The 57671-nt window shown below is 59.6% G+C and carries 49 protein-coding genes (2 of these 49 running past the window's edge); 19 read left to right on the top strand and 30 right to left on the bottom strand.

Annotated features, from left to right (window positions below):
- Window positions 1-538: the 3' portion of a hypothetical protein gene (locus DNI29_RS08265; protein WP_110977612.1), read on the top strand. Its footprint begins 128 nt before the window's first position; 538 of the gene's 666 nt are visible here — the last part of the coding sequence; the start codon falls outside the window, past its left edge; it ends in the stop codon at window positions 536-538.
- A gap of 93 nt (window positions 539-631) precedes the next feature.
- Here the strand turns inward: DNI29_RS08265 and DNI29_RS08260 are convergent, their stop codons facing one another.
- Both DNI29_RS08260 and DNI29_RS08255 read right to left on the bottom strand, forming a co-directional pair.
- Window positions 632-1612 (bottom strand): acyl-ACP desaturase, encoded by a 981-nt coding sequence (locus DNI29_RS08260; RefSeq protein WP_110977611.1) that lies wholly within the window; start codon window positions 1610-1612, stop codon window positions 632-634.
- A gap of 109 nt (window positions 1613-1721) precedes the next feature.
- The gene (locus DNI29_RS08255; protein ID WP_110977610.1) at window positions 1722-3458 is read right to left on the bottom strand and encodes a hypothetical protein; all 1737 of its coding nucleotides are present in this window, start codon (window positions 3456-3458) and stop codon (window positions 1722-1724) included.
- 267 nt (window positions 3459-3725) lie between these two features.
- On the opposite strand from DNI29_RS08255, the gene DNI29_RS08250 reads away from it, so the two are divergent.
- On the top strand, window positions 3726-5405 hold the full coding sequence (locus DNI29_RS08250) for an ArnT family glycosyltransferase (protein WP_162303553.1): 1680 nt from the start codon (window positions 3726-3728) through the stop codon (window positions 5403-5405).
- Here DNI29_RS08250 and DNI29_RS08245 read toward each other — a convergent pair.
- The 3 genes from DNI29_RS08245 to DNI29_RS08235 all read right to left on the bottom strand — a co-directional run bounded on the left by DNI29_RS08245 (window position 5402) and on the right by DNI29_RS08235 (window position 8889).
- The gene (locus DNI29_RS08245; protein ID WP_110977608.1) at window positions 5402-6316 is read right to left on the bottom strand and encodes a glycosyltransferase family 2 protein; all 915 of its coding nucleotides are present in this window, start codon (window positions 6314-6316) and stop codon (window positions 5402-5404) included. The two genes, DNI29_RS08250 and DNI29_RS08245, sit on opposite strands and share 4 nt — an antisense overlap.
- A 205-nt stretch (window positions 6317-6521) precedes the next feature.
- Window positions 6522-7814 carry an MATE family efflux transporter gene (locus tag DNI29_RS08240; RefSeq protein ID WP_110977607.1) on the bottom strand — a complete coding sequence of 431 codons (1293 nt, stop codon included), beginning with the start codon at window positions 7812-7814 and terminating at the stop codon, window positions 6522-6524.
- 70 nt (window positions 7815-7884) lie between these two features.
- The gene (locus tag DNI29_RS08235) at window positions 7885-8889 is read right to left on the bottom strand and encodes a hypothetical protein (RefSeq protein ID WP_110977606.1); all 1005 of its coding nucleotides are present in this window, start codon (window positions 8887-8889) and stop codon (window positions 7885-7887) included.
- A gap of 175 nt (window positions 8890-9064) precedes the next feature.
- Between DNI29_RS08235 and corA the strand changes: the two genes are divergently transcribed.
- Window positions 9065-10270 (top strand): magnesium/cobalt transporter CorA, encoded by a 1206-nt coding sequence (corA, locus tag DNI29_RS08230; RefSeq protein ID WP_110977605.1) that lies wholly within the window; start codon window positions 9065-9067, stop codon window positions 10268-10270.
- A gap of 188 nt (window positions 10271-10458) precedes the next feature.
- On the opposite strand, the gene DNI29_RS08225 is transcribed toward corA, so the two are convergent.
- Window positions 10459-13191 (bottom strand): hypothetical protein, encoded by a 2733-nt coding sequence (locus DNI29_RS08225; protein ID WP_123823122.1) that lies wholly within the window; start codon window positions 13189-13191, stop codon window positions 10459-10461.
- A 136-nt stretch (window positions 13192-13327) separates the two neighbouring features.
- Here DNI29_RS08225 and DNI29_RS08220 point away from each other — a divergent pair, with 136 nt between their 5' ends.
- Window positions 13328-14791: an APC family permease gene (locus DNI29_RS08220; RefSeq protein WP_110977603.1), complete on the top strand. Its 1464-nt coding sequence runs from the start codon at window positions 13328-13330 to the stop codon at window positions 14789-14791.
- Window positions 14792-14907: 116 nt separating this feature from the next.
- Here the strand turns inward: DNI29_RS08220 and DNI29_RS08215 are convergent, their stop codons facing one another.
- Together DNI29_RS08215 and DNI29_RS08210 are read right to left on the bottom strand one after the other, a co-directional pair.
- Window positions 14908-15600 (bottom strand): carboxypeptidase-like regulatory domain-containing protein, encoded by a 693-nt coding sequence (locus DNI29_RS08215; protein WP_110977602.1) that lies wholly within the window; start codon window positions 15598-15600, stop codon window positions 14908-14910.
- Between the two features lie 282 nt (window positions 15601-15882).
- Window positions 15883-16287 (bottom strand): hypothetical protein, encoded by a 405-nt coding sequence (locus DNI29_RS08210; protein WP_110977601.1) that lies wholly within the window; start codon window positions 16285-16287, stop codon window positions 15883-15885.
- Between the two features lie 188 nt (window positions 16288-16475).
- On the opposite strand from DNI29_RS08210, the gene DNI29_RS08205 reads away from it, so the two are divergent.
- Window positions 16476-16706 (top strand): hypothetical protein, encoded by a 231-nt coding sequence (locus tag DNI29_RS08205; protein ID WP_110977600.1) that lies wholly within the window; start codon window positions 16476-16478, stop codon window positions 16704-16706.
- 28 nt (window positions 16707-16734) lie between these two features.
- On the opposite strand, the gene DNI29_RS08200 is transcribed toward DNI29_RS08205, so the two are convergent.
- The 10 genes from DNI29_RS08200 to DNI29_RS08150 form a co-directional block, all read right to left on the bottom strand.
- Entirely contained in the window at window positions 16735-17742 is a 1008-nt protein-coding gene (locus DNI29_RS08200; protein WP_110977599.1) for an alpha/beta fold hydrolase, read from the bottom strand.
- 167 nt (window positions 17743-17909) lie between these two features.
- The gene (locus DNI29_RS08195) at window positions 17910-18419 is read right to left on the bottom strand and encodes a hypothetical protein (protein ID WP_110977598.1); all 510 of its coding nucleotides are present in this window, start codon (window positions 18417-18419) and stop codon (window positions 17910-17912) included.
- Window positions 18420-18608: 189 nt separating this feature from the next.
- The gene (locus DNI29_RS08190; protein WP_110977597.1) at window positions 18609-19553 is read right to left on the bottom strand and encodes a hypothetical protein; all 945 of its coding nucleotides are present in this window, start codon (window positions 19551-19553) and stop codon (window positions 18609-18611) included.
- Between the two features lie 26 nt (window positions 19554-19579).
- Window positions 19580-20236, bottom strand: a complete 657-nt coding sequence (locus DNI29_RS08185) for a TIGR04282 family arsenosugar biosynthesis glycosyltransferase (RefSeq protein ID WP_110977596.1) — start codon at window positions 20234-20236, stop codon at window positions 19580-19582.
- Between the two features lie 53 nt (window positions 20237-20289).
- Window positions 20290-21339, bottom strand: coding sequence for an arsenosugar biosynthesis radical SAM (seleno)protein ArsS (arsS, locus tag DNI29_RS08180; protein ID WP_110977595.1), 1050 nt, complete (start codon window positions 21337-21339; stop codon window positions 20290-20292).
- A gap of 87 nt (window positions 21340-21426) precedes the next feature.
- Window positions 21427-21753, bottom strand: coding sequence for a GxxExxY protein (locus DNI29_RS08175; protein ID WP_317048747.1), 327 nt, complete (start codon window positions 21751-21753; stop codon window positions 21427-21429).
- A gap of 162 nt (window positions 21754-21915) precedes the next feature.
- Complete coding sequence (locus tag DNI29_RS08170; protein WP_110977593.1) at window positions 21916-22248, bottom strand: arsenosugar biosynthesis-associated peroxidase-like protein; 333 nt, start codon at window positions 22246-22248, stop codon at window positions 21916-21918.
- A 481-nt stretch (window positions 22249-22729) separates the two neighbouring features.
- Entirely contained in the window at window positions 22730-23281 is a 552-nt protein-coding gene (locus DNI29_RS08160) for a heme NO-binding domain-containing protein (RefSeq protein WP_162303552.1), read from the bottom strand.
- Window positions 23282-23408: 127 nt separating this feature from the next.
- A complete protein-coding gene (locus DNI29_RS08155; RefSeq protein ID WP_110977590.1) occupies window positions 23409-24326 on the bottom strand; it encodes an anti-sigma factor in 918 nt (305 codons plus the stop codon).
- Window positions 24327-24328: 2 nt separating this feature from the next.
- On the bottom strand, window positions 24329-24886 hold the full coding sequence (locus tag DNI29_RS08150) for an RNA polymerase sigma factor (protein ID WP_238388043.1): 558 nt from the start codon (window positions 24884-24886) through the stop codon (window positions 24329-24331).
- Window positions 24887-25125: 239 nt separating this feature from the next.
- On the opposite strand from DNI29_RS08150, the gene DNI29_RS08145 reads away from it, so the two are divergent.
- From DNI29_RS08145 to DNI29_RS08135, 3 genes are all read left to right on the top strand, one after another.
- Complete coding sequence (locus DNI29_RS08145) at window positions 25126-26526, top strand: NAD-dependent succinate-semialdehyde dehydrogenase (RefSeq protein ID WP_110977588.1); 1401 nt, start codon at window positions 25126-25128, stop codon at window positions 26524-26526.
- A gap of 180 nt (window positions 26527-26706) precedes the next feature.
- Entirely contained in the window at window positions 26707-27675 is a 969-nt protein-coding gene (locus tag DNI29_RS08140; protein WP_110977587.1) for a helix-turn-helix transcriptional regulator, read from the top strand.
- A gap of 82 nt (window positions 27676-27757) precedes the next feature.
- Window positions 27758-28150, top strand: a complete 393-nt coding sequence (locus DNI29_RS08135) for a RidA family protein (RefSeq protein WP_110977586.1) — start codon at window positions 27758-27760, stop codon at window positions 28148-28150.
- An 87-nt stretch (window positions 28151-28237) separates the two neighbouring features.
- Here DNI29_RS08135 and DNI29_RS08130 read toward each other — a convergent pair whose 3' ends face one another.
- On the bottom strand, window positions 28238-28627 hold the full coding sequence (locus DNI29_RS08130) for a ribosomal maturation YjgA family protein (protein WP_110977585.1): 390 nt from the start codon (window positions 28625-28627) through the stop codon (window positions 28238-28240).
- Window positions 28628-28763: 136 nt separating this feature from the next.
- Between DNI29_RS08130 and DNI29_RS08125 the strand changes: the two genes are divergently transcribed.
- A complete protein-coding gene (locus DNI29_RS08125) occupies window positions 28764-29549 on the top strand; it encodes an oxygenase MpaB family protein (protein ID WP_110977584.1) in 786 nt (261 codons plus the stop codon).
- Between the two features lie 430 nt (window positions 29550-29979).
- Complete coding sequence (locus DNI29_RS08120; protein ID WP_110977583.1) at window positions 29980-34509, top strand: Ig-like domain-containing protein; 4530 nt, start codon at window positions 29980-29982, stop codon at window positions 34507-34509.
- A gap of 225 nt (window positions 34510-34734) precedes the next feature.
- On the opposite strand, the gene DNI29_RS08115 is transcribed toward DNI29_RS08120, so the two are convergent.
- Window positions 34735-35784 carry an LLM class flavin-dependent oxidoreductase gene (locus DNI29_RS08115; protein ID WP_110977582.1) on the bottom strand — a complete coding sequence of 350 codons (1050 nt, stop codon included), beginning with the start codon at window positions 35782-35784 and terminating at the stop codon, window positions 34735-34737.
- A 207-nt stretch (window positions 35785-35991) separates the two neighbouring features.
- Between DNI29_RS08115 and DNI29_RS08110 the strand changes: the two genes are divergently transcribed.
- The 3 genes from DNI29_RS08110 to DNI29_RS08100 are packed head-to-tail and all read left to right on the top strand — an operon-like array spanning window position 35992 to window position 38205.
- Window positions 35992-36780: an SDR family NAD(P)-dependent oxidoreductase gene (locus DNI29_RS08110; RefSeq protein WP_110977783.1), complete on the top strand. Its 789-nt coding sequence runs from the start codon at window positions 35992-35994 to the stop codon at window positions 36778-36780.
- Between the two features lie 46 nt (window positions 36781-36826).
- Window positions 36827-37465 carry a sulfite oxidase-like oxidoreductase gene (locus tag DNI29_RS08105; protein ID WP_110977581.1) on the top strand — a complete coding sequence of 213 codons (639 nt, stop codon included), beginning with the start codon at window positions 36827-36829 and terminating at the stop codon, window positions 37463-37465.
- Window positions 37462-38205 carry a ferredoxin reductase gene (locus tag DNI29_RS08100; protein WP_110977580.1) on the top strand — a complete coding sequence of 248 codons (744 nt, stop codon included), beginning with the start codon at window positions 37462-37464 and terminating at the stop codon, window positions 38203-38205. The genes DNI29_RS08105 and DNI29_RS08100 overlap by 4 nt, the downstream gene beginning before the upstream one ends.
- Window positions 38206-38253: 48 nt before the next feature.
- Here the strand turns inward: DNI29_RS08100 and DNI29_RS08095 are convergent, their stop codons facing one another.
- The 3 genes from DNI29_RS08095 to DNI29_RS08085 form a co-directional block, all read right to left on the bottom strand.
- Window positions 38254-39024, bottom strand: a complete 771-nt coding sequence (locus tag DNI29_RS08095) for a YdcF family protein (protein WP_110977579.1) — start codon at window positions 39022-39024, stop codon at window positions 38254-38256.
- A gap of 172 nt (window positions 39025-39196) precedes the next feature.
- A complete protein-coding gene (locus DNI29_RS08090; RefSeq protein ID WP_162303551.1) occupies window positions 39197-39541 on the bottom strand; it encodes a thioredoxin family protein in 345 nt (114 codons plus the stop codon).
- Between the two features lie 136 nt (window positions 39542-39677).
- Window positions 39678-41459, bottom strand: coding sequence for a DUF885 domain-containing protein (locus tag DNI29_RS08085; protein ID WP_110977577.1), 1782 nt, complete (start codon window positions 41457-41459; stop codon window positions 39678-39680).
- 140 nt (window positions 41460-41599) lie between these two features.
- Here DNI29_RS08085 and DNI29_RS08080 point away from each other — a divergent pair, with 140 nt between their 5' ends.
- Both DNI29_RS08080 and DNI29_RS08075 read left to right on the top strand, forming a co-directional pair.
- Window positions 41600-42793, top strand: coding sequence for a lactonase family protein (locus DNI29_RS08080; RefSeq protein WP_110977576.1), 1194 nt, complete (start codon window positions 41600-41602; stop codon window positions 42791-42793).
- A 115-nt stretch (window positions 42794-42908) separates the two neighbouring features.
- Window positions 42909-43406, top strand: a complete 498-nt coding sequence (locus tag DNI29_RS08075) for a hypothetical protein (RefSeq protein ID WP_110977575.1) — start codon at window positions 42909-42911, stop codon at window positions 43404-43406.
- Between the two features lie 86 nt (window positions 43407-43492).
- Here DNI29_RS08075 and DNI29_RS08070 read toward each other — a convergent pair whose 3' ends face one another.
- The 3 genes from DNI29_RS08070 to DNI29_RS08060 all read right to left on the bottom strand — a co-directional run bounded on the left by DNI29_RS08070 (window position 43493) and on the right by DNI29_RS08060 (window position 47142).
- Window positions 43493-44047 carry an SMI1/KNR4 family protein gene (locus tag DNI29_RS08070; protein ID WP_123823119.1) on the bottom strand — a complete coding sequence of 185 codons (555 nt, stop codon included), beginning with the start codon at window positions 44045-44047 and terminating at the stop codon, window positions 43493-43495.
- A gap of 128 nt (window positions 44048-44175) precedes the next feature.
- Window positions 44176-45729, bottom strand: a complete 1554-nt coding sequence (locus DNI29_RS08065; RefSeq protein ID WP_110977573.1) for a carboxylesterase/lipase family protein — start codon at window positions 45727-45729, stop codon at window positions 44176-44178.
- A gap of 213 nt (window positions 45730-45942) precedes the next feature.
- Complete coding sequence (locus DNI29_RS08060; protein WP_110977572.1) at window positions 45943-47142, bottom strand: acetate/propionate family kinase; 1200 nt, start codon at window positions 47140-47142, stop codon at window positions 45943-45945.
- Window positions 47143-47742: 600 nt separating this feature from the next.
- Between DNI29_RS08060 and DNI29_RS08055 the strand changes: the two genes are divergently transcribed.
- Entirely contained in the window at window positions 47743-48426 is a 684-nt protein-coding gene (locus tag DNI29_RS08055; protein ID WP_110977571.1) for a LamG domain-containing protein, read from the top strand.
- 168 nt (window positions 48427-48594) lie between these two features.
- Here DNI29_RS08055 and DNI29_RS08050 read toward each other — a convergent pair whose 3' ends face one another.
- On the bottom strand, window positions 48595-49518 hold the full coding sequence (locus DNI29_RS08050) for a DUF808 domain-containing protein (protein ID WP_110977570.1): 924 nt from the start codon (window positions 49516-49518) through the stop codon (window positions 48595-48597).
- A 134-nt stretch (window positions 49519-49652) separates the two neighbouring features.
- Window positions 49653-51743 carry a phosphate acetyltransferase gene (pta, locus tag DNI29_RS08045; protein WP_110977569.1) on the bottom strand — a complete coding sequence of 697 codons (2091 nt, stop codon included), beginning with the start codon at window positions 51741-51743 and terminating at the stop codon, window positions 49653-49655.
- A gap of 351 nt (window positions 51744-52094) precedes the next feature.
- Between pta and DNI29_RS24905 the strand changes: the two genes are divergently transcribed.
- From DNI29_RS24905 to DNI29_RS08030, 3 genes are all read left to right on the top strand, one after another.
- Complete coding sequence (locus tag DNI29_RS24905; RefSeq protein WP_110977568.1) at window positions 52095-53573, top strand: DNA/RNA non-specific endonuclease; 1479 nt, start codon at window positions 52095-52097, stop codon at window positions 53571-53573.
- A gap of 234 nt (window positions 53574-53807) precedes the next feature.
- The gene (locus tag DNI29_RS08035; protein ID WP_110977782.1) at window positions 53808-54971 is read left to right on the top strand and encodes an MFS transporter; all 1164 of its coding nucleotides are present in this window, start codon (window positions 53808-53810) and stop codon (window positions 54969-54971) included.
- A 128-nt stretch (window positions 54972-55099) separates the two neighbouring features.
- Window positions 55100-56176 (top strand): AI-2E family transporter, encoded by a 1077-nt coding sequence (locus DNI29_RS08030; protein ID WP_110977567.1) that lies wholly within the window; start codon window positions 55100-55102, stop codon window positions 56174-56176.
- A gap of 98 nt (window positions 56177-56274) precedes the next feature.
- Here DNI29_RS08030 and DNI29_RS25245 read toward each other — a convergent pair whose 3' ends face one another.
- Entirely contained in the window at window positions 56275-57162 is an 888-nt protein-coding gene (locus DNI29_RS25245) for a nuclease A inhibitor family protein (protein ID WP_162303550.1), read from the bottom strand.
- A 177-nt stretch (window positions 57163-57339) separates the two neighbouring features.
- Window positions 57340-57671: the 3' portion of a transcription elongation factor GreA gene (gene greA, locus DNI29_RS08020; RefSeq protein ID WP_045688540.1), read on the bottom strand. Its footprint extends 142 nt past the window's final position; only the last 332 of its 474 coding nucleotides appear in the window; its start codon lies beyond the right edge, outside the window; its stop codon occupies window positions 57340-57342.

Genomic DNA, 57671 nt, shown 5'->3' with positions numbered 1-57671 from the left:
CGTAGATGAAAGCGACGTAAGCTTTAACCGCGAGGTTACTCAGGGAGACTATCGTTTTGCTGTGAAAACGTACGGCTCGCAGGAGCCGCGTGTTATCAGCATCCGCTCATACCGTGGCACGGCCCAAACCATTGACCCGCTGCGCGTAGAAGTGAACGGTGCCGTAACCAACATTGCTTCCGGCGACCTGAACGGCAACGGCAAGCCCGAGCTGTACGTGATGACTGACAACAAGCGCGCTAACGGCGGCCTCTACGCCTTTGAATTTGGCGAGCGGGGCTACACCCCTATTACCTCTCCTGGCACGCCCGGCGGTAATGCTGGCGTTGGCTACTCGGGTCAAGATTCTTATCAGATCAGCGGCAACAAGCTGGTGCGTACTTTCCCGGTAGCCAGCACTTCCGCTACTGCCAGCGCTACCACAGGCACCACCAGTGGCTCCGACCAGACGGCTGCTACCAGCACCCGTACTGTAGAGTACACCTTGGACACCACGGGTAAGCTCGTGATGGGCCAGACCATGGACAGCCGCCCCTAGCCTATGGCGCTGCTGTTACTCTCATAAGCAAAAAGCCCCCGCAACTTGGTTGCGGGGGCTTTTTGCTTATATGACTGTGGATTAAAATTATAACTACTCAATCCACTTAAACTTGTATTCCAACTTCGGCACGGGCATGCGGTCAGCTACGCGGCGCAGGCGGTTAGGCAGGGCCATAATGTACTCCCGGGCTTTTTCGGCGGCACCATTCAGGCCGGTAATCTGGTCGATTTTCCAGTCCTTGATCAGGGTTTCCAGAATATCGGTGTAATCCTGGCTGGTGTACACGCCCAGGCGCTGGGCGGCATCGGTGAAGTGGCCGAAGGTTTTGCCCATCTCTACCCCCATTTCGCGCATGTAGTGGGCGGGCATCACAATCTTTTTGCGCATCATGTCCTCGAAGGCCAGCATCATTTCCGAAGGATCTACCTCGAAAATCTTTCCAACGAAGGTCTTGTAAACGCGGGCGTGGCGGGTTTCGTCGCCGGCAATCATACCGCAGATTTTGGAAAGCTGGTCGTCGCCGGCTTTGCGGGCCAGCGTGCCCACACGGCGGTGCGAGAGGTTGGTGGCTGTTTCCTGGTAGCTGGTGTACACGAAGGCGCGGTAGGGGTCGTGGGCGGTGCCCAGGTCGAAGCCATCGGCAATCAGGTACTGGGTGCTTACTTCAAACTCGCGCATGTTTACGCGGCCGCAGAGGTAGAGGTAGCGGTTAAGCAAGTCGCCGTGGCGGTTTTCCTCCGCCGTCCAGCCCCGAATCCACTGGGCCCAGCCGTTGTTAGTGTCGCGGTTCAGGTCGTCGAGCTCATGAAACCAGGCCTCGTAGTTGGGCAGGGCTTCCTCGGTGATGGTGTCGCCGATGAGTACAGCCAGCAAATCGTAGCTGAGTTCCTTGGCCCGCTCGCGCAGCAGCTTTACTTCATCGAAGAAGTTATCGAGGCGCGGATCAGGCAGGAAATCGGAAGGCTGCCAGCTGCTTTCCACGCTTTTCAGGAACGAACCAATGTTCTCTTTTACGTAGGACTCAAGGTGCTGGAGCACTTCCGAGCGGGAAGTAACGGAGGCAGTAATCATGGCAATGGGTGGCAAAGGGAGTAATATGCAAAGTCAAAGGTATATTCTTCCTACCCCGCCCTTAGCTGAATAAGTCCCGGAAAGGCTATAAAATTTTGGCTTCCGGGCCCTATTGCGGGAATTTTATACGCATTTCGTACAACTGCGCTCTGGCTCCGCGCTTCGCCAGTAGCGGCACCGGCAGCAGTTGCATAACCGGCTGACCAGGGGCTTGCTCCAGGGTTAACTGTCGGTTGAGGATGGCGGCCCCCTCGGGCGTAAGCACCCACGCTACATCGGGCCGCGCGCCCAACCGCCGCAAGGCTTCGGTGAACTGGCGGGTACCCGTGAGCTGTTGCCGGAGCCTTGCTTGGGAAGGGTGCAGCGTTTGCCAGCCGGCCACAGACAGATAACGCAGGGGGCTTTTCAGGACGAAAGAATAGATTACAAGCGGGGGATGGCCCTCAGTGAAAGGAGACTCCGACTTGTACGTTTCCTCCTGCGCATCTGAAACGATGATTTTCGCAGCAACGGCCCTGATTGCCAGCATTTTCTGCTGTCGGTATTGCTCTTGGGTGAGCTGCGAGGAGGCCAAAGCCCGTTGTTGGTTGGGTGAAATAAAAGCCGGCCACCGCTCACTACGGTTACGCAGCTGCTCCTGCGCCAGCACACCGCGGCGGTGCCAGGTTTTGTAGCCGTAGGGCACAGCCATTACCACCAATGCCAGCAGCAACACACGCTCGGCACGTCCATCGGCCCTGGCCGGGTGCTGAAAAAGAAATAACAAGTTGCTCAGCACCCAGAAGTCGAGCAGGGGTAGGGCCAGCCGGGGCGGCAGCTTCAGCACGGTACCCAAACCCACAGCAAGGCCCGCGTAAGCAAGCTGCACCAGCCAGAAGCTCCGGCGCGGGCCGGGAAGCCTACCCACCAGCAGGCCAGTAACCCCCACTAACAGCAACAGCGGGAAATAGTCACGGGCCAGTTGAACCAGCAGGGCCGCCAGCTTGGCGGGGGCAGTATGCAGTAGAAAATATGTTGGGCGAAAAGGTGCGGCCCGCTGAAAAAAGGACTCGTTTATCAGTGTAGAGTCTGCATACATCCAGTGGCGGGCGGCAGCCAGGCCCAGACTATCGCGCGCGGTTAGCGGCTGTGTAGATGGGGCCGTGAGCTGGAAGTCGTTGAGGTTGGATTTGAGCACATCGAGGCGGCGGAATGTAGCGGCTTCCGGGCTCCAGGTCAGGTTGAGGCAGAGCGCCCCCACCACTGCCCACACCCCTACCCCTGCCAGCAGCGGCAACCCTCTTCTCCCAGCCAGCCACCACACGCCGGGCGCAGCGGCCAGAGCCCCCAACAAAGCCGTGCTCGGCCGAATCAGCCAAGCCAGCCCGAAAAGGCCTACCCCCACCAGCAGCGCCCAGCGGGCCGAAGCGCGCTGGGCGGCAAACAGCAGCGCCGCCCCGGCCAGCAGCACCGGCACCCGGGCATAGTTGAACCAGAAACCGTGTTCCAGCCACGCTACCCCCCAAAACAGCACCAGGAACAGCACCAGCGCCCCTACCCCCAGCTTCGGCCGCAACAGGCGCCACAGCACCGCAAACACCAGTAGCGTAGCCAGATACAGCAACCCGTACAACGTGAGGGCATACCACGGAACCAGCGGATATGCAGCGTACAACTGGCTCCACAAGGCAGCGTAGCCGTGGAAATACAGGTGCAGATCCGTTACGGGGGCAGCCGCCGTGGTGCCGCGCAGCAGCTCAATAATCGTCAGGTCGTCGTTGGTTTCGAAATAGCAACCCAGCCCTACCCCACTCAGGAGCAGCAACAGCAGGGGCAGCACCAACAGACCAAACCGACGAGGCATCATAGCCCGCAAGGTAGTGGTGAAATAGGCAGATGGTGAAATGATGCATCTGCTGTTCGGCTGGGTAGTAAGCCCTATTCGTGGCCGTAGTGAAAGTTGAAGCCGGGCAACGCATCAGTAGCACAGCTACCGTTCTGTAAGTAAGCCCAGTAGAGTTTGGCTTCATCAAGGGGGTAGGATTTGCTATCCATTTATCAGGCAGCCCAGACGCTGGCCGAACAACAGACGCACCATTTTACCATCTGCCTATTTCCCTACTACCTTGCCGGAGTGAATCGTTTGACCTCCCGCCTGCCCGACTGGACACTGCTGCTAGTGATAGTCCTGACCGTGGCGTATTTCCTGCTCACCCACGAAGGCCTCTACGCCCTCGATGATTATTTCTACTCCCGCTACGCCCACCAGCTACTGAGTGGCACGTTTCGGGTAGAGCCCGATCCGCTGGGCCTGCTGCACGACCCGCTGAAAGAGCGCCCCCTCATTTTCGGGCCGGTGGCAGCGTGCTACGCCCTATTTGGCATCAACATCATCAGCACCACCCTTTGGCCCCTGCTGGCTACGCTGGGCTGCGCCGTCCTTATCTGGCGGCTGTACCGGCAGCGTGAGCCGGTGGTGGCGGCCGGAGCCATGCTCTTGCTGGGGCTGCACTACTTCACCCTTAACCTCACCAACTACCTCTACCCCGATAACATCCTGATGTTTTGGTGCCTGGCCGGGGCTGCGACGTTGCTGCGGGGTAGGGAGCCGCACCGGTTGGCGGGCTGGTGGGGGGTATCATTTGCCACCCTGTCGTTTGCAGCCCTGCTCAGCAAGGAAACCATCGTGTACTATCTGCCCTTTTACCTGGGTGTGCTTGGGGTGGATGGTTGGAAGCGGCGACACGGGCGGTTCTGGGGTGCGGCCCTGGTTACCGGAGCGGTGCTGCTGGCCGCCTACCTTGGTTTTTACCAATACTACACCCACGATGCGCTCTACCGCATTCACCTGATAGAAAACACCAACAAATACCTGCAGGAAGGCAACTACCTGGTGGGCAACCGGGCCGCCCTGTTGGGCCGCGTAACCTGGCAGCCGCTGGCCTTTTTCGTGGGTACGGGCCTGGGGCTGATGCTGGCCCTGGCGGCGGTGGCTTTCGTGCGGACTTCCCCGCCCAATACGTCCGCAGCAGAACCGCAGCATAACTCCACCACCGACCAACGGTTCTGGCTGGCCTTGGCGCTAATTACGCTGGTGCTCTACTGGGTCGGTAGTACTTCCCTAAGCCAGTACAACCCGATTACCCTATTGCCCCGCATGACCACCCCACTCCTACCCCCGTTGGCGCTGGCAGCTGGGTTTGGCTTGCGCGACGTGGTGCAACGAGCCGGCTGGCGGGCGCTGGCAGTGGGCTTGGCCCTGCTCCTGATGGCAGCCTGGCTCCGCAATGCCGTGGCGGTGGTGTACGTACTGCCCGGCTTATTTTTCCTTTTGGTTGGGGTGGGCTCCCGCCTACCCTTCTGGCCTGCGATGGTGCGGCCGGCTAGTGCAGGACTGGCTGCTGTGGCCGTGCTGGTACTGGCTGGGGCACTGGCCGTGCGACCAGTTTATTTCATGCAGAAGCCTTCTGTTTCGGGGCATTTTGCGCAGGACCAAGTAATTCGGCAGCACCTGCAGGCGCCGGCTCGGGGCGTCGTGTTCGTGGATGATTACCTGATCGGTAACTACGATTTCTACTACGGATTCCGGGTGCCCGAGGGGCTGCAGTACCGCCGCTATTGGGCCCGCGACTCGGTGCAGCTGGGCCCAGGTCAGCGGGCCTGGCTGCTACTCAACCGTGCTACCCTCTCCAACGACGAGCTAACCCGTAAGCTGATTCGCTATTCCCCTGACTCGGTGCTGAGCTGGTATCCGCGGCGGCGGCTGGTGGCCGAGGAAGGTCCGGTGTCGCTGTTTGAGGTAGAAGGCCGCTAACAGGTCAGGCCGAGAAGCCAGTCGAGGGGGCGCACGGCCTTCAGCTCGCGCAGCAGCTGGTACAGGTCGCGGGCTTCGGGCCGGTTGCGGTGCCGCACGGCCTGGCGCAACTCCCAGCGCACCCGTACGGCCAGGGCTGCCCGCTCGGCCTCAGTGCGGCACAAAGCTAGCGCTTTGTGGCACACCCTAATGGTAGAGGTCAGGTAGGGGTCGTGGGGACGGTAGCCCTTGCGCGACATAGACTGTGGGTGCAGGCGCTTCTGAGTGGTTACTGCCGGCAGCAGATAAAACTCCCAGTTCCGGCTGGCCCGCACCCAAAAGTCAAAATCCTCATAGGCCAGTGTTTCATCGTAGCCGCCCAGCTCCTCCAGAGTGGCCCGGCGCATGGTCATGGTAGGGGTGCTGATAAAGTAGCGCGCCAGCACATCGGCGAAAACCAGTCCGGAAGCCGGTTGGGGGTGTAGCTGCCCCTGCGCATCGCGGCGAAAATGGTAGCGCACATGCCCGCCGGCCTCATCAATCAGTTCCGCATCAGAATATACCATACCACAGCGCGGCCCAACCTGCTCAAACTGCCTGACCTGCTGGGCAATTCGTTCCGGTAGCAGCACATCGTCGGTAGCAAAATCTAGCACAAACTCACCCTTTGACCGCCGGAAACCCTGGTTGAAGGCCCGACAATTGCCCACGTTTTCAGGAAGCAGGAGCAGTTGCCACTGCGGGTGCGCGGCTGCGTAGCGCTCCAGAATGGCGCGGCTGCCATCGGTGCTGGCATCATCCACCAGAATTACCTCAAGGTTAGGATACGTTTGGGCCCGAATGGAATCAAGCGCCGTTTCCAGAAAACGGGCGTGGTTGTAGCACAGGGCTATGATGGAAACCAGAGGTAGGCGGGACGCGGCTGAAGACATGGCCCCGGCAAGTTACAGCGGTTTCAGCCATACGCCGGCCCCGCCGCTGCTGGCAACTCAGTCTGTCTCATCGGGTGAACATGGTGCGGAGGCGCAGTCGAGGCATTTTGCTTACTGATGTCGCGCCCGCAATCCAGACGTAGGCACGTGATAGGCTTCAGGTTTGCTTTTGCGAACCAAGATGACGGCTTCTGCTTTTGTGTCCTTACCTTATTTCACGTCGGAAATACCACAAGCACCACCCCAGCAGCAAGCCGTAGCGGGCAGCTTGAGCCAGTGGAGCACCCAGCAGACCGTAGCGCGGCAGCAGCACCGCCAGCAGCACCACCAGCACCGCCGCCGAGGCTGCCTGCACAGCTACGTAGCGTCCTACCCGTGCCTGGGCCGTGAGCAGGAACAGCAGCACCCAGGTCAGGAATTTCAGCCAGTCGCTGACCAACTGCGGGGCCAGCAGGAAGGTGGCTTGGGCGAAGCGCTGCTCGAAAAGCAGGGGCAGCAACAAGTCGCGCAGTAGCCACAGCAAACCCAGCCCAATGGCCAGGGCAGGCGCCAGCAACAATAACACCGAGCGCACCAGTTGCCGCCGCTCAACCGGTCGGCCGCTTAGCGCCGCCAGCCGGGGGTAGTACACGCTGCTCATCACCGCCGAAAACACCATGGTGTAATTATCCGACAGCTTCGCCACAGCCTGCCACAAGTCTGTGGGACCCAACCCAAACTGCCAGACCAGCACTTCGCGCAAGCTGAAATCAACGGCTTTGCTGAAGAGTAGTACGCTTAGGGCCATTAGCAGAAAGCGCCCCAAGCCCATTAAGCTTGCACGGCTCACCGGCCCGCTCAGCCTCGGGAGTAGTCCGGCCCGGTGGGCCACCAGCAAAGCCGGCCCGAGCGTGGCACCCTGGGCCAGCAGGTAAACCAGCAGCGCCGTGGAAACCGAACTGCCCGCCGCCAAGGCAGCGCCTACCCCCACGGGCCCCAGCAAACTCAGCACCACCGTCAGGCCCACGTAGGCCCGCAGCCGCCCGGCCGCCAGCAGCACCGATGCCACAAACGCATGCCCCGTCAGCAGCCCTAGCCCCAGCAGCAGCAGCGTGGTCCAACCCGCACCTTCCTCGAACAGAGCCACCAAGGGGCCCGGCGCCAGTATCAGGGCCAAGCCGGCTAGCAGCAAACTTCCCAGATTCAGCAGGATGCCCGCCCCCACCCAAGCTCGGTAACGGCCCGAGCCCGCCCGCAACGGGGCCAGATACTTCACTATCCCTACGTGCACCCCATCGTTGGGCAGGGTCGTGAAGAGGGCCATTAGGTTCTGGAAGTGCGCCAGCAAGGTTAAGCCGCCCGGTCCGCCATACACGGCCAGCACCTTGTTGAGTACCAGCGCCCCCGCCGTACGCGCCCCTACCGCCACGCCTGAGCCCAGGGAACCGCGCAGAAACCGGCCCAGCACAGCTGCGCGCGGCTCAGGCCGGGAATCAGGAACGGAGGGAGGAGTTGGCATAGCCCGCAAGTTACGAGGCCAAGCGGGCCGCCGGGCACACGGGGGTTTCAGCGTAAGCCAAGGGGTAGGCTTACAGCGTCTTCGTAAAGGTGAGCTTGAGGCTGGGCACGCCGCCCAGGTGGCGCTTAAACTGCAGCAGCGAGTGGTTGAGGCCAGTAGGGAGCGTGGAGGTGCCTAAGTCGAGCAGACGCATGCTGCTGGCTTGCCCAAACGCGTGCAACCCAGCATTGAGCAATACTACAGGGCTGAAAGAGTTGTAGGCTAGCGGACTGGCCGGGTAGAAGTTGTAGAGCACATCGGGGCTGACCTGAATAACCACCGTTAGGGCCGCCCACTCACCTTGGGCGTTGCGCACGGAAAACAGGAAATGCTGGCGCGGAAACTGCTGAAACAGCTCCTGCAGCCGCTCCAGCGGCATTGAGAGAGTTTGCCCCTTTTCCTCGCGGCAGCGGCGCAGAAACTCATAGGCTAAGGGCAGCAGCAGCGGTGGCTCCTGCTCGAAGCGCAGGCCGTGCCGCTCACATTTCAGCAGCCGTCTTCTTTCGGCAGCATGCAGATGGGCCTCGTAGCTCTGGGCCAGGGGCAGGTGCATGTTCAATTCGGCCAGCTCTACCGCGTAGCCCAGCTTAGTCAGCACCTGCGTAAGCCGGGCACTGGCCTGCGGGGCGTAAGAAAACGCGTGCGGCCGCAACGTGAGCGCCCGAACTCCGCGTCTGGCCAGTTGCTCGTGCACTACCCCCAGAAACGCCTTTAAAGCCTCCGGCGTCAGATCATCGGCGAACTGCACGGCACCAAAGGGAGCCTGCCAGGGGCTACGAGCAGTCTGCCCGTCGGCGGTTTCAAATACGGTGAGTTGGGCTACGGTGCGGTGGTCGGCTTCTTCCAGAAAGAAATGTAGAGGCTCTGTGGGACTGCGCTGCAGAGCCAGATGGGCCGGCGTGAGGTACAGCCAGGGCTCGTAAGCCGTGGGCAAGAGGGGCGCCGCGCCTACCCCCACCTGCAGCCGCACCGCGTACTTCCCACCAGCCACTGGTAGCGGCCACACAAAAGCGGAATCAGTGGAGAAGGAAAGCAAGCAAGTTGGGGTAAAAGGCAGAAGGTGGGCGAAAGTACGAGGTTTTGCCCGGAGCTTTTATTCTCTCCAGTCCCTGAGAAGTCTGGTACTTGTGGTAACCCAGCACTTTTTAGGTAACAGATTTTCCTATGAATCCCGTAAACTGCCTCGATATTGGCCGCCTGATTTATTGTTGATGTCTGCCCCCGACCCTACTCCCCTCCCCGTTACGCCCCCCTCGCCTCCCTTGTCGGAGGAAGATGATGACCAAGTGCACGCTGCTGGCATAGCCGACCATAGTGCCACCCGCCAAGCGCGGGAGCAGCAAGTGGGCCAGCGCCCTGGTACGCTCGTCGTTCGTCCCGATGCCCTACCCCCTCGTCTATTCCTAACCTCCTATGGCAACGACTATGTGGAAGAGCGGGAATACCAGAACTACGACCAGATGCGGGCCCATTTCCAGGCACACCCGGAACTGAGGCACTGGATTGATGTGCGCGGATACCACAACTTGCCCCTGATGCAGCGCCTGCAGGACGATTTCCGCATTCACCCCCTGCAGATGGAAGATGTGCTGGGCGACTACCAGCGGGCCAAGGTGGAGGAAACCGAAGACGGGCTATTTATGGTGTCGCGCATGACGGAGTTCACCCGTCAGCTCGACATCAACGACGACCAGCTCTCCATCTTCACTGGGCCCAACTATGTGCTCACGTTTCAGGATGATTATGAGGACTGCCTGGATGCCGTGCGCCAACGCCTGCGCTCTACCCGCAGCACCATCCGGCGGCGCTCCTCCCTGTACCTAGCTTACGCCCTTACCGATGTAGTGCTCGACCACTACTACCCCACTATGGCCGCCATCGGCGACTACCTTGAGGTTCTGGAGGAGCGCATTTTCCAGGGCCGCTCCGATAGGCGCGTGCTCAACCGCATTCTGCACATCAAAAAGGATATTGTGCGCTTCCGCCGCCTGGTATATCCGGAGCGCGACAAGATTGCGGAAATCCTACGCCTGCCTGAGGAGGAGATGCCGGAGGAAGTCAAGGTATTCTTCCGCGACTGTTACGACCACGCCATTCAGGCCCTGGACCTGGCTGAAAGCTACCGCGAAACCGTCAGCAGCCTGATTGACCTGTATATGTCGGACCAGAGCAACCGGGCCAACGAGGTAATGAAGGTGCTTACCATTATCAGCAGCATTTTCATCCCTCTCAGCTTTGTAGTGGGCCTCTACGGCATGAACTTCCAGCGCGAAGCCCCCGATGGCCGCATCAACTACCTTAACATGCCGGAGCTGTACAGCCCCTGGGGCTACGTGGGCGTCCTGAGTTTTATGGCGGTGGTAGTAATCGGCCAGCTTACCTTCTTCTACCGCAAAGGCTGGCTCTCCCGGCGGTGAAATAGTAAACGAGCGAAGTAATCGTTTTGCCAAGTCATTATAGCTAGCCCCGGTGGGGCGGCACCTATTGTTAAGCGGTTGGTGTCGCCTAACCGGGGCTTTTGACCTCTTTGAGAAGGTAGGCGTTGCGGCTGGCAGGCCGCCTCTACGGGACTACCTGGTCCGGCCAACTACTCCACAATTTTACCTTATTGCTCCAGTTTCAGGTCGGTGCGGCGCAGCTCTTTGCCGGCTACACGGTACAGATGATAGATGCCAGTGGTAGCATCATACGACAGGGCCACCTGGGTAGCGCTGTTGTCGAAAGGCTGGCCGCCTATTAATCGGGCGCGGGCATCGTAGAGGTAGGTTTTGCCAGGGCCAGTTTCCGTAAGGGCGTACACCTGCCGGCCCGGCCCGAAGCTGAAAAATTGCACCGAACGGGTAGCCGAGGTGACAAAGCGCTGACTTACTACTTGCTGCCCGCTGGGCGTAAACAGGGATAGTCGGCCTCCATCTTCGCGCACTACCACGTAGCTGCGCTGCTGCTGATCGGGTATCAGCCGGAACTGCGACGTCCGGCTCCAGGTAGCTACCCGGCTGCGGGTTACTACCTCCCCACTGAGGTTAAAGCTGATTCGCTCGCCCTGCTGGCTTACTACCGTTAGGCGGGCGCGGCGCAGGGTGGTGCCCGGCTCTACCAATACCCCGCTGCCCAACCGGGCCCCTACGCTAATGGGGAAGCCAGGATAGGTACCGCCTGCCTGATCAAAGGCATACACGTAGCCATTTTCCAGCAGTACCACCAGCACGTCGCGGCCATTCACTACCAGGTATTGTGGCGGCCCGGCCAGACGGAACTCCAGCTGCTTGGGCTCCCAGCCGGGGTAGGTACGCCCTTGCGTATCATACAGGAATAAGTTGCTGCTGCCCCCCGCCACTAGCAACCGCCGCGCCGCGCCTCCCTCTGCCGGCGACACACTTAGCGAGGTAGCCCGCACGGTATCAGGTAGGTTCAAGGGGAAGTTGGGCTGCAGCTGGCCCTGGGTGTTGTATTGGAATATCTGGTTGGGGGTAGCAAACAGGAAGCCGGCCTCGGCAGGAAGGCGGTACGGCGCCCCCACCAGCGGGCCCGGCAGCGTATCGGACCAGGCCACTACGTTATCGGGGGTTACGTAGTGCAGCACCTGGGCTGTATCCTGCACGAGCACTCCGGGCAGACGCGCGCCGGGCACGGTTACCAGCTCGGGTGAGGAAGCCAGGGATACCGCAAAGTCCAGCACGCTGCCGGTGCCATCGGGGTTTTGGGGGCGGGCCGTGGCCGGCCCGGCTACCGGGTGGCGAAGCACAAACTGCGTGAAGTACTGCGCGCCGGGTTCCTGCTCGTTAGCGGCCGGCACCCATTGCATGGCAATTTGGGGGAAGCGCTTGAACAGGGTTTCGTTGCGTAGCAGGCCGGCCCGGCGCTCTTCCTGCAGCCCCCGCAGCAGCAGATTCCAGCAGTTGCGCGTGTCCAGCAGCACACTCAGGCGGGCCTGGGGCTGGGTTTCCTGCAAAAAAGCCACCTGCGTGGGCGAGCGGCTCCAGACCTCACCAGCCGCCACATCCGTTAGCCATTGGCGCAGGGCCGGCTCCGTGTCGCCAAAGGCCACATAGTTGCCAACTTGCGCCACCACTGGCCGCTCAAAGCCCTGAAACATGGCTCCTAGTAAGCGTTGGGGCAACTCGGGTACCCCTGTCTGGTGCAGTTGATAAGGCCCTACCCGCCCAAAAGCCGGGGTAGCACCTACGGCCCGCCGTAGTTGGCCCAACAGGTTGCCCACCTTACCGGGGTTGGCAGTGTAGGCCAGAGCCAGCTTGCCGGGTTTCGAGCGGGCTGAGGGGGTAGCCAGATAGCAAAGCGCTACTTCCTGGCTGAGCTGAGCGGTGAGACTATCCATCAAAGCCGGCACTATCGGGGCCAGTGTGTCGGCGGGGGGTAGCTGGGGCCCGCGCAGAACCGCTGCTTGGCCCAGCCCCAGGTGCACTACCAGCGCCGAGCGTAGGGGGAGTACATCGGCCATGCGCAGCCGCTGCGTGGGCTGCCCTACCAGGCGCTGGTGCAGGGAGCCGTGCGCAGTTTCGGGGTTGGCAAACCCATTAAAGACGACCTTATTACCGGCCAGCTTCATTTGAGTCATTTCGTTGCGAGCCAGGCTGGAAATGGCCGCTATATCGGTGCCTAGCTCTTGCCGGAAGAACACGCTCATTAGCTGCGGCAGCCGGCGTTGGTTTAGCAGCAGGGTGGCGTCCACATCACGCAGCCGGAAGTAGTCGGTGCTCTGGAACTCAGCAGCTACGGTGGGTGCGTCCAGATTTTCGATGCGACGGGCAACGGCCTCTACCAGAGCGGGATTCGCACTTAGCAGCAAGTGGTTGCGGTAGTTCAGTAGGGTCATGCCGTCGCCCCCGGCTCTCGGCCGCACCTCAGTCAGTACCTGGTCCTCGTACTCGCGGGTAGAAACCTGAAAGCTGGCGTTGCGCCCCAGCCCTTCAATCAGACTGCGCACCTGCCGGTATTCGCGCACGCTGCTGATGGGCACCTGAAACAGAATATCGAAACGACCAGGCTCGGTTACGTGCAGGGAAGTCAACACGCGTTTGCGGCCCAGAAAGCGCAGCACCACGTTGCGCCCCCCGGTCAGGCTGTCGGCCAGAGCCAGATTTTCCTCCATCTGCTGAAAGTAGCGTACGGCCATCAGGTTGTCCCAGAGCTGGGTTTCCTTCAGGTGGCGCACCAGGGTAGGATGGTCGCGGGTGACGGTAACCAGCACGGCATCGTCGGGTACCAGGCTCCAGGGGTCCACGGGCACGCTCGCCACGGTGCGGCGGTAATACACGTAGGAGCCCAGCGCCGTAAGCAGCAGCAGACCCGTCAGAAATACCAATACTCGTTGCGACATGCAGGGAACCCAGGGCGGTAGGCCGGCAAAAATAGGGATTAGGACAGCAGCGCCAGCAATACCCTTTACGGCAGAAAGCTAAGTTTGGAAGCCAGTTTTCTATCTTCCGCCTCGAAACACTCTCTACTATCCCTTTATGTCCGAAAAACAAGGCCATTTTCAGCGGGCCATTACGCTGTTCGACGCCGTCATGATTGTGACGGGCAGCATGATTGGCTCCGGCATCTTCATTGTAACCACCGACATTGCCCGGAAGGTTGGCTCAACGGGCTGGCTGCTGGTCGTGTGGCTGGTTACCGGCGTTATCACCTTGGCCGGGGCCGTGAGCTACGGCGAGCTGTCCTCGATGTTTCCGAAGGTAGGCGGCCAGTACGTGTACCTGCGCGAGGCCTACAACAAGCTGGTGGCTTTCCTTTATGGCTGGACGCTGTTTCTGGTAATCCAGACCGGCGTTATTGCGGCCGTAGCGGTGGCCTTTGCCCGCTTCACCGGGGTGCTCATTCCGTGGTTTTCGGAGGACAACGTACTCATTGATGGAGGGGAGTACAAGTTCACGACGGTGCAACTGCTGGCTATTGTCCTGCTGATTTTCCTGACGTTTATCAACTCGCGGGGGGTGCGCTCGGGCAAGCTCATTGCCAACGTGTTCGGCAGCACCAAGCTGGTAGCGCTGGCCCTGCTTATTTTGTGCGGCATCTTCTTCGGTATCAATGATGAAGCCGTCAGCCAGAACTTTCAGAACATGTGGCAGGCCATGAGCTTCGACAAAACCGGCCAGGGTACTCCTCTGACTACCGGCGCACTGGTTACGGCCATTGGCCTAGCCATGACGGGCTCCTTGTTCAGCTCCGATTCCTGGAACAACATTGGCTTCTCGGGCGACGAGATTGTGAAGCCCGAGCGCACGATTGTGCTGAGCATGGCCATGGGTACGGCCATCGTAACAGCTCTTTACATCCTGATTAACGTGGTGTACCTGCTGGTGCTACCCCTCCAAGGCGACCCAACCGCTACCGATGTGCTGAGCCGGGGCATTATGTACGCTACCAACGAGCGGGTAGGCACGGCCGCCGCCGAAAGCATTCTGGGGGCGCCGGGTGCCTATGTTATGGCCGTTCTCATCATGATCAGCACCTTCAGCGCCGCTAACAGCATCCTTATGTCAGGTGCGCGCGCCTACTACGCCATGGCTCGCGACGGAGTATTTTTCGCGGGAATGGGTCGGCTGAACAAGGCCGGGGTGCCCAGTGTGGCGCTATGGGCCCAGTGCGCCTGGGCTTGCGGGCTGTGCTTGTCTGGCTCTTACGGGGAGCTGCTGAACTACGTAATGTTCTCGGTTATCCTGTTCTACGTTGTCACCATCATTGGCATTTTCATTCTGCGCCGCACCCGGCCCGAAGTGCCTCGCCCCTACCGCGCCTTCGGCTACCCAGTGGTGCCACTGCTCTACGTGGTACTGGCGTCGGCCTTCTGCTTTATTCTGCTCACTGACCCCGAAAACTCCAAGTTCGCGCAGCGGGGGCTAATGCTGGTGGCCCTGGGAGTACCGGTATATTTCCTGTTTGGCAAGCGTTTGGGGGGTAGCACGCCGGAGCAATAAACCGGTTTCGGCCTCGTCATTCGTCAACAGAAAAGCCCCGCCGGACTTCCGGCGGGGCTTTTCTGTTGTACTTACTTTGTCATAACGGCCTTCTCTTCAAAAAAAGCCGCAATGGGTTACCGGCGCCGACGGCGGGGGGCTTCTTCGCGGGGCACCAGCGTTACGGTGTGCGTTTGGGTGTTGCGGGCCTTAAGCTCCTGGTCTTCGTAGCCACCATAGCCATACACTAAGGTGTTGTCGCCGGCGGGTACTTCCAGGGTGTAGTTGCCATTTGCATCGGTGCCGGTGGCTTTGCGAGTGCCTTTCAGCATCACGGTAGCGCCGGCCAGGGGCTGCCCTTCTTCGTCCAGCACCCTACCCGAAATAGCTACGGTAGCTGGCGCGACTTCCGTTACTTCAGCGGCGGGCACGGGTTCTATTGCCACGGGCTCAGCCTCGGTGCTAACCAAGGGCTGCTCGGCATTCAGGCCAGAGGCAGGGGTAGGCGCGGCTGGTGCGGCAGGCTTGCCCGCGGCCACGGGCGCTGTGGTAGGAACCTCATCCTCAGTAGCAGCGGCAGCCTTAGCTTCTTCGGGGGTGCGGTGGCCGGTTACATTGGCTTCACCTAGTTGCATAATGGGCATGGCCGCGGCAATGCGGCGGGTAGCTTGGGTGGGCAGCAGTGCGTAGCCCAGCACTACCACGGCCACAATAATTCCCACGATAATAGCTAGGCGGCCATTGCCGGAAGACAGGTCCTCCTCCTCTTCGTGGGGTAGTGGCAGCGCAGGTTCCTCTGTTTCTAATGGGGTAGTAGTTTTGGCATTCATAAAATGGTTAATGTAAAAAGGTGTGGGAAGCGTGGTGAGGTAGCGGCCAGACCAGAGCAGAACTAAGAGCAGCCGGCCGCTTATTCAACGGACCCGAAATATAGATATACTCGACTGTGAGAACCTAGTATTCCCTTTTATGATATGTCTTTATTTTTTAAACCTGTTCCCCTTTACCACGCATTAAGCTGCAATTGTGGCAACAAAAAAGCCGGCCCATTCCGAATTTAGGAATGGGCCGGCTTTCTAAAGTGTATGGGGGTAGGCCGCGGGCCAGGTAGGTTAGTCCTCTACTGGTTTTGAGGGGCCGCTGGTGCCTTTCTCATCCAGCTTCTGGTCCTGGGTGCGCAGTTGGTAATCAAGCTCATAGCTGCCTTCCGACTCGAAACCAGGGCCGCTGGCGTGCTCACCAGCATCGTCGTGCTCGTTGCCGCCCTGAGGCACCCCTTCCGCCCCACCAATGTGCAGGTTTTCCAACTGGTCTTTCTGGTCAGAGCGCTGGGTATAGCCCCCGGCGCCTTGGTTGCGGTAAGCGGTAGGGTCGTTGGCTTCCTTACCGTTGCTCATCATCTTTTTCCACTCCTTTTCCTTCTCCTGCTGCTCGCTGTAAGGCGCAGCATGCTCGGTGCTTTCGGAAAGGTTCTGGTTTTCGTTATCGTTATCGACTTCGTTCTGGGGCGTTATCATCAGTTGAGTAGTTTAGGTGGAAAGTGGGAACGTATTGTTCTTGGTGTACGGATGCGGCAGGCCCAGGTTAGCCCGCGGGCATCCTTAGCAACCTCTTTCGGTACCAAGGCGTAGCTTTGCAATGCCTTGGCTTACTCAGGGGCCAGCCCCAACACACGGGCCGTAGCCGGCACCTTTTTCCTTTTTTTATGGATTTTTCTAAACTCTACCGGCCCAGCGCCCTCAATAGCTTCCAATACATTGCGGTGGTAGGAGCCATTATGAGCGGGGCGGCCCAGCTGATAATCCGCTGGCTGGGCAACCCCCAACCCGAGGGCTACAACTGGCTGTATGCCTGCTGGCTGGGCCTATACATCGTTGGCTCTCTGCTCAACCTTTTCGGCAAGCCTCACGACCCGCATCATCACCACCATCACTAAGCGGCGGGTATAGCGGCTACAGCTGGGCTTACTTCACGAATGCAAGCAGGGCAGCCAGGAATTTTGGGGTAGCCTCCAGGTGCGGAATATGCCCTACCCCCGGCAAAGGCACCAACTTCGCGCCTTTAATTTGGGCGGCAGTGCGCTGGCCAAGTGCGGGGTATTGCCCCATTTTTGCCGCTATCCCCTGATCTTTAATCAACCCCTTCCCTACTACCGTGCGGTCGTCCTGACCGATGATAAGGAGCGTAGGCACCTGAATGCGCCCAAACTCGTAGCTCACGGGCTGCTGATAAATCATGTCGAAGGTGAGGGCGTTGGCGCGGGCTACCTTCGGGAAATCGGGGTGGCGAGTTTGGGCGGCTAGGGGCAGCAGCCACTCATCGTGGGCTTTGGGGTAGCCGTGGGGGTAGTAGGTGGCGTGGTACTTCCGGATGCTTTCCTCGGTGCTTTTGCGCTCAGTGACTTCAGCCTGAGCGATGGTCTGGAAAGGAACAGCCAGGCGGTAGTCCTCTAAGCCGATGGGATTTTCCAGCACCAGCCGCTCGGTAAGCTCCGGGTACATTAGGGCAAATCGGGTGGCCAGCATGCCGCCCATGCTGTGGCCAACCACCACCGTTTTGCGCACGCCCAAGGTATCGAGCAGACGGCGGGTGTTATGGGCCAACTGGTGAAACGAGTAGTGAATATCGGGCTTATCCGACTTGCCAAACCCAATCTGGTCGGGCACCACCACCCGAAAACCGGCCCCGCTCAGGGCCTTGATGGTTTCGCGCCAGTAGGCCCCAAAGAAGTTCTTGCCGTGCAGCAGCACTACGGTGCGGCCATTGGCTTTGCCGGTAGCCGCTACATCCATATAGGCCATACGCAGGCGCTGGCCTTCAATGGTTAAGGGCAGGTAGCTAACCGGGTACGGGTACTCGTAGCCGTCGAGGGTAGCGTTTAGGGCGGTAGGAGCCGCCGTTTGGGCCGTAGCCGGTGAGAATGCAGCAGCGGATAAAAGCAAGAGTAGAAACCACGAGAGAAAGCGACGCATGGACTAGGAACAATAAATTGGAAAGCAGCAGCGGCTTAGCAGTACCATCAGCACTGCACCCACTACCAACCTATTTTCCTGCTTCCTGGTTACGCCACCCTCGGTTTATTCTGCGCTACCTTATCAGCACACTGCCTTCGTACGGGCTTCTTCTCTACTGTCGGCAGCTAGCTTTTGTCCTCGGGCTTCTGCTGCCGGATTAGTAGCTCAACGGTGCGGGTGTCCTCGTCGCTCCAGATAACGCTGCGGATGCTGTCCACGTCCATCACGGTATGACCATCGGCCTCCCCATACTGGGTGTACACCTCCAGCATCAGCTCGTCTTCCGTCAGGCGAGAAACAAAGCCGTAAAAGTCGTGGTTGGAGTGGGTTTCCAGTTGGATAAGCTGGCGCATTTCCTGGGCCCGCTGCAGCAGGGCTGGTACCGTCAGGTACTGTTGCTCCAGCCCTTCGGGCGCGGCCGGCAAGGCGTATACTACCTCGGGGTTGTGCTCCTTGAACTCAATCAGCCGCACGTACCGGTCATCAAAATGAGCTTGCAGAACCCCATTCAGCTCTATTGTGCGCACTCCCGTGAGCAGGCCCTGCCGGGTAATGGTGCGCAGTAGCACCACGTCCGGGTTCTGGTTAAGTACATAGCCGAGGTACGCCCCTCCATTAGTCTGTAAAGATACCACCCGCCGACTCCGCTGGGCTCGTTGTAATAAATCAAGCAATAAAGCTCCCATAATTGTATGCAGAACCGGCACCCAATGTAGGCGCGGGCCGGCAAATATACTCGTCAGTAGGAGGAGCGTGGGCGTACTATCCGCTGAAAAATTTCTCGGTCCGAGCCTCGCAGCTACCAGCGTGGCTTCTTCAGGTAGCTAGCTTTTACTGGCCATAGTTCCCACAGGAGCTTTCAGAGAGTTGGCTTCGAGTACCACGCGGCGCACCTGTTTCAGGCGTAGTGAGCGGCCATCCCAGGTGGTTTGGCGCAGCAGCACGTTGGGGTACTGTTTGCTGAACCAGTACACGTTCTGCTTCCGGTTGTTCAGGGCCACGCGCACGCGCCAGGCTGGCTCCGGGGTGTCGGCAGTCAGGGCATCTTCGGTGCGGATCTGGGCTTGGTAGAGGATGGGGGGCGCTGCCTGGTTGGTTTGCTGCATCTCGTAGATGTCCGTCTTGAACCCTGGTAGGTCCTCGAAGCGCAGGCTGCGGAGCGTGTAAGGCAAGGCATCCTCAAACAACACCGTGCGCCGCAGCTGGCGCTGCCCGGCCCCCTGCTCATCCTGATACGAGTCATAGGTCTGCACGTACTGCATCCCGTCGTCGGTAATAGCTTTGAACGTGGCGCCGCTTAGCTCCTGTGAGGAGGTAGTAAGCTTGTGCAGTTGTACGGGCTGGTCGCGGCGGAAGAAGGCGGTTATCAGAAAGTGCAGGGGGTAGGCGTCCGTCGGGATGCTGCACAGCTGGCTGAACCGCATCACCGGAAAATTGTCTTTCCCCCGAATGCTGTCCGTTTTTACGTTGTACTGCTGGCCGAATTCTTCCTTTACCGTCAGGAGCGTACTCTCAAACTGCCGCACTTCTCCGTCTACCACCCGCTCGGCGGCGTACGTAGCTACCTCGGCTTTGCCATCTTCCCAGAGCGGATCCATGGCCCACTGCTGCCGCATGGGGCCGCCCCGCCGGGTCAGCGGGTTTTCAATGGAAACGGCCGGAGCAGCCGGGGCAGCCGGAGCAGCGGGTTTAGAGCCCGAATCGGGGGAGCAGGCAAGCAGACCAGCGCTCAGGAGGGCACCACTTACAAGGATAGCAACTAGACGCATGAGGGAAACATAAGCTCAAGGGTGCGCTAGAGTACGCGCAAACCGGCTGCAAATGTTTTACCGGTAGCCGTTTCCCAGGCGCGCAGGTCGGCGCCAGTGTCCAGGTCGCTAAGCTCAGGCAGTAGATGCAAGCGCAGCCCCAGGTGCTCCACATCAGCCATCGTAGCGGCCCGCACGGTAGCGGTACTCCAGGCTTTATTCTGAAACAAGCTCGACCATAGCTGCCTCATCCCCAGCAGGTAGTACCCGCCATCCGTAGCCGGCCCCAGCACTACATCGTGGGTAGCCAGGGCCTCAAAGGCTGCCTCCAAATGCTCGGTAGTCAGGCCAGGGCAATCAGTTCCGATGATGACCACTGCGGTGGCCTGCCGGGCAAAACTATACGCGAAAGCCGCCTCCATTTTCTGGCCTAAGTCGCCGGGTGGCTGGGGCTGCTGCTCGAAACCGGGCCACCAGTCGGTCAGGTCGGCGGCGGGGCCAGCCTCTGCCAGCCACACAATTTTGTGGGCGGCTACCGGCCCAGCTACCCCCCGGGTGTATGTGAGCAACTGGCGGTAAACGGCCAAGGCTGCCTCGGCACCAATGTCGGCGGCCAGCCGGGTTTTCACCCGACCCAGTTCAGGCGGTCGGGCAAAAAGAAGCAGGTGTTGCCCAGACGATGCGGCAGGATGCAGATAGTTCATGGATGGATGTTCCTGTGAAATTGAGCTAACCGCATCCGCCGGCTTTGAGGAAACTACGTGGTAGCGCCACCGCAGCTGGAGCCAGCCCCGGCTGTGCAGCCGTAGCAGTGCTGGTTTACTACAATAGCGCGCTCCTGAAGCCGTGCCTCCTCAAAGTCGCGGATGTGCTGGGGAGCACCGGGCGCAACTGGTAGGTCCAATTGCTGGTTGAAGTCGCAGTCGTAGAGCTGTCCATCCCAGCCAATGCTGAGGGTAGAGCGGCACATCACGTTGGCCGCCGCCACGGGATTATAAGCGGCCACCAGTTTCTGCATATAGCTCTCGTAGTTACCGCTTTCCAGCAAATACTCTAGGAAGCGGCTGACCGGCAGGTTGGTAATAGTGAGCAGGTTATTGAATACTATGCCGTGCTCCCGCCCCAGCCGCTGTTTGAATTCGCGCTCCAACCCTACCTGGCTACCCGGCATGAAGGCCCCGGCAGGGTTGTACACCAAATCCAAGGTCAGCCCTGAGCCCTCTACGCCATAGCCTACCCCATTAAGCAGGTGCAAGGCCCGGATGGAGCGCCCAAAAACACCGTCGCCGCGCTGGGCATCGGTGCGCCCTGCCGAGAAGTGCGGCAACGATGACACCACCCGCACCCGGTGCCGGGCAAAGAACTCGGGCAAATCGTGGTACTTCGGGTTGGCTACAATGATGGTGAGGTTACAACGCACAATGGTTTCCCGGCCCAGCGCCGAAATCTGCTCCACCAGCCAACGAAAATCGGGGTTCATCTCGGGGGCACCGCCAGTCAGGTCTACCACCGGAATATCCGTCTGGGCCAGCGCATCCAGGCAGAGCTGCATGGTCTCGCGGGTCATGATTTCGGTGCGGTCAGGGCCGGCATCTACGTGGCAATGCTTGCAAGTCTGGTTGCACATCTTGCCCACGTTTATCTGCATCACGCTTAGCTTCGTTGGGCGCAGGGGTAGCAGGTCGCTTTCCCGCAGCTTGTGGGCAAAGGCCGGGAGTTGGGCCCCTTCCGCCTCCGCCTGAGTCAGGACGGTAAGTTGGTAAGCCGTGTCGGCCAGTGGGGCCTGCCGGGCCAGGAGTGACTTCATAAATCGTTGATTAACGCTGATTCAGGTGATTTCGCTGATTTCTGCTGGGCAACTTAGAGTGACTTAGAGCTGTTGACTTTATATGGATCAGTGGCTTTTTACAAAGCGCTTATAGCTCAGGCTCTTTTCGCCAAAGTTTAGGAGTAGACCTACTTCCAACTGAAAAGCTGTCAGATAGTTAATAATCTGAGCGTGATGCAAATTGGTTAGTTCATGGGAGGCTTTCAACTCTACTAACACCACGTTATCTACCAGAAAATCAACCCGACGGGCTCCAACCGGCTCGTTGCGGTAGAACACCGTTCGGTCAATCTCTCGTTCGAACGGTAGTCCGGCATAGCTCATTTCTACGGCTAGGCTACGCTGGTAAATTACCTCTGGGAACCCATTCCCCAAAGTCGCATGCACCCGCATAGCGCACCCAATAATCTCCTTTGTGAGAGCTGAATAGGCGTATCTAGTATCAATCATGTTTATGCCATTCTATAGCATACGTATTCTTGTACTTGACTCTCAGCAAGCGTAAACAGCTAGCAGTAATCAGCGAAATCACTGTAATCGGCGCGAATCAGTGATTCACATGGAGAGGTCTTTAGCTTTGTTCATCATCTGCACGCCGTGAACCAGAGCCGCGCCGCCTTTAATAGCCGCGGCTACGTGCACGGCTTCCATCATCTGGGCTTCGTCGGCTCCTTTCTGAAGAGAGTCAGTGGTGTAGGCGTCAATGCAATAGGGGCACTGTACGGCGTGGGCTACGGCCAGGGCAATCAGTGATTTTTCTCGCTCCGTGAGGGCGCCGTCCTTGAAAACTTCGGCGTAGTAGGCGAAAAACTTGTTGCCCATTTCAGACTGCCACTCCGTGATGTTACCAAATTTGGCCAGGTCGGCGGGGTTGTAATATGTGCTCATGTAAGAGGGTTGGAAGGATGGTAAGGGGTAGGAAAAGGTAAGGGAAAATCCCTAAGCAACCGGCTACTACCTTTCTTACACTACCCCTATCCTGCTGACTATATGCACCCAGTTGCAGCCAACTGCGGGGGTAGGCAATGCTTACCCGGCGGGCGTTCAACCTACTTCTCAAGGCCAGCTGTGGGACTTACTGGGCAGGCAGCACCAGCGCGGGCAAGGCACTATGCAGCAGCACCTGAGCCGTTACATTACAATGAAAAAGCTGACCCAGGAAGCTACGCCGGCGGGCATGGGTACAGGGGCTGAGGAGCAGAAAACAACAACCCAAGAACCCGTTTGCCTCCGGCCTTTAAACTGCTACATGTCAGTTGACCAGATGATTTCAGTCATAGTGAACCCTAAACCACGCCGCCCTCCTACCCCTCTTCTTAGCAGTAAACCTGCCGCTCTTAGCTGACTTCTGCCTCCTACCCCTTTCTTCTCATCCAACGGACTTGACGCGCCGCACCCGAATCCGGACTTCCTCGCCGTTTTCGCTGGTAGTAGGCTCAACTTTAATCACGTCGGCCTCATCGTAGTACTTGGCTAGGCCGCGCACAATGCCAACTGCCAGCGCGCCCATGCGGCGGGCCGATACGTAGTCGATAAACAGTTCATCGGGCCCAACGCGGGTCACATGCAGCACGGGCGGGGCATTTTCGGCGTGCTCACTGCGCACCTGCCGGTGCATGGTACCCTCGGTGTGCTCCAGCATGTCCAGGGTAGTCCACTCCGGCTGCAGCAGCTTCTGGTACATATACATCAGGTCGGGCACCAGGTACTCACCGAATTTCTCGTGCAGTTCCGTAGCCGAGAGGCCCGTCATGGTGGCAGCTTCCCCTACCAGCCGGTACATGTGTTCATCGGGGTATACATGCTTGTGGTCGAAGTCGGCGGCGGTCAGCCCAGAATTTTCCAGCAGCTGAATCCAGGTGCTATGGTCATACTGCGTCTGAACGTAGCGCTTAAGCAGGGTAAAGATGGTTCCGTGCACAGAAAAAGGTCTTGATGGAAAATCGGAAGATAGCCGAAAAGCCTTTACGTGAATCTGGCCCTATACGATAAAGAGCAGGCCGCTCGCGCGACCTGCTCTTTGCTTAACCACCTGATATTCTCAAGAATTACAGGTTACCGATTACCGTCATGGTGCTCAGCGTGGGCGATGCTACCCCGCCTTCGTCCTCCACCGTCATGGCAAAGGCCTGGGCGCTGGCAATGTCTTTCATCTGCTGAATGCTGTCACCGGCGGCAGTTGCCGTAGCCAGTACCCCGGCATCAACGGGCTTGCCGTTGTCGAGGGCCCAGAGCTGGTACTGCTTGCCGGCGGGCGGTGCGGGCAGGTTGCGGACATCCACGTACACGGCCTTTGTTTGCTGGTTGTAGTACACACGGGCCAGAGCGTTGGGAGATTTGGGCGTACCTTTCAGCTCCACGGCGCGGAATGCCTCGTTGCGCAGTACCCGGAGCTGCTCATCACGCTCATTAAGAGCCGCTTTTTGGGTAGCCGCGTAGCGCGACTGCTCCGTTTGGGCCACTTCCAGGTTGGCTTCCGTTTCCTTCAGCCGGTTGTAGAGCAAAAAGTTGCCCAGAGCGCTCAACACCAACAGGGCCACGGAGGCTGCAATCAGCCAGCGCGTCCGACCGCTGTTGCTTTCCTGGGCAGGCATCTGCCGTACCACCGCGCCGTCAGCAGAAGGGCTAGGCACTGCCGCAGCCGGAGCCGAGGTAACGGCCACCATCTGGGGCGGAGTGGTGGCACTGGTGCCATTAGATGCCGACACGGCGCTGGGTTCTGGCTTTTCCGTTTCCCGGATGGCCTGCTGCCAGCCCTGCAATACCCGGTCGCGCATTTCGGCGGGTGGGGTAATGGCATGGGCCTCAGCATACGCATCAAGGCTGCGTACAATAGAATCTAACTCCCGGCCAATTTCCGGGTGTTCCCGTGCGATGCGCTCGACTTCGGCGCGCTCGACCTCATTAAGCACACCCAGGGCGTACTCCTCAAGGATACCTGATTCGATATACTCCTGTACGTTCACGATTACCGAATCAATTTAGATAATACTTTGATGGCCGCCCGGGCCCGGGTTTTTACCGTGCCGAGCGGAAGGTTCAGTTCTTCTGCCACTTCGCTTTGCGTAAATCCGCCGAAATAAAGCAGGTCCACGATTTGCCGCTGCTCCGGATTCAGCTGGTTCGTCATTTCCTGCAAGCCAATGTGCTCAGGCCGGAACGAGGGTTCGGCGGCCTGGCGCAGCGCTGCACTTTCTTCGATTGGCTGCGTACGACTACCTACGCGGTACTGTCGGGACCGGATTTTGTCGATGGCTAAATTTCGACACACATTCATGACCCAAGTAAACAGACGACCTTTTTCGGCATCGTAGGAAGGGAATGAGTGCCATATTTTGACCATGGCTTCCTGCAACACGTCCTCGGCAATTTCTTCTTTTTTCACGATGCGCATAATCACACCGTATAAAGCTGCGGAGTACTTGTCGTAGAAGATGGTCATGGCCCCTTCGTCCCGGTCGCGCAGGCGTTGCACGAGCAGAACTTCAGTTTCGAGGGCAGCTGACTCTGGAGTGGGAACAGACACGGGCAGCAACTAAAGGAAACGGAGCGGCGTAGCACAGCCGACCCCGCAGATGAAACGAAAGTACTGGATAAACCTAAATTTCGGCGCGCGGGCACCCAAAAAGTGCAACTTATACACCTGGGCCGTACTGCTACGGCACTCGCCTCGCTGAAGTTACCAAGGCTGAGCTTAACCCTAAAGCCACCTGCCTTGTTTGTCTTCTGGCTTTGCCGCAGGCCCCACCCCTACCTTTCCTTCCAATGGCCATCGAATCCTTCAATCCTTACACCGGCCGCGTCGAGCGCCGCTTCCGTGCCTTCAGCTGGAGTAAAACTGAGCGTATTCTAACGCAGGCGCATAAGGCTTTCAGCGAGTGGCGGACTACCCCCTTTGAGCTGCGTAGCCGCCTGATGCACCGCGCCGCTGACTTACTTCGCGAGCGGCAGGACGAGCTGGCCCGCCTGATGGCCATTGAAATGGGCAAGCCTGTGGTAGATGGTCGCGCTGAAGTACAAAAGTGCGCCCTCACCTGCGACTACTACGCCGAGCACGCCGAGCAGTTCCTGGGCGACGAGGAAATTAAGACCGAAGCCCAGCACAGTTTTATCTCGCACGAGCCCATTGGGGTAGTGCTGGCCGTGATGCCCTGGAACTTCCCGTTCTGGCAGGTGGTACGCTTTGCTGCCCCGGCCCTGATGGCGGGCAACGTGGGGTTGCTCAAGCACGCCTCCAACGTGCCTCAGTGCGCCCTGGCCCTGGAGCAGATTTTCCACGATGCTGGCTTTCCGCCTGCCATCTTCCGTACCCTGCTCATTGGCTCCGACCTGATAGGCAAGCTGATTGAGGACGACCGGGTGAAGGCCGTAACGCTAACGGGGTCGGAGCCGGCCGGCGCCCAGGTGGCCGCCACCGCTGGCCGCGAAATCAAGAAAACCGTTCTGGAGCTAGGTGGCTCCGATGCCTTTATTGTGCTGGCCGACGCCGATGTGGAGCTGGCCGCCAAAACCGCCGCCCAGGCCCGCATGATTAACGCCGGCCAGAGCTGCATTGCCGCCAAACGGTTTATCGTGGAGAAAGGGGTAGCCAAGGAGTTCGTGGCGAAGATGAAAGCCCACCTTCTGGCCTTCCAGACCGGCGACCCACTCGACGAAGCCACCCAGTACGGCCCCTTGGCCCGCCCTGATCTGGCCGATGAGCTTACGCAGCAGGTAGAAGACTCCGTGAAACAAGGTGCCAAAGTGGAGCTGCACGGCGGCCAGAGCAAGCCCGGCACCGCCTTGTTCCGCCCTACCATCCTCACGCGCGTGAAACCCGGCCAGCGGGCCTACGAGGAGGAGTTCTTCGGGCCCGTAGCTATTATTCTGGAAGCCAAGGACGCCGACGATGCCATTCGCCTCGCCAACGACTCGCGTTTCGGGCTGGGCGGCTCCGTCTGGACGCGAGATGTGCGGCGTGGCGAGCAGCTGGCGCGGCGCGTAGAAGCCGGAGCCGTATTCGTGAACAGCATGGTGAAGTCGTCGCCGGAAATGCCGTTCGGGGGCGTCAAGAAATCGGGTTACGGCCGGGAGCTTTCCCACTTGGGCATTCGGGAGTTCGTCAACCAGAAATCTATTTGGGTGGCCAAAGAAACCAAGCCGGAAGCTCAGAAGAAGGTAGAGTAGTTTGCAGAGGCGGCAGGCCAATCGTTTCAGCAACGAGTGGTTTTGGTGATGGTCGAGTCAATCGACTTTCGCCTACCCCCTGTTGCCCTTCAGAACCATACTAGCGAGTACCTTTGCGGCCCAGCAGCTAGTAGCCCCACTAGCTGCCCACGCCACTGGTACTCTCTTTTTATCTGGGTAATGAATCGATTTGACCGCGTCACGGCTATCCTGATTCAGTTGCAGGCCAAGCGCACGGTGAGCGGCCCTGCCTTAGCGGAGCAATTCGGCGTGAGTTTGCGCACCATTTACCGCGACCTTCGCACCCTGGAAGAAGCCGGCGTGCCCCTCCTGGGTGAACCGGGCATAGGCTACTCCCTGGTAGAAGGCTACCGGCTGCCGCCCGTGATGTTTACCCGCGAAGAAGCTACAGCCCTACTCAGCGCTGAAAAGCTGGCGGCCCGCCTCACCGACGCGCCCACCGCCCGCCTCAGCGGCGCCGCCATGGACAAGCTGCGCGCCGTGCTGCGCCGTCCCGACCGCGACCATCTGGAAACCCTGGCTCCCCACATTCAGGTATTAAGTCCTCGCGAACAAGCCGGCTCCCCCGAGGCCTATCAGCAGCTGGTAACCGCCATTGCCACGCGCCGGGTGGTGCGCCTGCACTACCAGTCCGCCGATACCGCCGCCCCCTCCACCCGCGACGTTGAGCCCGTCAGCTTGTATAGGAGCCGGGTATGGCACGTAGTAGCTTACTGTAGGCTGCGCCAGACGTTCCGGGATTTTCGCCTGGATCGGATTCAGCACCTAGCGCTACAGGCTGAGATGTTTACCCCGCGCCCCGAAGCGCTCCGGCTGCATTGGGTTACCCAGGCTGCGCAGCGGCCCCGCGAAAAAGTAGTGCTTCGGTTTCAGCCCGCGGCCATGCTGCTGGCCCTGGTCCAGCATCTGCAGGATACCAAGTACCAGTACGGTTGGGCCCAGGAGCAACTATTGCCGGATGGCAGCCTGGAAATGACCTTTCTAATCGGTGACCTGCCCTACCTAGCTACCTGGTTGCTACCCTACGCCGGGGCCGTAACCATTCTTGAACCCGCGGCTTTGGAAGAGCATCTGCGCGAGCTAGCCAAGCGGGTATATTCTTTTTTTGCGGGCCCGAAAACATGCTGACATAGGGCTGTCAGTGGGCGCCTGAACCTTTGTAGAGTCGAATGTGACAAACAGATTTTCACACCACTTTACAAAGCCAAAAATGGAAAAGCGCACCATTGACCCCTGGAAATGGGGTGAGCAAACCAACTCCGTACAAGCCGTTGAAATCAAGCAACCCGCCGGCACGCTCTACTGCTCCGGGCAGGTAGCCATTGATGCCGAAGGACGCCCCAGCACCACCGACATGCGCAGCCAGTTGCAGCAGGTTTTCCAGAACCTGGAGCAACTAATCAGCGAGGCAGGGTATGAGTGCCAGGGCATAGTGCGGCTGAACGTGTACACCACCTCAGTGGCGGAGTTCTTCACTACCTGCACCGATATCTACCAGGGCTGGATTGCCCGACACGGCATCAAGCAAGCTACTACTATGGTAGAGGTGCAGGGCCTCTTCGCGGGCCTAACCATCGAGTTAGAAGCCACCGTAGTGAAATAGGCTCCTCCGTAATTAAGCCACCCCGAGGGCAGGTGTACTACTTGCTCTCGGGGTGGCTTGATTATTTATAGCCCGCGTCGCGCGTGTTCAGGCAGCCTTGGAGCGCTGCCCAATCTGCTCCAGCCCTACCCCTACCAGCACGCCCAAGGTGTAGCACAGCAAGTCGCTCCACAGAAAGCCCTGCCCCAGCACCAAGCGGCCGGGTGTGGTAACGCGCAGAGCATTTAGCCAAGGCGCTTGATACAACTGGCTCGCCTCAATAAGAAACGCAAATACTAGCGCTACTGCCGCCACCCGCCGCCTACTCCACTGGGGCCAGCCAAACCCTACCAGCCAAAACACCAGCAAGGCCCAGAGCGCGTCGCCGACGTAGGCCCCCACCCAGGCGGGCAACGCGGCCTGATAGCGGCGGGAAGCCAGGCCCAATGCTATAGTAAGCAGGCTTAGAGTGGCATACGCAAGGCGGTTTCTATTCACTAGCGAGAGAAAATATAAGTGCGGAAGCAAAATTAGTATTTACTTTGTATTTCAAAGTAATTTGCAATGCATCAAATCACAAACGCGCCGCACTGGATGCTGCTCCGGTTCGTTTGCGACCTGACTACGCTAGCCTATGGAATACTTCGTAAATCAAGAATCAGTGGTCCGCACCATCTGGGGCAAGGCCGATACGGTGCTGTTTATTTTCGCTGGGGCCGCCGCCGAGTTTGCCGTGAACAAGGCCGTGGACTGGCTTTACTTCACCGGCCGCCTGCCCGCTGACCCGCTGGGCCGCCTATTTTCTACCGTAGAATATGCCCGGCAGATTGTGTTTGCTGACCGTGCCGGGGCCGAGCAGGCTATTGATACCATTACGGCCATTCACCAAGCCGTGGAAGCCAAGCGCGGGCAGCGCATTCCGGCATGGGCTTACCGCGACGTGCTCTACATGCTCATCGACTATTCCATCCGCTCCTTCGAGCTGCTGGAGCGCCGGCTTTCGGAGGTGGAAAAAGCGGAGGTATTCACGGTGTTTTGCCGGGTAGGCCAGCGCATGGGCATCCCGGAGTTGCCGGCCACCTATGGCGCCTGGCTCGCGGACCGGGAGCAGCACCTGGCCCAGGACCTGGCGCATAGCCCTTTCACTACCAACCTCTACCAGCAGTACCGCAAGCACCTGGGGCCTTTGCGCTACCGGTTGCTCCTGCAAGGGCAGGCGCTGGTAGTGCCCGAGCCGGTGCGCCAGTTGTTGCGGCTGGGCCGGCGCTCCTGGCTGCGGCCGGTGGTGCCCCTCTACCGCCACACCCAGCACCTGGCCCTGAGCCAGTGGGTAAAAACCAGCCTACTCCCCACGGAGTACCGGGCCCAGATCAAGGCCCTGGATGTGGAGCCGCCGCTGCCGATGCGCCGGGCCGCTTAGCTAGCTGAGTTTTCGGGCTAGCCGCTCTGGTAGGAGGTAAGCAAGCCTGCTAGCCAGAGGAAAAAAATCTTGTTGTGGGCGTTTGTTTTTTAAACGTCGCACTGACACCCATACCACCTGCTATCCGGGCCACTTGCCTCCGGATGGCAGGTGGTTTTGCTTGTGCGCTAAGCGTATGGGCTTGTGGCTAAAGCCTAAATATCAACGAGAAGAGCCTCTAACACTACTTGCATAAGGTCCCTAAACGACAATACATTAGCATTATTGGCTACCACCATTGAATTATTCCAGACTATTCTCCTACCTCCTTTACCCGTCAATAAGCCCAGTCTTTGGGCTTGTGCTGGCAGTGCTCCTTCTGATTTATAGCTGAACCACTTCGGCTCCCGCTCTTTCGTCCCAACCTTTTTGTCCCACAAACCCCACCCGTATGAAAATAACCTTCTACAAGTGTGTCCAACGAGTCCGTACCCAAGGCTTGGCTTTACTCGGCGGACTCTTCTTCCTGAGCCAGGCGCCGGCCCAGGCCCAGCAGCAGCTCGTCTGGGAAGAAAACTTCAATGGCACCACCATCAACCCCAGCACCTGGACCTTTGACCAGGGCGACGGGTGCGCTCAGGACGTGTGCGGCTGGGGCAACAGCGAGTTGGAAACCTACACCAACCGCCCCGAAAACGCCCGTGTGGAAAACGGCAACCTCGTCATTGAGGCCCGGCGCGAAAACTACCAGGGCAAGGCCTTCACCTCGGCCCGCCTGAAAACTCTGGGGCGCGTGCAGTTCAAGTACGGCACGCTGGAAGCCCGCATCAAAGTGCCGAACCTGCAAAACGGGCTCTGGCCGGCCTTCTGGATGCTGGGGGCTAGCGGCACCTGGCCCGCCAGCGGCGAAATCGATATTATGGAAATGGGTTCGGCCGCCGCTATTCAGGCAGGCCTGACCAACCGGCGCCTGGGCGGGGCTACCCACTGGGAAAACAACAACTCCCACGCCGCCTACGACACCCACTACGACAGCCCTACCGACCTCACCGCCGACTACCACGTGTACCGCATGAGCTGGGACAGCCAGTTCATCCGCATGTTCATCGACGGGCACGAGTACTACGCCATTGATATTTCTAAAGCCGCGGCGGCCGACCTGGAGGAGTTTCACCAGGCCCAGTTTATTCTGCTGAACCTGGCCGTGGGCGGGCAGTACACCGGTATCTACGACCAGAACGCCATTTCGGCGCCCCTGCCCGGCCAGATGCTGGTGGACTACATCCGCCTCTACCAAAGCCCCGGCGACGAGCTGTACCTGGGCTCTAACAACAGCATTGCCGGCGACTTTGGCATCTACACCGAAAACCCGGCCATCACCAACCGGCTCAGCTACGGGCAGGATGCCAACCTCTACATCTGGAACAACCTCACTAACATTGCCGGCGCTACCCCCTTTGAAGGGCAGGAAGTGCTGGCTTTGCGCGCTAACGCCGGCAACTGGTTTGGCCTCGGGGTCGATAACCAGGTAAAAAACCTGGTGGCCTTCAACAATGGCGCCCTGAAATTCCAGTTCAAGACTTCCTACGCCGGGCAGTTCAAGTTCGGCATCAAGTCGGGGGCCGGGGAAAGCTGGGTGGATTTTCCGGCTGGCGTAACCAAGCACGGGCTGCTGCGCGACGGACAGTGGCACGAGGTGGTCATTCCGATGTCGGCATTCGGCAACGGCGACCTGGGCTCGGTGACGCAAACCTTCATGTTTGCCGGCGACGCGGCCAGCTCCCAGGCCGATTTCTACTTTGATAACATCTACTACAGCGGCGGCGTGGCGGCCAACCCCGCTCCTACTGTCAGCGTGACCTCGCCCACCAACGAGGCCCTGATTATGACGCCCGCTACCCTTACCCTCACGGCTAATGCCGCCGACGCCAACGGCTCGGTAACCAAGGTGGAGTTCTACAGTGGCTTTACGCTCGTGGGCACTGCCACCACCGCGCCCTACAGCGCCACCTGGGCCAACGTAGCGCCCGGCGTGTACACCATCACTGCCAAGGCTACGGACAACGAAGGGGTAGTAACTACTTCGGCCCCGGTAACCGTGTTTGTGGCTGCACCTAATAACGTAGCTCCTGCCGTTAGCCTGACCTCGCCCACGGCCAGCAGCAGCTTTACCACGCCCGCTACCATCACCCTGGAAGCCAATGCCACCGACTCCGACGGCACCGTGTACAAGGTAGAATTCTATAACGGCTCCACCCTGCTCGGCACCGATTTCACCAGCCCCTACACCTACACCTGGAGCGGGGTAGCGGCCGGCACCTACTCCCTCACGGCCCACGTAACGGACAACGGCAAGGTTTCGACGACCTCGGCTCCGGTAAGTGTCACGGTGAAAACCAACGTTATAGCTGGCCCCAACTTCGGGGTGTACACCGATAACGCCCAGATTTCCGACAAGCTGGTATTTGGGCAGGATGCGAACCTGTATATCTGGAACAACCTCAGCAACATCGCCTCCCCTACCCCCTTCGAGGGTCCGAACGTGCTGGCCCTGCGGGCAGCGGCGGGCAACTGGTTTGGCTTCGGCATTGCCAACGACATCAAGAACCTGGCGGCTTTCAAGGATGGCTCCCTGAAGTTTCAGTTCAAGACGTCTTACGCCGGGCAGTTCAAGTTTGGGGTGAAAACCGGCGGGGCGGAGGGCTGGGTTGATTTCCCGGCTGGCGCCACGCAATACGGCCTCCAGCGCGACGGGCAGTGGCACGAGGTGATTATTCCGCTACGTGCTTTCGGCAACCTCGACTGGGCTAGCCTGGAGCAGTCGTTGATGTTTGCCGGTGACGCCCCCGCTGCTCAGGCCGACTTCTTTTTCGACCATGTATACTACAACACCCAGCCGGTGGTAGTAGCCCCCGTGACCTACTGCGGCACGGCTGCCAGCGGCGACTACAGCTACGCCGTCACGACTACCGGCACCAGCGTGAACTTCACCTTCCACCCTTTGGGTAGCGTGGCCGGCGGCAACCTGGCGATTCTCTACGTGAACGGACCCGGCTATAGCATGACCAAAAATGCGGCCGGCGACTTTACCTACACCCTGCCCAACCAAACGGCTGGCCAGGCCCTGAGCTTCTACTTCACTTACGCCGTGCCCGGCGCCGGGGAGCGGAACTCGGCTGCCGTGCCCCACAGCTACACAGTAGGCACCGTATGCGGCAGTACGCCTGCTCCCGCCGCACCCACGGTTAGCCTCACGTCGCCCACGGCTTCGGCCAGCTTCACGGCGCCTGCTACCATTACCCTCACAGCAAACGCAGCTGATACCGACGGAACCATCACGAAAGTGGAGTTCTACCAGGGCACTACCCTGCTGGGCACCAGCACCGCCAGCCCCTACACCTTCACCTGGACGGGCGCCGCGGCCGGCAGCTACTCGCTCACCGCTAAAGCCTACGACAACGCTGGCCTTTCGACTACCTCCGCAGCGGTGGCCGTAACCGTAACGGGCGGCACTACCCCCGGCGGCGACGCGGGCGGCTACTGCGGCACCGCTGCCAACGGCGACTATAGCTGGAAAGCCGTGACGAGTGGTTCTGATGTGACCTTTACCTTCCACCCATTAGGCGCCACGGCCGGCGGCAACCTGGCCATTGTGTACGTGAACGGCCCCGGTTACGGCATGACTAAGAACTCGGCCGGTGACTTTACCTATACCGTAGCTAACCAAACCAGCGGCACGGCCCTGAATGTGTACTTTACCTACCAGGTAGGTCCCGGCGGATTGGAGCGCAACACTGCCGCTACCCCCCACTCCTACACCGTAGGCGCCAGTTGCGGCGCGGCCCCTGCCAACGTGGCTCCTACCGTGGCCCTGACTTCGCCCACCGCGACCAGCTTCTCGGCTCCGGCTACCATCACGCTCACGGCCAACGCAGCGGATACCGATGGCAGCATCAGCAAAGTAGAGTTTTACCAAGGCACTACCCTGCTGGGCTCCGATGCTACGGCTCCCTACAGCTTTACCTGGAGCAACGTGGCGGCCGGCAGCTACTCCCTCACGGCCAAGGCATATGACGACAAAGACCTGACGGCTACCTCCGCTGCGGTAGCTGTTACCGTGAGCATCCCGGATGCTGATGGTGATGGTTACCCGGCCAACCAGGACTGCAACGACCAGGATGCCAGCATCAACCCCGGCGCGAAGGACGCCTGCGGCATCGACCGGAACTGTGATGGTAAGATTGACCTCCCGGCCCAGACGGCGCCAACTATTGCGGTGCAGCCGGTGCTGCCGGTTTACACCGGTGGCGACGACCTCACCATCTATCTGGGCTACGGCTCGCCGGCGGTGGTACTCACGGCCAGCGCGCCGGGTGCCCGCAGTTTTAGCTGGTCGCCTTCTACCTGCCTGAATTTCAACAAAGGCGCCAGCGTTGTTTTCCTGCCGACCAAGGCAGGCCGCTACCCCCTCACCGTTACGGCAACCAATGCGGCGGGCTGCACAGCCAGCTCCTCGGTTACTATCACGGTTATTGATGTGAGGGGCGGTAAAATTGATGGCAAGGTGCAAATCTGCCACCAAGGCAAAACCCAGGAGGTAAGTGTGCTGGCTGTGCCTGCCCACCTGCGCCACGGCGACCAGCTCGGCAGCTGCCCCACCACGGCGGCCCGCCCGGCCCTGGCGGTGGCAGCGGAGCCTGCAACGACTTCATTAGTTGCGGCTACCGATGTGAGCTTCTACCCCAACCCGGCCCAGGGACGCATCAGCCTGGATGTTGCCCTGGCCCAGACTACGCGCTACAGCCTGAGCATCTATGACCTGAAAGGCTCCCTGGTGAAAACTATCAGCAGTGGACAATCGGAAGGCGGGCAGCAACTGAACCTGACCTGGGACGCCCAGGAGTGCGCCAATGGCATTTACCTGGTGCGGCTCATTACCGATCAGACCGTCATCAACAAGCGCCTGGAAATCCGTCATTAACCGAAAACAAACCTGGCTATCAGCAAAAAAGCCCCAACCGCTCGGTTGGGGCTTTTTTGCTGATGTTGTTTTATGCTGCGTGAAAAGACTTCCGCTGAAATGAGAACGTCATGTCGAGTTGGTCGAGACATCTCGCGTGCTGACATATGATTACCACCACAACCTCAACATGCGAGATTCCTCGGCTCCGCTCGGAATGACGGGCTTATACGCCAATGCCTGTTGCTACACCTGATTAGGTACCACCTCCAGTTTCACGGCGTTCTGGGCAGTGCCTTTCAGTTCGGCCAGGATTTCGTAGGACCGCAGGCGGGCAGCGTGCTCATAGATGTGCGACACCACCATTACTTCCTTCACTTGCGTTTTCGCCACAAATTGGTCCAGCTTGCGGGCAATGGTTTCGGGGCCACCAATGAACACGTAGGTCATCATCTGGCGCACGGCGGCTTCTTCGTAATCAGTCCAGTAGCCGTCCATGCTCTCCAGCGGCGGTTGCAGGGGCAGCGTGGTACCCCGAATGATGCCCAGGGCAAACACATAGAACGAGGTAGCCAGGCGCTCGGCTTCCTCGTCCGTATCGGCCGCAATGACGTTGATGCAGGCCATGGAATACGGCTCTGAAAGCTGCGCCGAAGGTCGGAAGTTGTTGCGGTACAGGTTCAGGGCCTCGTGCAGATAGGTAGGCGCGAAGTGGCTGGCGAAGGCGAACGGCAAGCCCAGCAGGGCCGCCAGCTGGGCGCTATAGGTGCTGGAACCCAGCAGCCAGATCGGAATATCGAGCCCCTCGCCCGGCACGGCCCGCACCCGGCTACCCCGGTTTTCGGCTGAAAGGTAGGTTTGCAGCTCCTGCACGTTCTGCGGGAAGTCGTTGGCGGCCGTGTGCTGGTCGCGGCGCAGGGCCATGGCCGTGAGCTGATCGGTGCCGGGGGCGCGGCCCAGGCCCAGGTCGATACGGCCGGGGTAGAGCGTGGCCAGGGTACCAAACTGCTCGGCAATAACCAGCGGGGCGTGGTTGGGCAGCATGATGCCGCCCGAGCCCACCCGAATAGTAGAAGTTCCGCCCGCTACGTGCCCTATCAGGATGGACGTGGCCGACGAGGCAATGCTGGCCATGTTGTGGTGCTCGGCCAGCCAGTAGCGCTGGTAGCCCCACTGTTCGGCGTGGCGAGCCAGATCCACGGTATTGCGGAAGGTATCGGCGGGGGTGTAACCGGCCAGAATGGGGGCCAGATCCAGCACCGACAATGTGAGAGAAGCAAGCGGGGCGGTAGTCATATCGACGAAAAGTAAAGTTCTGATAGCAAGCTTTATGCATTTGCTACCCTTGGTTCCGGAAGCAACCCATCGGCTTGAATTGCACTCCTTGGGAACGAAGGCTAGAAAACCAAGCCGGGGCGCTAAAGGTTTAGCGTGTGTTGCATCTGGTCGTCGGGGCCACGCCGTATGTTTCTCGGTGTAGGCTCTATCTACCTTACTTTCTGCATGGAAAACAGACAACTGACCGACAAAAAAGCAGTCATTACGGGCGCTTCCAGCGGGCTGGGCTTTGCCATGGCGCAAGCCCTGGCCCAGGCCGGTGCCACCGTACTTATCACGGCCCGCAGCCGCTCCAGCCTCGACGACGCCCTTTCGCGCCTGGGTGCGCTGAGCGGCCGCGTACAGGCCCGCGTCCTTGATGTGCGCGACGAAGAATCCATTGCCGCTACCGTGGAGTGGGTGCGCACCCAGTGGGGCTCCCTGGATTTGCTGGTTAATAACGCTGGCATCGGGATGCGCACCGTCAACCCCGATTTCATGACCTCGCCTCAGCCTTTTTATGAGGTTAGCGCCACCGGTTTCCGCGACCTGCTCGACACCAACCTGACGGGGTACTTCCTGGTAGCTAAGGCATTTGCGCCGCTATTTGTAGCGCAGGGCCATGGTAAAATCGTGAACATCTCCATGAACCACGATACCATGCGGCGCAAGGGCTTCATTCCTTACGGACCATCGAGGGCCGGGGCGGAGTCTTTGTCGCTGATTATGGCCGAGGACCTGCGCGAACACCACATTGATGTGAACATGCTGCTTCCCGGTGGGGCCACCGAAACCGGCATGATACCCGAGGAGCAGCGCGCGGCCCTTGCCGGCCGCGTTGACCTGCTCCCGCCCGATATCATGGCCCGGCCCATCGTATTTCTAGCTTCCGATGCCAGCACCGGCATTACGGGTCAGCGCATTGTGGCCACGGAGTTTGAACAGTGGCTGACGGAGCAGGCTGTGACCCAGTAGCCTGAACCCACGGTCCGGACTTCCGTTTTCCCTCCCCCCTTTCCTTATGCAGAACTCCTTTTTCAATCGGGGTTTTCAGCGCAAGCGGCCCGCCAGCCAGCATGTACTACCCCCCGGCCAATACGAAACCCAGGATTTTCCGGTGCTCAGCGCCGGGCCCACGCCCCGCATCGGCACCACCAAGTGGTCCTTCGGGCTCGATGGGCTGGTGACGAATCCGCAACAATGGAGCTGGACCGAGTTTAACGCCCTTCCCCAGCAAGATTTCACCGTAGATATTCACTGCGTAACCCAGTGGTCGAAGTTTGGCACCCAGTGGCGCGGCGTGAGTCTGGATGCGCTACTGGCCCTCGCGGGTCCTACCCCCGAGGCCCGCTACGTAATGGCCCACTGCTACGGCGGCTACACCACCAACCTCCCCCTAGCCGACCTGACTGGCGGTAAGGCATTTATAGGGCTGGAGTACGATGGTAAGCCCCTGGCAGCCGACCACGGCGGTCCGGCCCGACTAGTAGTGCCCCACCTATACTTCTGGAAAAGTGCCAAGTGGGTCCAACGCCTGGAGTTGCTGGCCGAGGATGCTCCTGGCTTTTGGGAGCGGGCCGGCTACAGCATGTACGGCGACCCGTGGAAGGAGCAGCGCTACCTCGACGATGACGAGGACCTGGCCGCCGGCACCCGATGAGCCGCTTAGAATGGCAGGTAGCCACCGTAGAAGCTGTGCTGCCGGAAACGCCCCGCGTGAAAACGTTCGTGCTGCGCCTGCCTCATTGGCAACCCCACCGCGCCGGCCAGCACTACACGCTCCGCCTTACCGCCCCCGACGGCTACCAGGCACAGCGCAGCTACTCCATTGCCTCCCCGCCCGAGCAAACCGGCCAGATTGCCCTCACTATTGAGTTGATTGAGGAAGGCGAAGTTTCAGGCTACCTCTTCGAGGGCGTGCAAGCCGGCGACCAGCTGGAGGTGCGCGGGCCTATTGGTGGGTATTTCGTGTGGGAAGCCACGCGCCAGGCCGGCCCACTCCTGCTAGTGGCCGGTGGCTCGGGGGTAGTACCGCTCATGGCCATGCTACGCCACCGCCAGCAAGCCAGCGTGCCAAATCCCACTGTGCTGCTTTACAGCGTCCGGACGCCGGAGGACGTTATTTACGGACAGGAGCTGCAGGCCATGGCCGCCACTGATTCTACGTTTACCCTGCTGCTCACCTTCACCCGCCAAGCACCCACCGGCTGGACCGGCTACCAACGTCGCCTTGATGCGGCCCTACTGACCGAAGTACTACGCCGATTTCCTACCTCGCCCCAATGCTTTATCTGCGGGCCAAACGGGCTGGTTGAAGCTGCCGCCACGGGCCTGGCTGCCCAAGGTGTGCCGCCAGAAAACATCCGGACTGAGCGGTTTGGCCCTAGCAGCAACCCCTAACGGCAGCCACTTTAGGAAGTACTCAGATCTGCTACTCCGCTACCCTCCTTACGCCAGGTAGCCGCGCACTCGGTACACCACGTACCCTGCCACCTCATGCACCAAAATACCCCAGAGGCGCGGGGCTTCGTCGCTGGGAATCAGCCAGTAGGTAAGGGTAGGCTGCCGGTCGGAGGAATAGAAAGAGGCTGGAAAAACAGATGGCTGTAGCCCTACCCCCCGGAAGCAGCCTAAGGCCCGGCGCTCATGAAAGGCAGAGGTAATCAGGACGATAGACTTAATTTCGGGATGTTGGGCCAGCAGGCTCTTGGTGTTGAGGGCGTTTTCGCGAGTGTTGCGGCTGCGGGTTTCCAGCAGAATATCTTGGCGGGGCACGCCGGCCAGCCGCAGCAGAATACCCAGTTCCTCTGCCTCCGTGCGGGTTTTGGCTCCCCCCAGCGCCCCGGAGCCCCCGGATACGATGATCTTGCGGATATAACCTGCGCGGTACAGCCACAGCGTGTGCAGCAACCGGTCGGCGCCCTGCTCCACGTACACCCGGTCGTGCGGCGACTTGCGGCCGTTAGTGATGCCCGTCAGCAGCACCCCGGCATCGTGGCGGCCCAACTCCCTGAGGGTTACCGGCGGTACTTCCCAAGCCAGCAGCGCTTCGTTTACCAAAGCCCCGTTGGTGAGCACCAGCGCCAGAACCAGCGCCGCCACCTTTAGCCGGTGCCCCCAGCGCGACTTGCGCAGTAGCAAGGCCAGTACCAACAGCCCCACCAGCCACAGCGTGGGCGACAGGATAAAATCCAGCAGTTTAGATAAGACAAAAAACATAGCGCAAAGCTACGCCCACCACGCTCATACAACTCAATTCCTACCCCCACTCTACCGATCAAACCCAACCCCGACCTCTTGCTTATACCGCAAAAAAGCGGCCAGGCACTCCTGACCGCTTTTTCCCTGTCGAAAAGAAGAAAACTAATGTAGCCTGCCGCAGGCTAGGCTACTAAGCAACCACCGCTTCCTCGGGGCAGGTTTGCAGGTTGTTGAGCATCTGCAGCACTTCTTCCTCGGTTCGCAGCGTATCGCACTCTACCAGGCGGCCCCGGCAGTAAGCCACAAAGAAAGGCGCCACTTTGGTGTCCATCATTTTGCGGGCCACGGGGTTTTCGTCGGCATCGAGGCGCAGAAAAACCGTTTTCTGAAATTGCGGCTCGGTAGCATACCGCTCGAATGGCGGGGCCAGCAGGTCGCACACGGCGCAGTTCTCAGAAGTGAATTTAGCCAGCACCCGAGGGTAGTCGTGAATGAGGGTGCGCAGGCCCTGGTCGTTGGTATCAATAACTTTCATGCAGTAGGGAAAAGGTGCCAGAGGAGGGTACAAACCAGGTACGATCCGCACAGGTTTTCCGGCAGACAAAAAATCCGACCCGAAAAATTCCTTTTTGGGTCGGATCTTCATTCTCTACGGCTGAGCTTCTGATTGGTTAGCTGCTCTTCACCATCATCTGGCGGATGTACTTCACGGGGGCGCTGCCGTAGCTAAGGAACTGCTCGTGGAAGGCTTTCAGATCAAAGCTCTTGCCCTGCTGCTTTTTCAACTCCTGGCGCAAATCATAAATTTCGGTGGAGCCAGTGAAGTAGCTGCTGAGCTGCACCTGGCTCAAGGTAGCGCGGCGCCACTTGTTGCGGGCCTCGGCTTCCTCCTGAAACCCGTCGCGCTGGAGCAGGGCCACGGCCTGCGGCTCCGTGATGTTGCCCGCCTGCACATCGTGGTCGAGGATGGCGTTCAGGGTCACGCGCATATTCCACTTGTCCCACATCAGCCAGATTTCGTCGGTGTTACCCCCGTAGCCGCTTTCCAGCATCATGCGCTCGGTGTACACGGCCCAGCCCTCAATCATAGCACCGTTGCCGAAGATGGATTTCACCAGCGAGGGGCTGCGGTTGGCATACACCAGTTGGGTATAGTGGCCCGGAATGGCTTCGTGGATGTTAAGAATCTGGAGGGTGTACTGGTTGTATTCGCGCAGGTAGCTTTCGGCCTGGGCCGCTGTCTGCCCGTCGAGGGGCTCCACGTTGTAGTACGTGTTGGCGGCTTTGTCGTAGGGTCCGGGAGCCGAAATGCTGGCGCCGGCGCCACTGCCGCGCATGTACAGGGGCGTTTCGCGCACTACCAGGGGCTTGGTCGGGTCCTGGGTGAGCAGCTTATGGTCATCTACCCACTTCACGAGGGTAGGCATCTGGTCTTTCACGGCCTGCACGAAGCCGGCGGGGGTAGCGTGCTTTTCCGAAAGCTTGCTGATGACCTGCTTGATCAGGGCCACCGAATCAGTGGGCGCGGTCTGGCCGGGGAAGTACTTGGGCCAGAGACGAGCAGCACGCTTGCCCATGTCCTGGAGCAGCTCCTGGCGGTGCTGCTGGGCCTTCTGGTACACTTGGTCGGCGGAGTACGTAGACTGGATATCCAGCGCGAACTTGCGGTCAAACAGCGGCTTGCCGATGCGGAAACTCCGGAACTTGCCGGCCGGTAGTACTTCCTGCTGCAGAAAGCGCACGTAGCCTTCCATCACGAGGCGGGTGGTAGCAATGCGGCTCTGCAGGTCCTTTTTCTCCTGGGCCGTCAGCCCCGACTTCGCCACCGAATCTTGCAGAGCCGGCCCGAATACGGCCAGCCCGCCCTGGGTTTGCAGAATAGCCAGGTTGGTATGCTCGCGGGTGGGCGTCTGGATGTTCTGCTTGGCAGCCTCGTAATAGTCGGCTGAGCGGCTGATTTTGCTGCTGATGGCCCGCAGGCGGCGGTCGAGGGGGTGGTAGCGGCCGTTCAGGATTTCGGCTACCGAAGAGCCCAGGTTGTAGCCGGCCGGGTTCCACTGCCAGTCGCGTAGGGTATCGGCGTAGAAGCGCGCCGACTCCAGGTAGTTCTGCAGCAGGCGGTAGTCGGTCTGGTTGTTTACCGACAGATCCTCAACCTTGAAGATTTCCATTTCCTTGCGGCGGCGCGCCAGGGCCGCGGCCTCCGTCTGGCGGCGGCCCGCCGTGGGTATCACCAGCAGCGAATCGTAGCGGTGGTAGCCGGCCGAGGAGGCCCACTCGGGGTTGTAGTACCACAGGGAGTCAATGAAGCGCTGCTTGTACCGGTCGAAGTCGGCATCAACAGTTTCGGGGGTACCGGAGGTGGGCTTGGAGCCGGAGTTGCAGGCACCGAGGGCCGCCAGGCCCGCCACAGCAGCCGCCAGCACCAGCCGGGAAGGGTAAGAATTCATCATAAATACAAGGAGAAGGGGTAGTCCAAGTGCTAAGGTAGCGGACAAGGACGCAGAAACAGGGCGGGCGTTGCGGGAAGCATTGATATGCCACATTTTATCCCATTTTTACATTCTTCCTATCTAACGCCCTACCCTTCTCTATGTCCCAGCCTACCCGCAGCCGCCGTAACTTCCTTCTGACCCTTAGCGCCGGGGTAGCCGGCAGCGCCTTGTTGGCGGCCTGCGCCCGGGCCGGTTCGGGCTCCTCCGCTGCCAACAGTTACTTGGTGTATGTAGGCACCTATGGCCCGGCCGACCAAGACAATATCTGGCTGTATCGGTTGGAGCCAGCCACCGGGGCCCTGACGCGGGTTACGGGAGCGAAAGGCGGGGCCAGCCCCTCCTTCCTGACTGTAGATGCTAAGCACCGCATCCTCTACGCCGTGAATGAGGTGGACAATTATCAGAATACGCCCAACGGCGGCGTCAGCGCCTTTGCTATCGACCCCAAAACCGGCGGCCTGACGTTGCTGAATCAACAAGCATCGGGCGGCACCATCCCGTGCTACATCAGCCTAGATAAACAGGGCCGGCACGCCCTGGTGGCCAACTACGGCAATGGCACGGTGGCTGCCCTACCCCTCGGCGAGGGCAGAAAGCTGCTGGCGGCTTCTTCGGTGGACCAGCACACGGGCCACGGTCCGCACAAAAACCAAACGAACCCGCGCGGCCACTGCATACTCCCTGACCCGTACGGCAAATACTGCTTTGCCGTGGATTTGGGCAATGATACCGTGTACGGCTACACCCTGGCTTCCGGGGGCCAACTGCAGCGCCTCCCTACCCCTGCCCACCAGACCAAGCCCGGGGCGGGGCCGCGCATCCTCACCTTCCACCCCGGCAAGCCCTGGGCCTACCTCATCAACGAACTGGACTCCACCATGACGGCCCTGGCCTACGACGCTAGCAAGGGCACTTTCCAGGAAATCCAGACCCTGACGACCCTGCCCGCTGGCTTCACCGAGTGGAACGCCTGCGCCGACGTGCACGTGTCGCCCAACGGCAAATTTCTCTACGGCTCCAACCGAGGGCACAACAGCCTGGTGGTGTACGCCATTGACCCAGGCAGCGGCCGCCTCACGCTGGTAGAGCACGTAATGCTACCCGGCAAAACCCCGCGCAGCTTCACTTTCGACCCCAGCGGGCGGGTAGTGTTAGTAGCCCACCAGCAGTCCGATACGGTGGTTACCTACTTCGCCGATGCCCGCACCGGCCGCCTCACCCCCACCGGCGTGAGCGTACCCATGACGGCCCCCGTGTGCCTGCAAGTGTACCCCGATTTCCTGCGCAGCTAAGGGGCAGTAAGTACAACTGAACAGTGGTACTATTTCGGCTGGCTTGACGTTTGCTTAGCGGCTCTGGGCGCTTTGCATCAGCAAGCCAGCCGATTCCTATTTTCTACCCGTTGTTATGAAACGCTTTGGCGGCCTGGCTTTGCTGGCCCTTCTCCCGCTCTCCTTGCGCGCTCAGCAGGCTGGCTCGGTGCAGCGGCTGGATGAGAGCAACGGCTTCCGGGGGCTGCGCTTCGGCGCTCCGCTCACCGAGGCCCTACACCTGCGCCTGGTGCAGGACAGCGGCGACGAGAAGATTTATGAGCGCACCGATGAGGATTTGCGGCTGGGCTCGTTCTCGGCCGCCCGCATTCACTACAAATTTTTCCGGGACCAGTTTGCCGCCGTCACCATCATCGTGAAGGGCACGGAACACGCCCAGCGTGTGCTGCCTACCTTCCAGAACGTATATGGGCCGGGCAAGATGGAAGGCTTTAGCTGCAAGTGGCAGGGCCGGCAGGTGGCCCTCTCCTGCGCCTCCTGGAGCGACGACAACGCCATCCTGGCCATGTCGAGCCTACCCCTCACTGCCCAGATGAAGCAGGCCAAAGCCACGCCCAAGCCCGCGGGTAAATAGCCTAGCAGAAATTCAGTGCTATTTCTCTGCCTTACTAATATGAATCATAGCCAAGCATTGGTTGCATACTGACTGCTTTCAGTGCGTTAACCATGCTCGGCCAATTGTGCTATTTGGTCTAATTCAGCCCAAATAGATGGCACATGCACATTGATCTTTCTGATGGACTGCCTAGTCTTTACTAGGTGCTTAATTTGGTTAATTAACCAGTCAGTGAAGCGTCCGTAGTCGATATACTCCAGCCCGAGGTCCGAGTCAGACTTAATGATGCACAACTTAACAGGAGGGTTATTGGAGCCAAGCAAGAAATAGAAGAAGCTGTAGCCTTGCCATTCACCGAATACAAAGCCACCGGGCTCTAACGCGGCTTCGTTTTCAGCCAGCAAGTCACGGGCAGATTCCCAGAAGCCTTCCAATGACCCAAGCTTAAAATCCTGGTCAAGTGACCTTAATGTTGTGTGCCCGCACCACTGCAGAAACAGCCGGTAAGCAAGCGGAAACTGCACTCCATAGGCCTTCTCCTGTGCAGCTATTTCAATTTCAGAACAGCCTAGCACAGTATTTTTGTTCTCTAGACCTGCGTTTACCAAGAATTGACCAAGACGATTGTAGAAAGCGTGCATGAACTGAATGTGTGCCAAGAAAAATAGATACGTGAAGGTCCGTTAGTAAGCAGAAACCCACTTAGTATCAATAATAAATTGTTAGACCTCTTTTTCTCGTCTGTATTCATTTTTCGGACCTTCATATAAGACCAACAGCCCTAGGTTTACCGGCGGTAGCCCTGCACCGGGAAGGCCGGGTCTTCATAGGGAGCCAACACGGGCTCCGGCTGGCTGTTGGCTTTGAAAATCATGACTTCGCGCCGCTCCGGGGTGTAGCGCGGCCAATTGGGGCCGGGCTGCCCGGTTTTGATGAATCGGGCCCAGTGTGCGTGCATGGCCGTGGCCAGCGCGGGGTTAGAGGCTTTGCTCGGGGCACCGGGGGTAGCGGCAGCCGTGGCCGCGGAGGAGCTGCCCTCCGGTGCATTCCACACGAAGGCTAGCTCCTGGGCATGCGTAGGCTGGGTGCGGGCATCGGTGTAATCGAAGCGGTAAAGCCAGGTAGGCGTGCCCTGGGCCGCCAGCTGGTTAGCTAGGCGGTAGGTGGACAGGCGGTAGAGGTAATCGGTCAGAACGGTGTTCCAAGCGGCTTCGTCGGGCTCCTGGCGGCGCTGCTTTTGGTATGCCCGCCACACAAACGGGCTATTGGCGGGGCCGAAGGTGAGGCGCAACGCCTCCTCACTCGGCTGATGCAGTACTGAGCCAGGTCCGCTAAACAGGCGAGCTTCAATTAGATTAGACCCTAGCAGCACCCGTACCGGCCGCGCCTGGCGCAGATACTCCGCCGGCGGGGCCGTGATGGTTCGCCCATCCAGCACCGGCCCGAACACCTGCAGCCCCCCCGACCCATTGGCGAAGCGGCCCTGGGCCCGCACCAGCGAGTCGGCGGGTAGGCGGAGCAGGGCGCGGGCGTCGGTGGTTTTCAGTTCCTGCAGCAGCTGCCGGGTCACGCTGGCGGCCGTAGCCGTGTCGCGGACGGCCTGCACGGCGCCGCTTTCCAGAATGGCCTGCTGAAACAGGCCCTGGGCGGCGGGCGTCACCAGCAGGCCACCCACCAGCTTGGCCCCCGCCGACTCGCCCATGATGGTTACCCGCTTAGGGTCACCGCCAAAGGCAGCAATGTTTTGGTGCACCCAGCGCAGGGCCGCCACGGCATCGAGCAGGCCGCAGTTGCCAGCCTGGGCGTAGTCGGGCCCCAGCTGGTTGCCGAGGTGCAGAAAGCCCAGGCTGCCCAGGCGGTAGTTGATGCTCACGGCCACTACCGTATCCTGGTCGGCAAAGGTCCAGGAGTCGTTGTCCTGCCCTGCGCCGCCGGTAAAGGCCCCGCCGTGCATCCATACCACTACCGGCCGCCGTTTGGCTACGGCCGGCGCCCACACGTTCAGGTACAGGCAATCTTCGGAGCCCTGCACGCCCGTGGGCCCGCCTGTTTGCGTGGCCCGGCTGCTGAACTGCGTGGCCGAAATAGTGCTGCCGTAACGCTTGATGGGCTGGGGCGGCCGAAACCGCAGCGGCCCCACCGGCGGCTGCGCGTACGGAATCCCGCGGAATACCCGCAGCCTACCCTCCTGCACGCCCTGAACCTTGCCTTGCTTGGTTTTCACCACTGGGGCTACCTGTTGCGCCTGAACTGCTGGCAGGCTGACGCCCCACCAAAGCAGCGCAACGCTCACTAGTTTCCAGGTATTGAATTGGCTATTAAGCCAGGACATGTGCATCATACGGGGGCAGGAAATAAGGAATCAGAATGGTTTGAATCAGCGCTTAGCTACTGATTAACAGGCCGTCGGTGCGTTGGCTCTGGCATGGTGCTGGGGTTGCTCCACTACCCTGGGGTAGCAGGCTTACCTACCGCAGATCTTGTAAGGGTTTGCAGATCATGTCCTGATGCTCGTTAGCATCAGCAAACCAGCCCGCTACCGGAAGCTAAAGGCTTACTTTGTCAGCAGTTCGGCGCACTGGCTGGCAATGGCCAGTTCCTCGTTGGTAGGCACTACCAGCACCTTCACGCGGCTGCCTGGCCGACTGATTTCCCGAATGCCGGGGCGGCGCTGCTGGTTTTCTGCCTCATCCAGCTCAATGCCCAGGAACTCGAGCCCCTGGCAAGCTTTCTGACGCACCAAGGCATCGTTTTCGCCTACTCCGGCCGTGAACACCACCGCATCAAGCCCACCCAGCACGGCCGCGTAGGACCCAACGTACTTGCGGATGCGGTAGGCATACAGGTCGTAGGCCAGGGCAGCGCGGATGTCGCCTTGCTCCAGGGCTTTCGTGATGTCGCGCATATCACTGAGGCCAGTGAGGCCCAGCATGCCGCTTTCCTTGTTTACGAGGTTGCTGATTTGCTCGGCCGAGTAGCCCAGCTGCCCCATCAGGTGGAGCACAATGGAGGGGTCCAGGTCGCCGGTGCGGGTGCCCATCACCAGGCCGGCCAGCGGACCGAAGCCCATGCTGGTATCGAGGCAGCGCCCCGCGCGCACGGCGGCGGCACTGCAGCCGTTGCCCAAGTGCAAAGTAATAAGGCGGGCATCGGGCAGGCCCAGGTGGGCGGCAGCCTGTTGAGCTACGTACTGGTGGCTGGTGCCATGGAAGCCATACACCCGGATGCGCTCCTCCGTGTAAAGCTGCTCAGGCAGAGCGTAGCGAAAAGCATACTCGGGCAGGGTCTGGTGGAAAGCCGTGTCGAATACTGCTACTTGGCGGGCCTGGGGAAAGATGCGCTCGGCCACCTCAATGCCCAGCAGGTTGGCCGGGTTGTGCAATGGAGCCAAGGCAAACAGCCGCCTGATTTCGGCCTTCACTTCGGGACTTATTTCGGTGGTAGCCGCAAAGGTTTCCCCGCCGTGTACCACCCGGTGCCCTACTACCTCTACCTCGCTGGGGTCGTGCAGTACACCCTGTTCCGCATCGGTCAGCAGGGCTACTACCTCGCGTAGGCCGGCTTCGTGGTCGGGCAGGGCCAGGGTGCGGCGCGTCTCCCGGGGCGTTTCCGTGGTAAATACTTTGTGGGTGATGGTGGCATTAGGGTAGCCGATGCGCTCCACCAACCCGCTGCACACCGGTTGCTGGGCCGGCCACCGAAAAAGCTGATACTTAATAGAAGAGCTACCGGAGTTGACGACGAATATGTTCATGCAAAGTGGCTTGCCCCGCTAGCCGCCAGCTATTCCGCTGTTAGGCTAAGCAGCTGAGGCAGGTTTATTTTGTGAGGGAGTATGCAGTATTTGGGCGCCAAAGTACAAGGCTTTGCTTGCAGAGCCCATGTTATTCCTGAGTTGAGCCGCTGCGGGCCCGACTATTTTACGCAGAAGCCCGCTTCCATAGCCATCCTACTCGTTTTCTACCCCTTGTTTCGCTTACAACCCCTTCAAGAAGCGCCTTATTGGTTAGCTGACCTTTGTGCGCTACAGCGTCACGGCTCGTACCCAACGCCATGAAAAGCCATCAACAACCACGTCAATGCCTTGAGTGTGTGCCTAATGATGGCGAGCTGCTAAACTTCGCCCGCGTCATTGCTGGCTTCTTTATCATGAATAAACTGCTCTCCGAACCAATATCGGGAAGTGCGAACGGTACCTCGCCTACCCTTGTTTGCTCTGCCTAACCGAGAGAAAGCAGTATATTATGCAACTTAAGGCACAGAGCCCCAATAGGTTCAGGAGGCGGCTGTTGTGCACCTGTGGCGCTTAACCGGTGGACCTGCTTTCCTTTACTGATTGCCAATTAGCGTTCCGATGAAAAGTATTCTGCTCGCTTTTCAGTTGCTGGTAATCTGCTGCGCGGCTTTCGGGCAAACCACCCGGAAGGCCTACCCCCTAGCCAAAACCGACGGGCTACAGCCTATCCGTGTGCAGCTAAAGCAGGTCATTTATCAGGGCAAAACCGCCGTTATGGTCATTGATACGGCCCAAGGCATTACCTCGGAGCTTAAATACGCACGGCTTACCGACGCATCTTTTCACAACGGCACCATTGAAGTTGAGCTGGCCGGCAAACCTTCTGGCAAGGCAGGAGCAACGGCCCGAGGCTTTGTAGGCATTGCCTTCCGCATTACGGAGCAAAACACGGCCTTTGAGTGCATTTACCTGCGCCCCACCAACGGCCGGGCCGAAGACCAAGTGCGCCGTAACCACTCCGTGCAGTACATATCCTACCCCGACTACCCCTGGGAGAAGCTCCGCAAGGAAAGCCCAGAAAAGTATGAGTCTTATGTGGACTTAGAGGTAGGCAAATGGACTAAGGTGAAGATTATAGTGCAGGATGCTACTGCCCGGCTGTATGTGCACGGGGCCGACCAGCCTACCTTACTGGTGCTGGATTTAAAGCATGGCCCAGCTCAGCACGGCGGCATCGGCCTCTGGATTGGCTCCGGCACAGAAGCCTACTTCAGAAACCTCGTAGTCACTACCACGAAATAGGCCTCCACACATACTTCCCTACCCCCTGTTGGTATCAAATAGCTGCGGCTGCACCCTGAACGACGCAGTTATAAGCGCCGTCCATTATGCAGCCGCAGCTGAAGCCTTAACAAGCCCTGCACCGGGTCACTAACCAAGCTCACGGGCTTGCGCCAGCCGGTGTAGGCCTTATGCTTTGTTTGGCAATACTTTCTTCACCTGCCTTACTATCAGATCAATAAAGAAGCCCAGAATAAGTCCGCCTACCCCGCAGGCCAGCACCTTAGCCAGCCAGGCTACTGCCGGCATATTGGCCAACGCGTGTTCTAAATCGTGCAGTAAGTGGGCAGTAAACGGAATGCCGTGGGCAATGATTTCGGCCCCTACCCAGAGCATAGCAGCCGTGCCTACGTAGCTCAGAATCCGCAGGAAGTGGGGCATAAATTTTACGATACCCCGCCCGAATTTGCGCGTAGTCGGGCCGTAGTTTTCTCCCGCCAGGTGCAGGCCAATATCATCAGCTTTCACCAGCAAGCCCACAAAGCCATACACGGCCACGGTAATGAAAACCGCTACGGCCAGCATCACCAAAACTTGATTCAGAATCGGTTGGTCGGTTACCTGACTGTAGGCAATGGCCATAATTTCCGACGACAGAATAATATCGGTTCTAACGGCGCCGGCAACCCGCTCTTGCTCCAGTTCCTCCGGGGTAATGGCCTTTACCTGCTCACTTTCAGCATCTACCTCTGGGTGGCTGCTGAACATGGAATGCACCTTTTCATACCCCTCAAAGCAGAGATACGCGCCGCCTACCATCAGAATTGGGGTAATGGCCCAGGGCGCAAAGTATCCCAGCACCAAAGCCGCCGGACTCAGAATCAGGAGCTTGTTGATCAGGGACTTTTTGGCAATCTGGTAGATAATGGACAGCTCCCGGGAGGGGTCCAGGCCCACAACGTATTTGGGGGTAACCGCTGTATCATCGATTACAATGCCCGAAACCTTGCTGGTAGTTTTGGCAACCTGCGTGGGCACGTCATCGAGGCTGGCAGCGCTGACTTTTACCAACGCCGAAATATCATCTAGTAAAGCAAAAAATCCTGAAGGCATGTGGTGAAGGAAGGGCGGTGTTTCTGTTTGGGAAAGGTTGTACGTGTTTCTAGTTCCGATCAGGCGGCAAGCTACAGCAAAGCAAACGAGGTAGCTGCATTTTCCGCCACCTCCGTTACCCAAAGCCGTGCTCCCTACCCCTGCTGGCTTTGAATAGCCGTGATGACAACCGTGTTATACACGTCATCGACGGTGCAGCCGCGGCTGAGGTCGTTCACGGGTTTGTTGAGCCCCTGCAGCACCGGCCCGATGGCCAAGGCCCCGGTTTCGCGCTGTACGGCTTTGTAGGTATTGTTGCCGGTGTTCAGGTCGGGGAAGATGAGCACGCTGGCCTGGCCGGCCACTTCTGAGTCGGGCAGCTTCTGGCGGCCCACAATGGGGTCCACGGCGGCATCGTACTGAATGGGGCCGTCCACTTTCAGGTCGGGGCGCAACTGGCGGACCAACTCCGTGGCTTGGCGCACCTTCTCTACATCGGCCCCCGCCCCCGATGTGCCGGAGGAGTAAGACAGCATGGCAATGCGGGGCTCAATGCCGAAGGCCTGGCTGCTCTCGGCCGAGGAAATGGCAATTTCCGCGAGCTGCTCGGCCGTGGGGTTGGGGTTCACGGCGCAGTCGCCGAATACGGCTACGCGGTCGGGGAGGCACATAAAGAACACCGACGACACCACCGACACCCCGGGCTTGGTTTTGATGAACTGCAGGGCCGGCCGGATGGTGTGCTGGGTGGTATGCACCGCCCCCGACACCATGCCATCGGCGTGGCCCTGGTGCACCATCATGCTCCCGAAGTACGACACGTCGCGCATCATATCCCGAGCCATGTCCTCGTTCACGCCCTTGCTGCGGCGCAGCTCATAGAACGCCTGCACGTAGCTGGGGTAGTAATCGGAGTTTACCGGATCCAGCACCTGCAGATGCTCGCCTACGGGCAGGTTTAGGCCTAACCGCTTAGCCGACGCCGCTACCTCCTGGGGGTTGCCCAGAATGGTCAGGTCCACGATATCCTGGTGCAAGAGCAAGGCCGCGGCGCGCAGAATCCGGTCGTCGTTGCCCTCGGGCAACACAATGTGCTGGCGCTTCCGCTTGGCCCACTGCAGCAGCCGGTATTGGAACATGTGGGGCGTGATGCCCTCGGGCTGGTAGCTCACCATGCGCTCCTGCAGGGCGCGCACATCCACGTAGCGCTCAAAGGTTTGAATGGCCAGCTGAATCTTCTGGGGGTTGTCGGGCGAGATGCGCGACTTGATGGCTCCTACCCTTGTGCTCGTCTCGAAGGTGCCGGTGGGCACAGCCAAAATAGGCACTACCGTCTGCAGGCCTTCAATCAGGCGGCGCACCGGCTCCTCCGGCTCCGAGCCGGCCGTCAGCACAATGCCCGCCACCCGGGGGTAGCTGGCCGATAGGTTGGCCTGCAGCGCCCCAATAATGATGTCGCCCCGGTCGCCGGGGGTTACAATCAGCACGTTTTCCTTGAGGTAATTCAGGAAGTTGGGCAGCTGCATGGCCCCAATCACGTAGTTATCAACTTGGTTGCCCAGCTCCGCCTCGCCCAGCAGCAGCCTACCCCCCAGCCCCTCGTGAATCTCGCGCATGGTGGGGTGCAGCAAGTTTACATCTTCCGGAATGATAGCCAATAACACTTCCTCCGGCAGCTGGGTGCGCAGCAGCTCCCGCACGTCATCTACCTGCTCGGGCCGCACGCGGTTAGCCACGGCGGCCAGCACCTGCACCTCGCGGGCCTCGAAGCTGCGCAGCACGGTCAGCACGGTGCTAACTACTTGGGCCGTGGTTTTGCCCTCGCCCGAAACCACCATAATCACGGGCACGCCCAGGTTTTTGGCGATGGAAACGTTGGCATCGAACTCAAAGGCCGCGCCGGGCCCTACAAAGTCACTACCCTCCACTACCGTGAAATCGTACTGCTCTTCCAGCTGCTTGTACTTGTGAATGACAGTGTCAATCAGCTCGCCCTGGGCGTCAGCTTCCAGCAGGCGCAGGGCTTCGGGACGGGTGTAGGCAAAGGTATCTTCGTAAGCCAACGGGAGCTTGAAGTAGCTGAGCACCGTAGCAATGTGTGGGTCCTGGGGCTGGTCGCCGGCAATGATGGGCTTGAAGTAGCCAACCCGTTGGGCCTGGCCCAGCAGCAGATTTACCAGGCCCAGGGCCAGCACAGATTTGCCGCTGTACGGCTCGGCGGAGGCAATAAAGACGGTTTTGGTCATACCGAAACGGAGGTAGAGGCCAACTGCACCTAGGCGGCAGCGGGCATTTTCGGGGTAGAGTGGAGCTAGTGCCTACGCAGGCGGCCCGTGCAAGGATAAGACTCCTGCGCGGAATGGGAGCCGTAACTGCTGTCGTTTGGGCAATTTCCTGATTAGAATCATCCAAGTGCCGGGCCCCGCTGTACTCGCCTGCCAGGGTCAAGCACCATCTGATACTTCAGCAAAACGCTTCAATTTCTATATTCCGGCACATGAAATGCTTGGGCCCTAGCCCAACCGCAGTGGCGGCTGTTTCTCGTTCTTGCAGTGTACCAGTTCTGCTACCTTCGCCCGGCAGATTTCTTTTCTCTTATGCGTCGCTTCTCTCTCCCCCTGTTCTCCGGCCTCTTGCTCAGCCTTACGGCCCTGGGCTGCTCGCAAAACTCCCGCGAAACCTCCCGCCCCACCACCGCCCCTGGTGCCGACGCACCACCCGCCATTCCGCTAGAAACTGACGCAGCTGCTATAGTTCAGGGCGCCGGTCGCTTCCCCGAAACCTTTGAGGATGCCGACAAAGGCGCCTACGCCACCGCCGACGAAACCCTGACAACGGGCTCCTGGCATTTCGAAGATGCACTGATTGGCTCTTCGGATGAAGACCACAAAAACGGCCAGCACGCCGCCCGTCTGCGTGGCCAGGGCCGCCTGCGCATGAACTTCGACGCTCCCCGCGGCGTGCAGACCATCCGTATCAAAAGCGCGGCCTACGGCAACGACCCGGCTAGTACCTGGGAGTTGTGGGGCAGTGTGGATGGGGGCCGAAGCTTCCGCCGTATTGGGCAGCCCGTTAAGGTGCAGGGCCCGCGCCTGCTGACTACCACGTTTCAGGGCGGGGCCGCTAGTAGCCTACGCCTGGAAATCAGGAAGACCGACGGGGGCAAGGGCCGGCTGAACATTGATGATATTGCCCTGGAAATGGCCAGCGGCGCGGCCGCTTCGGGCGGTTCCGTTGCCACCACTCCTACCCCCACTCCAGCGCCCAAACCCTCCGGCAGTTCAGCCCCAGTGGCCAGCAGTCCGCAAGCCGGGCAGCGCGACGACAACATGGCGCTGGGCAACCCCAGCGGCGCGACGGCCAACGTGAACACGCCCACCAACTACCTGCTGGTGAAACCTCAGTTCACCATCGGCTACAACGCCCAGCGCGGCACGCCTACCTGGGTGAGCTGGCACCTGAGCCGGGCCTGGATGGGCGAAGCCCCGCGCCAGGATGACTTCCGCCCCGACCCCGCCCTACCCCGCCAGTTCTACCAGGTTACGCGCAACTCCTACTCGGGCTCCGGCTTCGACAAAGGCCACAACTGCCCCTCCGCCGACCGCACCACTGACCTCGACGACAACTCGGCTACCTTCCTGATGACGAACATGATTCCGCAGGCCGGCAACAACAACCAGCGCACCTGGAGCAGCCTGGAAGAGTGGACCCGCGACCAGGTGCGCCAGGGCCAGGAAGTCTATGTCATCATGGGCAGCTACGGCAAGGGCGGCACCGGCCAGAACGGCAAAATGACTACCATCGACCAGGGCCGCGTAACCGTGCCGGCCCGCGTCTGGAAGGTGCTCGTGATTCTGCCCGAAGGCACTAACGACATCCAGCGCATTGCCGCCGGCCAGGCCCGCATCGTGGCCGTAGATACGCCCAACGACCAGTCGGTGAGCCCCGACTGGAGCCGCTACCGCGTGAGTGTGGATGCCATTGAAGCCGCCTCGGGCCTCGACCTGCTCAGCAAGCTCCCCCTGGCCACCCAGGACCAGTTGGAAGCCCAGACAGATACCCGCCCAACCAAGTAGCCGGCTTGGCCTGGGCCGGGCTACCGGCGCGGCTATATCTCGGCAGCAACATCAGCAGGGGGTATGCGTACTACCGGGCATCCGGAAATTGTATTTCTACTTTCCTGATCTTTGCTCTGGGTACGCTTCCCACCGTGCTCATTCTTGCTCCTATCCTGCTGCGCATCTCCCACCCATCATGCCCTTAACCAGGGGCTGATGGGTGTTTTTTTGATCTTCCTATTCCCCTTCTATATGCTGACTCAAGCGTTTTCTACCCCGCAGTTGCGCTCCAGGCGCACGCACCGGATAGCCGTTGGTGTTTCCTTCCTGCTGCAGGGTTTATGCTTTTCCACCTGGGCGGCACGCATCCCCACGGTGCAGCAGCAGCTTGGTCTTTCTGATACCGAATTGGGCGGAGTGCTGCTGGCTGTGCCTGTGGGCTCTATGGCTTCCTTGCCGTTGTCGGGGTGGTTGGTAGCGCGCTACGGCAGCCGGCTGCTGACGGTGCTGGGCTTATTGCTGTACGCCTCCTTCTTACCCCTGCTCGGGCTGGCAACCTCTGTGCCGTTACTACTGGGGGCCTTGGTATTGTTTGGGCTGGCCAGCAACATGGCCAACATCAGCATTAATACCCAGGCCGTGGGCGTAGAAGGCCTGTATGGCAAGTCTATTATGGCCAGCTTCCATGGGCTCTGGAGCCTAGCAGGTTTTGCCGGAGCTGCCATCGGCTCCTTCATGATTGCCCACCATATTGCACCCCTGCCCCACTTCCTGCTGATGGCTGCTGTGGTAATTGGAGGAGTACTGGTAGCCCGGCCCTACCTGCTGCCCGCCGATGCACCACGGGAAGCTGACGCCCCCATCTTCGTGCTGCCCGATAAATCACTGCTCCTACTAGGAGTACTGGCTTTCTGCTCTTTGCTCTGCGAGGGCACCATGTTCGACTGGAGCGGGGTATACTTCCGCAAGGTGATTCAGGCCGACAACGACCTGGTGGGGGTAGGCTTTGCAGCCTTCATGAGCACCATGGCCGCCGGCCGCTTTGTGGCCGACTGGTTTACCGACCGGTTTGGCCGCCGGCGCACTTTAGTACTGAGTGGTTTGCTGGAAGCCATTGGGCTTGCCTTGGCGGTGGGGTTCCCGAGCCTTATTCCGGCCACGCTGGGTTTTATGCTGGTGGGCCTGGGCGTATCGTCGGTGGTACCACTGGTGTACGGGGCGGCGGGGCGCTCCAAAACAATGTCGCCGGGGGTAGCGCTGGCGGCAGTTTCCACGGTAGGCTTCGCGGGTTTTCTGCTGGGGCCGCCCGTTATTGGCCTGGTAGCAGGTGCTACCAGTCTGCGCGTATCGTTCGGACTTATTGCTCTAATGGGACTGGCGGTGGCTGGGTTGGCGCGGCGCTCGGGGGTAGAGTAAAGAAAAGCCCAAGGTGACTAACAGGGCAGACAACCTGGCCATCTTTCATTAGAACTTCTATATATAGTTACCGGTTCTAAAGGCAAGGCTTCTCCTTTTCTCATTCGCCTACCTCTTAGACCGCCTGTATGTCTTCCCTGCCCGATACCAACATTTATACGCCACGCCAGCAGTACGTGCTGCTGATTTTGTGCCTGGTGGGCATTAGCGTGCTGATTCTGGTAGGGCTAGGCAGCTACATTACGGCGTTCTTAGGCGCTGGCATTCTGTTCGTGGTATTTCGGCCGTGGTTTGTGGCGTTGGTACACCGGCGGGGCTGGAACCGGCAGTTGGTAACGGTGGGGCTGCTGGTGTTTGCTTTCGTGGTGATTATCCTGCCCTTCATGGCGCTGAGCCTGATGCTGGTAGACCGCATCCGCTTTTATGGCCAGGACACCAGCCAGATTATGGCGGTGCTGCACAAAATTGAGCAGAAAACCGGCTACACCTTCACCAACGAGCAAAGCGTCCGGACGCTGTTGCAGCAAGCTGTCAGCTGGCTGAGCCAGCGGCTGCCGTCCCTGGCCAGTGGGCTGCTGCACTTCACGGTTATCATTGGCCTGATGCTGTTCACGCTGTACTTCATGTTTACCCAGGAAGCTGGCTTTCTGCGCGGACTGCGGCGCTACCTCCCCTTCCGCCCCAGTACCCTGCATGAGCTCGGTGACTCGCTGAAAAACAACGTGAATGCCAACGTGCTCGGCCAGGCCCTCATTGCTCTGGTCCAGGCCATCCTGACGGGCGTTACCCTCCGGATTTTCGGTGTACCCGATTCTACATTCTGGGGGGTGGTAGCCTTTTTTCTGGCTTTTATTCCGGTGCTCGGCACACCGCTGGTGTGGGGGCCGGCGGCTATCATCAAGCTGGCCCAGAATCAGACCACCCAGGGCGTAGGCATTCTGCTCGTGGGGGTCATCATTATCATGAACATTGATAACCTGCTGCGCATCCTGCTGGCCAAGCGCATCGGCGACATCCACCCCCTGATTACGCTGGCTGGGGTAGTGCTGGGCGTAAACATCTTCGGCATTCTGGGCCTGGTGCTGGGCCCGCTGCTCCTCTCCTACTTCATCGTGCTCATCAAAGTATTCGAGCGCGAAAACCGAATTCGTCAGCGCCTAAGGTCCGGCAAGACCGAACAGAACCTGCTGCCGCCTGCCAGCTAAGGTGTCCTGTTGAAAAACTCTCTACCCCCTGTATAAGCACAAACGGTCGACTTTATAGGCGAAGTCGACCGTTTGTACAACGCGCGATGCTGCTGGGCTTAGGTTTCCGTCAGCACGGTTTTAAAGCCGGCCAGCTTACCGCCTTCAGCCTCGCCGAGCACCAGCACGGGTACCTGTGGGCCGCTGCCGAAGCGGTACACCTGCACCTCATTCAGTTCCTGCTTCAGGTACATCTGTAGGGCCTTGAATCGATTAGCTAGCTCTGTATTGCCAAGCACCCCATCGTCGGCGGTGTGGTTGCGCAGGAAATAAGTCAACTCCTGCTTTTCTACCTTGGTGCCGGGCGCTACCCCCGCCAGTTGGGCCAGGGCATCATTGGTTAGACGGCCAGCGGGGGCGGCGTAGCTCACCGGCTCCAGCGCCGCCTCCGATTCGCTCATATACACCAAGCCTTGGGTTAGCTGCTGCAACTGGCTTAGGGTGGCATCGGCGCTTGTAGCGGGGGTAGCTGCCGCGCTAGCTTCGGTGGTTTCGCGGCCGCCTTTGGTATCCTGGGGAGCCAGGGCCGCAGCCGCCGAACCGGTGTCGGCAGCGGGTACCTGCGCGGAAATGGCAGCAGCCAACTCTTTCATGCGCTCCTCCGCCACCTTAATCTTGGGGTTGGCGAAGTTCATGTCCGACACGTTGTTCATCGGAATCAGATGAATGTGGGCGTGCGGTACTTCCAGCCCGATAACGGCTACCCCAATGCGGCGGCACGGCACGGCCGCGCGCACGCCTTTGGCCACGCGCTGGGCAAACTGGTGCAAAGCGGCCAACTCGGCTGGCGGCAAGTCGAAAATGTAATCGGTTTCCTTTTTCGGAATAACCAGCGTGTGACCTTCAACCAGGGGCGTGATATCCAGAAACGCCAAATGGTGGTCGTCCTCAGCTACCTTGTACGCGGGTAGCTCGCCGGAAACGATACGGGAGAAAATGGAAGGCATGAGGTGAGATGGTGAGGTAGTGAAAAGGCGAATGGTTGGCTGAACCCCGACGTTTAATACTACGCGGTACTTCGAGGCTTCAAAGTACGCGGCAAAACGCAAAAGGGCGAAGCCGGTCAGCTTCGCCCTTTTATTGAGTTCATGAAATTCAGAAACTCACCATTGCACCACCTCGCCCTAGCGGCTGATTTCCAGAATCTGGAACTGCAGCTTGCCAGCCGGCACGGTAATTTCGGCCGTATCGCCGGCCGATTTGCCCAGCAGACCTTTGCCAATCGGCGACTTCACCGAAATTTTGCCGGCGGCCAGGTTAGCTTCTTCCTCGGCCACCAGGGTGTAGTCGAGGACCATGTTATTTTTCAGGTTTTTCAGCTTCACTTTGCTCATGATGAGCACCTTACTGGTATCCAGGTTCGACTCGTCAAGCAGACGGGCGTTGCCTACAATTTCTTCCAGCTTGGAGATTTTCAGTTCGAGCAGGCCCTGAGCTTCCTTGGCCGCGTCGTACT

The organism is Hymenobacter sediminis (genome assembly GCF_003231285.1).
Lineage (GTDB): Bacteria > Bacteroidota > Bacteroidia > Cytophagales > Hymenobacteraceae > Hymenobacter > Hymenobacter sediminis.
This window is presented reverse-complemented; position numbering and strand designations above follow the sequence as displayed.

Bases quoted from the DNA above. Each gene is read 5' to 3' on its own strand.
- DNI29_RS08260 (WP_110977611.1), bottom strand. From the start codon at position 1,612: ATGATTACTGCCTCCGTTACTTCCCGCTCGGAAGTGCTCCAGCACCTT.
- DNI29_RS08255 (WP_110977610.1), bottom strand. From the start codon at position 3,458: ATGATGCCTCGTCGGTTTGGTCTGTTGGTGCTGCCCCTGCTGTTGCTG.
- DNI29_RS08245 (WP_110977608.1), bottom strand. From the start codon at position 6,316: ATGTCTTCAGCCGCGTCCCGCCTACCTCTGGTTTCCATCATAGCCCTG.
- DNI29_RS08240 (WP_110977607.1), bottom strand. From the start codon at position 7,814: ATGCCAACTCCTCCCTCCGTTCCTGATTCCCGGCCTGAGCCGCGCGCA.
- corA (WP_110977605.1), top strand. From the start codon at position 9,065: ATGTCTGCCCCCGACCCTACTCCCCTCCCCGTTACGCCCCCCTCGCCT.
- DNI29_RS08225 (WP_123823122.1), bottom strand. From the start codon at position 13,191: ATGTCGCAACGAGTATTGGTATTTCTGACGGGTCTGCTGCTGCTTACG.
- DNI29_RS08220 (WP_110977603.1), top strand. From the start codon at position 13,328: ATGTCCGAAAAACAAGGCCATTTTCAGCGGGCCATTACGCTGTTCGAC.
- DNI29_RS08215 (WP_110977602.1), bottom strand. From the start codon at position 15,600: ATGAATGCCAAAACTACTACCCCATTAGAAACAGAGGAACCTGCGCTG.
- DNI29_RS08210 (WP_110977601.1), bottom strand. From the start codon at position 16,287: ATGATAACGCCCCAGAACGAAGTCGATAACGATAACGAAAACCAGAAC.
- DNI29_RS08205 (WP_110977600.1), top strand. From the start codon at position 16,476: ATGGATTTTTCTAAACTCTACCGGCCCAGCGCCCTCAATAGCTTCCAA.
- DNI29_RS08200 (WP_110977599.1), bottom strand. From the start codon at position 17,742: ATGCGTCGCTTTCTCTCGTGGTTTCTACTCTTGCTTTTATCCGCTGCT.
- DNI29_RS08190 (WP_110977597.1), bottom strand. From the start codon at position 19,553: ATGCGTCTAGTTGCTATCCTTGTAAGTGGTGCCCTCCTGAGCGCTGGT.
- DNI29_RS08185 (WP_110977596.1), bottom strand. From the start codon at position 20,236: ATGAACTATCTGCATCCTGCCGCATCGTCTGGGCAACACCTGCTTCTT.
- arsS (WP_110977595.1), bottom strand. From the start codon at position 21,339: ATGAAGTCACTCCTGGCCCGGCAGGCCCCACTGGCCGACACGGCTTAC.
- DNI29_RS08175 (WP_317048747.1), bottom strand. From the start codon at position 21,753: ATGCGGGTGCATGCGACTTTGGGGAATGGGTTCCCAGAGGTAATTTAC.
- DNI29_RS08170 (WP_110977593.1), bottom strand. From the start codon at position 22,248: ATGAGCACATATTACAACCCCGCCGACCTGGCCAAATTTGGTAACATC.
- DNI29_RS08145 (WP_110977588.1), top strand. From the start codon at position 25,126: ATGGCCATCGAATCCTTCAATCCTTACACCGGCCGCGTCGAGCGCCGC.
- DNI29_RS08140 (WP_110977587.1), top strand. From the start codon at position 26,707: ATGAATCGATTTGACCGCGTCACGGCTATCCTGATTCAGTTGCAGGCC.
- DNI29_RS08135 (WP_110977586.1), top strand. From the start codon at position 27,758: ATGGAAAAGCGCACCATTGACCCCTGGAAATGGGGTGAGCAAACCAAC.
- DNI29_RS08125 (WP_110977584.1), top strand. From the start codon at position 28,764: ATGGAATACTTCGTAAATCAAGAATCAGTGGTCCGCACCATCTGGGGC.
- DNI29_RS08120 (WP_110977583.1), top strand. From the start codon at position 29,980: ATGAAAATAACCTTCTACAAGTGTGTCCAACGAGTCCGTACCCAAGGC.
- DNI29_RS08115 (WP_110977582.1), bottom strand. From the start codon at position 35,784: ATGACTACCGCCCCGCTTGCTTCTCTCACATTGTCGGTGCTGGATCTG.
- DNI29_RS08110 (WP_110977783.1), top strand. From the start codon at position 35,992: ATGGAAAACAGACAACTGACCGACAAAAAAGCAGTCATTACGGGCGCT.
- DNI29_RS08105 (WP_110977581.1), top strand. From the start codon at position 36,827: ATGCAGAACTCCTTTTTCAATCGGGGTTTTCAGCGCAAGCGGCCCGCC.
- DNI29_RS08100 (WP_110977580.1), top strand. From the start codon at position 37,462: ATGAGCCGCTTAGAATGGCAGGTAGCCACCGTAGAAGCTGTGCTGCCG.
- DNI29_RS08095 (WP_110977579.1), bottom strand. From the start codon at position 39,024: ATGTTTTTTGTCTTATCTAAACTGCTGGATTTTATCCTGTCGCCCACG.
- DNI29_RS08090 (WP_162303551.1), bottom strand. From the start codon at position 39,541: ATGAAAGTTATTGATACCAACGACCAGGGCCTGCGCACCCTCATTCAC.
- DNI29_RS08085 (WP_110977577.1), bottom strand. From the start codon at position 41,459: ATGATGAATTCTTACCCTTCCCGGCTGGTGCTGGCGGCTGCTGTGGCG.
- DNI29_RS08080 (WP_110977576.1), top strand. From the start codon at position 41,600: ATGTCCCAGCCTACCCGCAGCCGCCGTAACTTCCTTCTGACCCTTAGC.
- DNI29_RS08075 (WP_110977575.1), top strand. From the start codon at position 42,909: ATGAAACGCTTTGGCGGCCTGGCTTTGCTGGCCCTTCTCCCGCTCTCC.
- DNI29_RS08065 (WP_110977573.1), bottom strand. From the start codon at position 45,729: ATGATGCACATGTCCTGGCTTAATAGCCAATTCAATACCTGGAAACTA.
- DNI29_RS08060 (WP_110977572.1), bottom strand. From the start codon at position 47,142: ATGAACATATTCGTCGTCAACTCCGGTAGCTCTTCTATTAAGTATCAG.
- DNI29_RS08055 (WP_110977571.1), top strand. From the start codon at position 47,743: ATGAAAAGTATTCTGCTCGCTTTTCAGTTGCTGGTAATCTGCTGCGCG.
- DNI29_RS08050 (WP_110977570.1), bottom strand. From the start codon at position 49,518: ATGCCTTCAGGATTTTTTGCTTTACTAGATGATATTTCGGCGTTGGTA.
- pta (WP_110977569.1), bottom strand. From the start codon at position 51,743: ATGACCAAAACCGTCTTTATTGCCTCCGCCGAGCCGTACAGCGGCAAA.
- DNI29_RS24905 (WP_110977568.1), top strand. From the start codon at position 52,095: ATGCGTCGCTTCTCTCTCCCCCTGTTCTCCGGCCTCTTGCTCAGCCTT.
- DNI29_RS08035 (WP_110977782.1), top strand. From the start codon at position 53,808: ATGCTGACTCAAGCGTTTTCTACCCCGCAGTTGCGCTCCAGGCGCACG.
- DNI29_RS08030 (WP_110977567.1), top strand. From the start codon at position 55,100: ATGTCTTCCCTGCCCGATACCAACATTTATACGCCACGCCAGCAGTAC.
- DNI29_RS25245 (WP_162303550.1), bottom strand. From the start codon at position 57,162: ATGCCTTCCATTTTCTCCCGTATCGTTTCCGGCGAGCTACCCGCGTAC.